At 62.2% G+C, this 56268-nt stretch carries 54 protein-coding genes, 2 tRNA genes and 1 other RNA gene; 39 read left to right on the forward strand and 18 right to left on the reverse strand.

Translation table 11 applies throughout. From position 1 onward, the window contains the following. The 4 genes from VFV96_00875 to VFV96_00890 all read left to right on the forward strand — a co-directional run. Positions 1-267 (forward strand): nucleoside monophosphate kinase (locus VFV96_00875; GenBank protein HEU5068949.1); only part of this gene is annotated, 267 nt, incomplete at its 5' end. 37 nt (positions 268-304) lie between these two features. Then, the gene (locus tag VFV96_00880; protein ID HEU5068950.1) at positions 305-1288 is read left to right on the forward strand and encodes a UbiA family prenyltransferase; all 984 of its coding nucleotides are present in this window, start codon (positions 305-307) and stop codon (positions 1286-1288) included. After that, the gene (locus tag VFV96_00885) at positions 1285-2541 is read left to right on the forward strand and encodes a 3-dehydroquinate synthase (protein HEU5068951.1); all 1257 of its coding nucleotides are present in this window, start codon (positions 1285-1287) and stop codon (positions 2539-2541) included. The genes VFV96_00880 and VFV96_00885 overlap by 4 nt, the downstream gene beginning before the upstream one ends. Positions 2542-2686: 145 nt before the next feature. Next, positions 2687-4063: a nucleotide pyrophosphatase/phosphodiesterase family protein gene (locus VFV96_00890; GenBank protein HEU5068952.1), complete on the forward strand. Its 1377-nt coding sequence runs from the start codon at positions 2687-2689 to the stop codon at positions 4061-4063. 10 nt (positions 4064-4073) lie between these two features. On the opposite strand, the gene VFV96_00895 is transcribed toward VFV96_00890, so the two are convergent. Next, the gene (locus VFV96_00895) at positions 4074-5312 is read right to left on the reverse strand and encodes a hypothetical protein (GenBank protein HEU5068953.1); all 1239 of its coding nucleotides are present in this window, start codon (positions 5310-5312) and stop codon (positions 4074-4076) included. A 304-nt stretch (positions 5313-5616) separates the two neighbouring features. Here VFV96_00895 and VFV96_00900 point away from each other — a divergent pair, with 304 nt between their 5' ends. Then, positions 5617-7011: a cytochrome c peroxidase gene (locus VFV96_00900; GenBank protein HEU5068954.1), complete on the forward strand. Its 1395-nt coding sequence runs from the start codon at positions 5617-5619 to the stop codon at positions 7009-7011. Between the two features lie 90 nt (positions 7012-7101). Next, positions 7102-8625: a uroporphyrinogen-III C-methyltransferase gene (cobA, locus tag VFV96_00905; protein ID HEU5068955.1), complete on the forward strand. Its 1524-nt coding sequence runs from the start codon at positions 7102-7104 to the stop codon at positions 8623-8625. Positions 8626-8641: 16 nt separating this feature from the next. On the opposite strand, the gene xseA is transcribed toward cobA, so the two are convergent. After that, positions 8642-10045: an exodeoxyribonuclease VII large subunit gene (gene xseA / locus VFV96_00910; GenBank protein HEU5068956.1), complete on the reverse strand. Its 1404-nt coding sequence runs from the start codon at positions 10043-10045 to the stop codon at positions 8642-8644. Positions 10046-10154: 109 nt separating this feature from the next. Between xseA and VFV96_00915 the strand changes: the two genes are divergently transcribed. From VFV96_00915 to VFV96_00925, 3 genes are all read left to right on the forward strand, one after another. After that, positions 10155-10298: a hypothetical protein gene (locus VFV96_00915; protein HEU5068957.1), complete on the forward strand. Its 144-nt coding sequence runs from the start codon at positions 10155-10157 to the stop codon at positions 10296-10298. A 6-nt stretch (positions 10299-10304) separates the two neighbouring features. Continuing rightward, complete coding sequence (locus tag VFV96_00920) at positions 10305-10757, forward strand: Minf_1886 family protein (GenBank protein ID HEU5068958.1); 453 nt, start codon at positions 10305-10307, stop codon at positions 10755-10757. 213 nt (positions 10758-10970) lie between these two features. Continuing rightward, complete coding sequence (locus VFV96_00925; protein HEU5068959.1) at positions 10971-13517, forward strand: pitrilysin family protein; 2547 nt, start codon at positions 10971-10973, stop codon at positions 13515-13517. Between the two features lie 14 nt (positions 13518-13531). Here VFV96_00925 and VFV96_00930 read toward each other — a convergent pair whose 3' ends face one another. Continuing rightward, the gene (locus VFV96_00930) at positions 13532-14491 is read right to left on the reverse strand and encodes a hypothetical protein (protein HEU5068960.1); all 960 of its coding nucleotides are present in this window, start codon (positions 14489-14491) and stop codon (positions 13532-13534) included. A gap of 129 nt (positions 14492-14620) precedes the next feature. Here VFV96_00930 and ffs point away from each other — a divergent pair. The 9 genes from ffs to VFV96_00975 all read left to right on the forward strand — a co-directional run bounded on the left by ffs (position 14621) and on the right by VFV96_00975 (position 20403). After that, an RNA gene (gene ffs, locus VFV96_00935) (signal recognition particle sRNA small type) lies at positions 14621-14717 on the forward strand. A gap of 89 nt (positions 14718-14806) precedes the next feature. Then, complete coding sequence (gene dnaX, locus VFV96_00940) at positions 14807-16624, forward strand: DNA polymerase III subunit gamma/tau (protein ID HEU5068961.1); 1818 nt, start codon at positions 14807-14809, stop codon at positions 16622-16624. 34 nt (positions 16625-16658) lie between these two features. Continuing rightward, positions 16659-17033 (forward strand): hypothetical protein, encoded by a 375-nt coding sequence (locus tag VFV96_00945; GenBank protein HEU5068962.1) that lies wholly within the window; start codon positions 16659-16661, stop codon positions 17031-17033. A 235-nt stretch (positions 17034-17268) separates the two neighbouring features. After that, the gene (locus VFV96_00950) at positions 17269-17469 is read left to right on the forward strand and encodes a hypothetical protein (protein ID HEU5068963.1); all 201 of its coding nucleotides are present in this window, start codon (positions 17269-17271) and stop codon (positions 17467-17469) included. Continuing rightward, positions 17466-17753, forward strand: a complete 288-nt coding sequence (locus tag VFV96_00955; GenBank protein HEU5068964.1) for a hypothetical protein — start codon at positions 17466-17468, stop codon at positions 17751-17753. Before VFV96_00950 ends, VFV96_00955 begins: the two co-directional genes overlap by 4 nt. A 23-nt stretch (positions 17754-17776) precedes the next feature. Then, complete coding sequence (locus VFV96_00960; protein ID HEU5068965.1) at positions 17777-18088, forward strand: YbaB/EbfC family nucleoid-associated protein; 312 nt, start codon at positions 17777-17779, stop codon at positions 18086-18088. A 192-nt stretch (positions 18089-18280) separates the two neighbouring features. Next, positions 18281-18880, forward strand: coding sequence for a recombination mediator RecR (gene recR / locus VFV96_00965; protein ID HEU5068966.1), 600 nt, complete (start codon positions 18281-18283; stop codon positions 18878-18880). Between the two features lies 1 nt (position 18881). Then, positions 18882-19490, forward strand: coding sequence for an HAD family phosphatase (locus tag VFV96_00970; GenBank protein ID HEU5068967.1), 609 nt, complete (start codon positions 18882-18884; stop codon positions 19488-19490). Between the two features lie 22 nt (positions 19491-19512). Next, a complete protein-coding gene (locus VFV96_00975) occupies positions 19513-20403 on the forward strand; it encodes a rhomboid family intramembrane serine protease (protein HEU5068968.1) in 891 nt (296 codons plus the stop codon). Positions 20404-20417: 14 nt separating this feature from the next. On the opposite strand, the gene VFV96_00980 is transcribed toward VFV96_00975, so the two are convergent. Continuing rightward, the gene (locus tag VFV96_00980; GenBank protein ID HEU5068969.1) at positions 20418-20681 is read right to left on the reverse strand and encodes a hypothetical protein; all 264 of its coding nucleotides are present in this window, start codon (positions 20679-20681) and stop codon (positions 20418-20420) included. A 152-nt stretch (positions 20682-20833) separates the two neighbouring features. Continuing rightward, positions 20834-20911, reverse strand: a tRNA-Pro gene (locus VFV96_00985). 380 nt (positions 20912-21291) lie between these two features. Here VFV96_00985 and VFV96_00990 point away from each other — a divergent pair. From VFV96_00990 to VFV96_01005, 4 genes are read left to right on the forward strand one after another with little or no spacing between them, the layout of a single operon-like run. Then, the gene (locus tag VFV96_00990) at positions 21292-22134 is read left to right on the forward strand and encodes a polyphosphate polymerase domain-containing protein (protein ID HEU5068970.1); all 843 of its coding nucleotides are present in this window, start codon (positions 21292-21294) and stop codon (positions 22132-22134) included. 1 nt (position 22135) lies between these two features. Continuing rightward, a complete protein-coding gene (locus VFV96_00995; protein HEU5068971.1) occupies positions 22136-22822 on the forward strand; it encodes a DUF4956 domain-containing protein in 687 nt (228 codons plus the stop codon). Next, on the forward strand, positions 22819-23913 hold the full coding sequence (locus VFV96_01000) for an HlyD family efflux transporter periplasmic adaptor subunit (protein HEU5068972.1): 1095 nt from the start codon (positions 22819-22821) through the stop codon (positions 23911-23913). The genes VFV96_00995 and VFV96_01000 overlap by 4 nt, the downstream gene beginning before the upstream one ends. Next, positions 23910-25199 (forward strand): hypothetical protein, encoded by a 1290-nt coding sequence (locus VFV96_01005; protein HEU5068973.1) that lies wholly within the window; start codon positions 23910-23912, stop codon positions 25197-25199. Before VFV96_01000 ends, VFV96_01005 begins: the two co-directional genes overlap by 4 nt. A 99-nt stretch (positions 25200-25298) precedes the next feature. On the opposite strand, the gene lpdA is transcribed toward VFV96_01005, so the two are convergent. The 3 genes from lpdA to aceE are packed head-to-tail and all read right to left on the reverse strand — an operon-like array spanning position 25299 to position 30742. Next, positions 25299-26726, reverse strand: a complete 1428-nt coding sequence (lpdA, locus tag VFV96_01010) for a dihydrolipoyl dehydrogenase (protein HEU5068974.1) — start codon at positions 26724-26726, stop codon at positions 25299-25301. 23 nt (positions 26727-26749) lie between these two features. Further along, the gene (locus VFV96_01015; GenBank protein ID HEU5068975.1) at positions 26750-28033 is read right to left on the reverse strand and encodes a 2-oxo acid dehydrogenase subunit E2; all 1284 of its coding nucleotides are present in this window, start codon (positions 28031-28033) and stop codon (positions 26750-26752) included. Between the two features lie 18 nt (positions 28034-28051). Then, on the reverse strand, positions 28052-30742 hold the full coding sequence (gene aceE, locus VFV96_01020; GenBank protein ID HEU5068976.1) for a pyruvate dehydrogenase (acetyl-transferring), homodimeric type: 2691 nt from the start codon (positions 30740-30742) through the stop codon (positions 28052-28054). Between the two features lie 121 nt (positions 30743-30863). Between aceE and VFV96_01025 the strand changes: the two genes are divergently transcribed. Together VFV96_01025 and lnt are read left to right on the forward strand one after the other, a co-directional pair. Next, a complete protein-coding gene (locus tag VFV96_01025; GenBank protein ID HEU5068977.1) occupies positions 30864-31601 on the forward strand; it encodes a lipoate--protein ligase family protein in 738 nt (245 codons plus the stop codon). Between the two features lie 49 nt (positions 31602-31650). After that, positions 31651-33309, forward strand: coding sequence for an apolipoprotein N-acyltransferase (lnt, locus tag VFV96_01030; protein HEU5068978.1), 1659 nt, complete (start codon positions 31651-31653; stop codon positions 33307-33309). A gap of 4 nt (positions 33310-33313) precedes the next feature. On the opposite strand, the gene VFV96_01035 is transcribed toward lnt, so the two are convergent. The 4 genes from VFV96_01035 to VFV96_01050 form a co-directional block, all read right to left on the reverse strand. Beyond that, positions 33314-33832: a VOC family protein gene (locus tag VFV96_01035; protein ID HEU5068979.1), complete on the reverse strand. Its 519-nt coding sequence runs from the start codon at positions 33830-33832 to the stop codon at positions 33314-33316. 19 nt (positions 33833-33851) lie between these two features. After that, positions 33852-34319: a DoxX family protein gene (locus VFV96_01040; protein HEU5068980.1), complete on the reverse strand. Its 468-nt coding sequence runs from the start codon at positions 34317-34319 to the stop codon at positions 33852-33854. 19 nt (positions 34320-34338) lie between these two features. Next, on the reverse strand, positions 34339-34944 hold the full coding sequence (wrbA, locus tag VFV96_01045) for an NAD(P)H:quinone oxidoreductase (GenBank protein HEU5068981.1): 606 nt from the start codon (positions 34942-34944) through the stop codon (positions 34339-34341). A gap of 206 nt (positions 34945-35150) precedes the next feature. Beyond that, on the reverse strand, positions 35151-35846 hold the full coding sequence (locus VFV96_01050; GenBank protein ID HEU5068982.1) for a pirin family protein: 696 nt from the start codon (positions 35844-35846) through the stop codon (positions 35151-35153). 247 nt (positions 35847-36093) lie between these two features. On the opposite strand from VFV96_01050, the gene VFV96_01055 reads away from it, so the two are divergent. The 5 genes from VFV96_01055 to VFV96_01075 all read left to right on the forward strand — a co-directional run bounded on the left by VFV96_01055 (position 36094) and on the right by VFV96_01075 (position 43407). Then, positions 36094-40011: a zinc-ribbon domain-containing protein gene (locus VFV96_01055; GenBank protein ID HEU5068983.1), complete on the forward strand. Its 3918-nt coding sequence runs from the start codon at positions 36094-36096 to the stop codon at positions 40009-40011. A gap of 324 nt (positions 40012-40335) precedes the next feature. Then, the gene (locus VFV96_01060; protein ID HEU5068984.1) at positions 40336-40806 is read left to right on the forward strand and encodes a VOC family protein; all 471 of its coding nucleotides are present in this window, start codon (positions 40336-40338) and stop codon (positions 40804-40806) included. Positions 40807-40905: 99 nt separating this feature from the next. Continuing rightward, positions 40906-41379 carry an FKBP-type peptidyl-prolyl cis-trans isomerase gene (locus VFV96_01065; protein ID HEU5068985.1) on the forward strand — a complete coding sequence of 158 codons (474 nt, stop codon included), beginning with the start codon at positions 40906-40908 and terminating at the stop codon, positions 41377-41379. 192 nt (positions 41380-41571) lie between these two features. Next, entirely contained in the window at positions 41572-42732 is a 1161-nt protein-coding gene (ribD, locus tag VFV96_01070) for a bifunctional diaminohydroxyphosphoribosylaminopyrimidine deaminase/5-amino-6-(5-phosphoribosylamino)uracil reductase RibD (protein ID HEU5068986.1), read from the forward strand. A gap of 69 nt (positions 42733-42801) precedes the next feature. Next, the gene (locus tag VFV96_01075; protein HEU5068987.1) at positions 42802-43407 is read left to right on the forward strand and encodes a riboflavin synthase; all 606 of its coding nucleotides are present in this window, start codon (positions 42802-42804) and stop codon (positions 43405-43407) included. On the opposite strand, the gene VFV96_01080 is transcribed toward VFV96_01075, so the two are convergent. Next, complete coding sequence (locus VFV96_01080) at positions 43391-43654, reverse strand: YgdI/YgdR family lipoprotein (GenBank protein ID HEU5068988.1); 264 nt, start codon at positions 43652-43654, stop codon at positions 43391-43393. The genes VFV96_01075 and VFV96_01080 overlap by 17 nt on opposite strands. An 84-nt stretch (positions 43655-43738) precedes the next feature. On the opposite strand from VFV96_01080, the gene VFV96_01085 reads away from it, so the two are divergent. The 5 genes from VFV96_01085 to glmM are packed head-to-tail and all read left to right on the forward strand — an operon-like array spanning position 43739 to position 47697. Beyond that, positions 43739-44128, forward strand: coding sequence for a VOC family protein (locus VFV96_01085; GenBank protein HEU5068989.1), 390 nt, complete (start codon positions 43739-43741; stop codon positions 44126-44128). Positions 44129-44140: 12 nt separating this feature from the next. Then, a complete protein-coding gene (gene folP, locus VFV96_01090) occupies positions 44141-45007 on the forward strand; it encodes a dihydropteroate synthase (GenBank protein HEU5068990.1) in 867 nt (288 codons plus the stop codon). Continuing rightward, positions 44976-45863: a diadenylate cyclase CdaA gene (gene cdaA / locus VFV96_01095; GenBank protein HEU5068991.1), complete on the forward strand. Its 888-nt coding sequence runs from the start codon at positions 44976-44978 to the stop codon at positions 45861-45863. Before folP ends, cdaA begins: the two co-directional genes overlap by 32 nt. Then, a complete protein-coding gene (locus VFV96_01100) occupies positions 45860-46318 on the forward strand; it encodes a CdaR family protein (protein HEU5068992.1) in 459 nt (152 codons plus the stop codon). The genes cdaA and VFV96_01100 overlap by 4 nt, the downstream gene beginning before the upstream one ends. Further along, a complete protein-coding gene (gene glmM / locus VFV96_01105) occupies positions 46315-47697 on the forward strand; it encodes a phosphoglucosamine mutase (GenBank protein ID HEU5068993.1) in 1383 nt (460 codons plus the stop codon). The genes VFV96_01100 and glmM overlap by 4 nt, the downstream gene beginning before the upstream one ends. A gap of 28 nt (positions 47698-47725) precedes the next feature. On the opposite strand, the gene VFV96_01110 is transcribed toward glmM, so the two are convergent. Then, positions 47726-48199, reverse strand: a complete 474-nt coding sequence (locus tag VFV96_01110; GenBank protein ID HEU5068994.1) for a dihydrofolate reductase — start codon at positions 48197-48199, stop codon at positions 47726-47728. A gap of 98 nt (positions 48200-48297) precedes the next feature. Further along, positions 48298-49092 (reverse strand): thymidylate synthase, encoded by a 795-nt coding sequence (locus VFV96_01115; protein ID HEU5068995.1) that lies wholly within the window; start codon positions 49090-49092, stop codon positions 48298-48300. Positions 49093-49296: 204 nt separating this feature from the next. Here VFV96_01115 and VFV96_01120 point away from each other — a divergent pair, with 204 nt between their 5' ends. Genes VFV96_01120 through VFV96_01130 form a run of 3 tightly spaced genes read left to right on the forward strand, consistent with a single transcriptional unit; the run spans position 49297 to position 51006 of the window. Beyond that, positions 49297-49971 carry a hypothetical protein gene (locus tag VFV96_01120; protein HEU5068996.1) on the forward strand — a complete coding sequence of 225 codons (675 nt, stop codon included), beginning with the start codon at positions 49297-49299 and terminating at the stop codon, positions 49969-49971. Between the two features lie 10 nt (positions 49972-49981). Further along, positions 49982-50494: a hypothetical protein gene (locus tag VFV96_01125; GenBank protein ID HEU5068997.1), complete on the forward strand. Its 513-nt coding sequence runs from the start codon at positions 49982-49984 to the stop codon at positions 50492-50494. 11 nt (positions 50495-50505) lie between these two features. Next, complete coding sequence (locus VFV96_01130) at positions 50506-51006, forward strand: methylated-DNA--[protein]-cysteine S-methyltransferase (GenBank protein ID HEU5068998.1); 501 nt, start codon at positions 50506-50508, stop codon at positions 51004-51006. A gap of 31 nt (positions 51007-51037) precedes the next feature. Here VFV96_01130 and VFV96_01135 read toward each other — a convergent pair whose 3' ends face one another. Further along, positions 51038-52336: an MFS transporter gene (locus VFV96_01135; protein HEU5068999.1), complete on the reverse strand. Its 1299-nt coding sequence runs from the start codon at positions 52334-52336 to the stop codon at positions 51038-51040. 137 nt (positions 52337-52473) lie between these two features. Next, the gene (locus VFV96_01140) at positions 52474-53964 is read right to left on the reverse strand and encodes an MFS transporter (GenBank protein HEU5069000.1); all 1491 of its coding nucleotides are present in this window, start codon (positions 53962-53964) and stop codon (positions 52474-52476) included. 186 nt (positions 53965-54150) lie between these two features. Between VFV96_01140 and VFV96_01145 the strand changes: the two genes are divergently transcribed. Then, the gene (locus VFV96_01145) at positions 54151-54774 is read left to right on the forward strand and encodes an RNA polymerase sigma factor (GenBank protein ID HEU5069001.1); all 624 of its coding nucleotides are present in this window, start codon (positions 54151-54153) and stop codon (positions 54772-54774) included. Positions 54775-54783: 9 nt separating this feature from the next. After that, positions 54784-56070: a hypothetical protein gene (locus VFV96_01150; GenBank protein HEU5069002.1), complete on the forward strand. Its 1287-nt coding sequence runs from the start codon at positions 54784-54786 to the stop codon at positions 56068-56070. A gap of 18 nt (positions 56071-56088) precedes the next feature. Here VFV96_01150 and VFV96_01155 read toward each other — a convergent pair. Next, positions 56089-56173 (reverse strand) — tRNA-Leu (locus VFV96_01155). Between the last annotated feature and the right edge of the window lie 95 nt (positions 56174-56268).

A 56268-nucleotide genomic window follows, 5' to 3' on the forward strand; every position in this document is an offset into this window, starting at 1 on the left:
GAGGAAAAAATTCTCCCCATCGTCCTGCGCCACGCCATCACCGGCGTCGCGCACATCAACTCGGAAGATCATCTCCTGGACAATCCGCTGGCGCTGGCCATGTTGATTGACGTGTTCTCCGAACGCGGCTACCACGCGGCCGTGGACATCCACCGAATCGAAATCCCGGACCGGATCGATATCCAAACCGGCGCCGTGACCTGCCGCATCAAGAAAGTCTTCCGCATCGAAATCCGCTTTCAAGGCTCCGAAATTCGGCACGGGTGAGGGCGAGCGTCAAACCCTCTGCTCAATGGAATCGTCCGTGAGCCAGACTACTTCACCGAAGCGACCGCTGCTGCGCACCCTGCTGATCCTCGGCCGGGTGTCGAATCTTCCCACGGTGTGGTCAAATTGCCTCGCGGGCTGGCTGCTGGCCGGGGGCGGGGCCTGCTCGCGGTTCGCCGTGCTCGGCGGCGGCGCAAGCCTGCTCTACCTCGGCGGCATGTTCCTGAACGACGCCTGCGACGTCCGCTTCGATACCGCGCATCGCCAGGAACGCCCCATTCCCTCCGGGGCCATCCCAGCCCGCGCAGTCTGGTTGTGCAGCGCCGTGCTGTTGCTCGGCGGCGGCGTGTTGCTGGCCTTGCTCGGCCTGACGACGGCGCTCGTCACGCTCGGCCTCGTGCTATGCATCGCCATGTATGATCTGGTCCACAAGCGGACCGTGCTCGCGCCGTTGCTGATGGCGGGCTGCCGCTTCCTGCTCTATCTCGTGGCCGGCTCCGCCGCGCTGGGCGGCATCAATGCGAAACCGCTTTGGTGCGCCGGGGCGTTGGCGGCTTACATCGTGGGGCTGAGTTTCATCGCGCGGAAGGAATCGGACCGCGGCTGTCCCCAGCCGCAGCGCGCGGACGAAGCCGAGAGCCTTGCGAACAACCAGCGCTGCCTTGCATCCGAAGGCGCTGCGGCTGAGGACAGCCGCGCTCCAAACCTCATACACCTCAACCTGCTCATGTTGCCGTTGTTCATTGCGCCGCTCATCACGGGGCATCTCCACGTCACGCCGGAGAACAATGTGACCCTGGGCCTGGCCGGCGTCGGCTACGTGGGCTGGGTGATCTGGTCGTTATGGCACATGATCAAAGGCGGCCCCCCCGCCATTGGCCGCACCGTTTCCGCATTGCTCGCGGGAATCGTTTTGGTTGATATGCTCGCCGTGCAGGGCGGCGGCGGCATGATGCCTCTGGCATTTCTCGCGTTGTTCGCCAGTGCCTTGATTTTGCAACGGACGATTCCAGCCACATGAGCGGTGACACAGAGAGTCTTGGCGAATCGCAACGCTCCGGCGCGACCGGGGCCGCTGCGGCTGGGGACAACCGCGCTCCGGGCGACAGCATCCGCGCCACGATCACCGTGAGTCATGAACATCAGGTTCATTTCACCCACGGCGCGTTTCGCGTGGACAATCCCCTGCTCGCCGCAGTGCTCGGCTCCCAGCCGTCGAACCGCATCCCGCGCGTGCTGGTGGTGCTGGATGAAAACATCGCTGCCGCGCAACCGGCGCTCGTCCCCGCCATCCGCGACTACTTCGCCGCGCGCAAGGCCCACTTCGAGCTCGTCGCCGATCTGCTGCTCCTCCCCGGCGGCGAGACGGCGAAGAATTCCGAGACGGCGGTGAAGCGCATCTACGGCGCGGTCGAGCAATCCGGTCTGTGCCGTCATTGTTACATCCTCGGCATCGGCGGCGGCGCGCTGCTGGACGTGGCCGGTTTTGCCGCGGCGACGGCGCATCGCGGCGTGCGCCACGTGCGCCTGCCCACGACCGTGCTGGCGCAGGATGACGCGGGCGTTGGCGTGAAGAACGGCATCAACGCGTTCGGGAAGAAGAATTTCGTCGGCACCTTCGCGCCGCCGTTCGCCGTCATCAACGACTTCGAACTGCTGGCCAGTCTGCCCGCACGCGAGAAACGCGCCGGTTACATCGAGGCCATCAAGGTCGCGCTCATCCGCGACGCGAAGTTCTTCGAGTGGATCGAGCAGAATCAGGCGGCGCTGCGCGCGTTTGAAACTGTCGCGGTCGAGACGTTGATCCGGCGTTGTGCCGAAGCGCATGTGCGCCACATCGCAACGGGCGGGGATCCGTTCGAGCAAGGTTCGGCACGCCCGCTGGACTTCGGCCACTGGGCGGCGCACAAGCTGGAGCAGCTTTCCGAGTTTCGCATCCATCATGGCGAGGCTGTCGCCATCGGCATCGCGCTGGATGTGATTTACTCGACATTGTCGGGTCATCTCGACGCCGCGTCCGGCGAGCGTATCCTGAAACTCATCGCGTCACTGGGCCTCGAGCTTTGGAACGACCAGCTCACCCACAAGAGTTCTGCCGGCAAACTGAGTGTGTTGCACGGCCTCGAGGAATTCCGCGAGCACCTCGGTGGTGCGTTGACGATCACGCTGCTGAAATCCATCGGCCAGGGCTTTGAAGTGCACGAGATGGATGAGGCAAGGGTGCGCGAGGCAATTTCATCGCTTTCGGGACAACGCTACGGAAACAACTCATGAGCGCATTCACCAACCGGCGGCAGCGTCAATGGAGCGCGGACTTTAGCCCGCTTCAACTCTCCAACTCACGGAGACTTCCGAGTTGCGTCCGCGGCTTTCATGTTCGGATGTTGAAGCGGACTAAAGTCCGCGCTCCTTTCACGGCATGAAACGACTCGCGGTCATCAACGTCGTCGGGCTGACGCAAGCCGTGCTGGACGCATCCACGCAAATGCGGGCATTCGCGGCGAAGGGCACGCGCGCGGCCGTCGTGCCAGCATTTCCGGCGGTCACCTGCACCGCCCAGTCCACCTACCTCACCGGCCTCACGCCTACCCAACACGGCATCGTCGGCAACGGCTGGTATGACCGCACCTTGTCCGAGGTCCAGTTCTGGAAGCAGTCGAACAAGCTCGTGGCCGGTGCGAAAATATGGGAGGACCTGCGCCGCGAGATTCCCGGTTTCACCTGCGCGAAGGTTTTCTGGTGGCATAACATGTATTCCACCGCGGACTGGTCGCTCACGCCGCGCCCGATGTATCCCGCCGACGGCCGGAAGATTTTCGACATCTACACGCACCCGGCCTCCATCCGCACCGACATCAAGCAGGATCTTGGCGAGTTCCCCTTCCCTTCTTTCTGGGGCCCGATCGCCGGGATCAAATCGTCGCAATGGATCGCCGAGTCCGCCAAATGGGTTGAGCGCCGGCACCAGCCAACGTTGAACCTGATCTACCTGCCGCATCTCGATTACAACCTGCAACGCCTCGGCCCGAATCATCCCGACATCCAGCAGGACATCGCGGCGATTGATGCCGTCGTGGGCGATTTGATTTCGTTCTTTGCGAAGCAATCCGTCGAAGTCGTGTTGCTTTCCGAATACGGCATCAGCGAGGTGAACCGGCCAATCCATCTCAACCGCCTCTTCCGCGACAAGGGCTGGATTGCAATCCGCGAGGAACTTGGCTTGGAACTGCTCGACTGCGGCGCGAGCCGCGTGTTCGCCGTCGCCGACCATCAAGTCGCTCACATCTATTTGAACGATCCGGCGCTCGCAAGCGAAGTGCGTGCACTCGTCGAGAAGCAACCCGGTGTGGAAAAGATTTTAGGCGCGCAAGAAAAACTGGCCGCCGGCATCGCGCATCCGCGCGCGGGCGATTTGATCGCGGTTTCCGACGCGCGTAGTTGGTTCACCTACTACTACTGGCTCGACGACCGGCGCGCGCCCGACTTCGCGCGCTGCGTGGACATCCATCGCAAGCCCGGCTACGACCCGGTGGAACTGTTCGTGGACCCGGCGCTGGCGTTCCCGAAGTTGAAAATCGCCGCCACGCTGCTGCGCAAGAAGCTCGGTTTCCGCATGCTGATGAACGTCATCCCGCTCGACGCGACACTGGTGAGAGGCTCGCACGGCCGCATCCCCGACTCGGCGGAACATCCGTTGTTCATTACCGGCAATGCCGCGGTCCGCCTGCCGGATGTTCTCCCGGCGACCGCGGTGGCCGGACAGTTGAAAGCGCAGCTTGGTTCAACGGCTGCCTGAGGCAGGCAGGCTACTTGGATTCGAACTTCATGGTCATGTCCATGTTCATTTCCATCGACTGCTTTTTGCCGCCGGCGTTCATGCTCATGGCCATTTCCGTGTGGCCGTCCACCGCGGCGGACGCGGGCATGAGCTTGGACAAATTGAGCGTGGTCGTGCCGGTGCCTTTGGTTTCCATTTTGCCAATATCCACGTTCAAGCCCGGCATGGCGGGATTCTGCATCTTTTGATTCGCGGCATGCTGGATCACGGTCGTGTTCAGGGTGACCTGGTCGCCGTCCAACGCGGTGATTTCGTAGGTCTCCGTCTGGTCAACATTGAGTCCCTGAGTCTTGACCTTGCGTTTGACCTCCCATTTGCCACCGACGCCGACGGGCTCTTCTGGCAGGGAAACTTGGGACATGGCGGTTTTGGTCTGGTCCATCACTTGTCGCAACTGAGGATTGGCGCCCGCGGGCAGTTTGAAATTGACGTCCTTGGCCAGGCCGCGCTCGGTTGTGACACCGCTGACCGACAAACCCTTGATCTGCGCCAGGGCGGTGTTGATCGCTTCGTTCATCTGCGGCGAAGCCCCGGCTTCTTCAACCGCCCCGGCGTCACTGAAGGTCGCCTCGTAAGCGATGTCGCCGGCGGCCGAAACGTCCTTCACGAGAATGTCCATCACCATGTGCATCGGCGGCATTTTCACTTCAGGTGTGGGGACGCCTTGGGCCGCCATCGTCATGGCCATGTTGATGGTCATATTCATGGTCTGCTGATCACCGGCCTTGGGGTGCAGGCGCAACGCCTTGCGAGGCTCGGCCCCCGCGGCAAGCAGTTTGAACTCCGTGGCGCGGGGCGTCGCCACGGGTTTGGCCGGGGCCGTCGTTGCGGCGGGCGCAGAACTTTCCGCCGGTGCCGTCGCAGCGGTGGGCGGCGTCAACCGGCCGGCCACGTAGCCCAGCCGGTAGTTGATGACCCGCGGCCGCCAGGTGGGATTGTCCCGCTGAAACGCGAGCAATTCCTTCTGGACGTCCAGATACTTGGCGTGCGCGGCATTCGTCTTCCCTTGGGCCTGCAAATTGTCGGCCTGCTCCATGACAAAGTAGATGCGCAGATAGACTTCGTCCGGACTTTCCACAGCCTGGCTGGGCAGGCGCCCGCCCAGCCAGACGAGCGCAACCAGAATACAGGCCGGCCTCAGGAAGCGGCCCGGGTTCAACAAGTAGGAAAGTTCAAATGAGCGGGCGACATTCTGAGGGGCTTTCATGCTGCGCACGGTAAACGCCGGGCCGGAGCCGTCAAACAAAAAGGAAACCGCGGCTCCGGGACGTTGCTGACAAAAATTGTCGGATTCCACCCGGCGGCAGCGACAAGCTTACGAACATGGACACGACTGAAGCCGCCGACGACCAGCAATTGCTCCGACGCTATGTCGCGGAGCAATCCGGGGATGGTGGTCATGTCCCGACTCTAATCAACCGTTAGCCAGGGCCATGAACCGCACCAGGACGGCGCGACGCAATTCATCCGCGTTAATGTTGGCTTAAGGTGCCTTGTTGCAGGGTGGGACCATGAAAGCCAACCTCATTCCCCACCCCCTCCTGCTGGCTGCGGCCGTTGTCCTCACTCATTTCTCCACTCCGGTGGCGGCGGCCACGGCCGTCGTCGCCGGAGCGGAGACGAATGCCACGTTGAGTCTGGTCCCTGCGAGCGCGCAGGCCGTGCGGCTGAATCTCACGAACGCAGCCAACCTGGCCTGGACCGTTGAGCAATCGAGCGACCTGATCAACTGGTTCGAGGTCGAACGCGTGAAGCCGTTCAACGGGGTGTATCATCGTGCCTACCCAAGCGCGGCCGGGGCTGCGGTATTCTACCGGGCCTTTTATGATCCGGCGCGCCAGGACATCGTCAGTTTCACAACCAACGCGCTCGTTTTGCCGGCGGTGCCGTTCAATTATGCGGCGCCCGTCTTGCCCGCGAGTTTCCTGGTCAACCCCGTCCTCGCGCAGGACACGACGCCACCGAACAACCCGACCACGGATGCCGGCGCAACGTTGGGCCGTGTGCTGTTCTACGACAAGCGCCTCTCGACCAACCAGACCATTGCGTGTGCATCGTGCCATCAACCCGCGCACGGATTTTCGGATCCGCGCCGGTTCAGCGTCGGCTGGGATGACAGCGCGGGAACGCGCAACGCGATGGGATTGACGCATGCGCGCTGGTATTTGCGCCGGCACTTCTTCTGGGATGAACGCGCCAACACGCTGGAAGACCAGGTGCTGCAACCGATCCAAAATCCGATTGAAATGGGCATGACGCTGGCCGCCCTGACCAACCGGCTCGCGGCGGAACCGTTTTACACCAACCTCTTCACGCAGGCGTTTGGTTCGCCGGACGTGACAACCAACCGCATTTCCCGCGCGCTGGCCCAATTCGTCCGCTCCATCGTCGCGGTTCAATCCAAATACGACGCCGGCGTGACAAACAATTTTGCCGACTTCAACCCACAGGAGAATCTGGGGCGCCAGATCTTCTTCGGCCAGGTTGGCAATCCGCCGGCCACGTGCGCGGCCTGCCACGGCACGGACAACTTCACGGCGGGTGCGGCGCTGAACAACAACGGACTCGAGCTTCCGTATGTGGATCCTGGCGTGGGGGGCATCACCGGCAACCCCGCCAATCTCGGCAAGTTCAAGGCGCCTTCGCTGCGCAACATCGCGCTGACCGCGCCCTACATGCACGACGGCCGGTTCACGAATCTGGAGCAGGTCGTGGACTTCTATGATTCCGGCGTGGTGGACAATCCGAATCTGTCGCCGCCGTTGCGCAATCCGGACGGCACGGTGCGCCGCCTGCACCTTACCCCGCAGCAAAAGAGCGCGCTGGTCACCTTCCTCAAAACGCTCACGGACCCGAATCTGGCCACGGATCCGAAACTGTCCGACCCGTTCAATTACGGCGACTGAGCCGGACGGTTCGAAGCCGGAGTCAGCCGAGGCGGCGGTTGGCGCCTTTCGACGTTGTGCGCCCGGCGGCAGCGCATAGAATCCACGGACATGAAATTGCAGGGCATTGTTTATTTGGTGGGCGCCGGTCCGGGGGATGTTGGTCTGTTAACGCTGCGGGGCGCCGAGTTGCTGCGCCGGGCGGAGGTCGTGATTTACGACGCGCTGGTGAATCCGGAGTTGCTGCGGCTGGCGCCCGCCGGCACGGAACTGATCTTCGGTGGCAAGCATGCCCGGGAGCACACGCTGACCCAGGAGGCCATCAACGAATTGCTCGTCGCCAAAGCCAAAGCCGGCAGGCGAGTGGTCCGCCTCAAGGGCGGCGATCCCACGGTTTTTGGCCGGGCCGGCGAAGAAGCCGAGGCGCTGGCCGCTGTCGGCATCCCCTTTGAAATCGTGCCGGGCGTTTCCTCGTTTGTCGCAGCACCCACTTACGCCGGCATTCCCGTAACGCATCGTGAACATTCGTCCAAGCTCAGCATCATCACCGGACACGAGGACCCCGCAAAATCCGCGGCGACCATCGACTGGAATGGCGTCGCGAAGGAGCCCGGCACCAAGGTCGTGATGATGGGGACGGAGCGCATGGGGCAAATCGCCGCGCAACTCATCGCCGGCGGAATGAATCCGGAAACGCCCGTCGCCATGATCCGCTGGGGAACGACGGGCCGGCAACAGACTGTCGAGGGAACCTTGCGCACCATTGGTGATGCCGCCGCCGCGGCCCGGCTGCAACCACCAACCGTCGCGATCATTGGCGACGTGGTCAAATTACGGACCAAGCTGAACTGGTTCGAAAAGCGCCCGCTGTTTGGGCAGCGGATTGTGGTCACCCGGGCGCGCGAACAGGCGGCGGACTTCGTGCAGGGGTTGCAGGAACTGGGCGCGGAGGTGGTCACATTGCCGGTCATCAAGATTGTGCCGCCGACCCACCTCGACGCGTTGAAGGATGTGTTCCTCGAACTCGGCACCTACGACTGGCTGGTCTTTACGAGCGCCAACGGTGTGAATGCGTTCTTCCGTTATTTCTTTGCCGGTTTCGACGACCTGCGCGCCATCGGCAACGTGCGGCTTGCCGCCGTCGGTCCCGGCACCGCTGCGCGGCTCAAGGAACTGCACTTGCGCGTGGATGTCATGCCGGAGGAAGCGACCGGCGTGAAAATCGCCGGGGCGATCAATACGTTTGAGAGCCTCGAAAACCTGAAGGTCTGCCTGCTGCGCGCCGAGGACGCGAATCCCGATTTGCCCGCGGCACTGAATGAACTGCGTGCGATTGTGGATGACATTCCGGTTTACAAGACCGTCGCCGAAACGGAGGACGTGACCGGGGCCGGCGCCCGGCTGCTCACCGAAGGCGCGGATTGGATCACTTTTACCAGCGCCTCAACCGTGGAGAAGTTCCATGAGCGGTTTGATTTGCCGAAACTCGCGGCGCAGTTTCCCCGCCTCAAGCTGGCCACCATTGGACCGGAAACGACGAAGGCACTGACCACCCTCGGCCTCAAGCCGGCCGTTGAAGCGAAGCCGCACACGACGGAGGGATTGCTCAAGGTGTTGCTGGCCGCGGCAAAATGAACTGACGCCCGCGCCACTACTTCTCGGCCACACTCGTCACTTCACCGGTCTTGAGCCGCGTCTTGAGCCGCTGGCCGGGCTTCACGTTTTTGGCGTCACTCAAAATCGTGCCGGAGTCCGCGTCCATCGTGATGGAATAACCGCGCGCCAGCACCTGCTCCGGCCCCAGCAGCCGCAGGCGCGCCTCGGCTTGCGCCAGCTCGGATTTCCATTGTCCCAGGCGATGCGCCGTTCGTTCCGTCAACTGTTGGGTCAAAGCGTCCGCGCGCTCGCGCTCCTGGCGCAGCACGGCCGTCGGCCGCATCGAGTGGAGCCGCGAGGCGAGTTGTTGCCAACGCAGGCGTGCCACCTGCAGCCCCTGCTTCATGCCGCGTTCGATGCCGCTCCGCAAGTCATCCAGCCGCTGCGCCCGCTCGTTCAATTGCCGTCGCGGATGCAGCCGCATCAGGCGCCGGTTCAGCCCGGCCAGCGCCTCCTGCCGGCCCGCCAGTTGCTGTTCGCATAGGTCGCGCAGCTGTTGAACTGCCTGCCCCACGAAGGCACGGCTCGAGTAAATGCCGTCGGTGATGATTTCCGCAGCCGCACTGGGCGTGGCGGCCCGCACATCTGCCACAAAATCAGCAATGGTGAAATCAATCTCGTGACCGACGGCCGAAACCACGGGCAGCTTGGACGCGGCGATGGCGCGGGCCACGACTTCCTCGTTGAACGCCCACAAATCTTCCAGCGAACCGCCACCGCGCGTGATGAGAATCATGTCCAAGCCCCCCGCCGGAGCGGCGTGACTTGCGTGGTAATCGTTGAGCAGACCGATGGCGGCGGCAATTTCTTCCGCCGCCCCCTGCCCTTGCACCCGGGCGGGCACGAGGAGAATTTCAAGAGCCGGATCGCGTCGTTGCACGACATGCAACACGTCGCGAATCGCTGCCCCGGTGGCGGAGGTGACCAGGCCGATTCGCTTTGGAAAACGCGGCAGCGGGCGTTTGCGCTCGGCGGCGAACAAGCCCTCGGCCGCGAGCTTTTGTTTCAATCGCTCAAAGGCTGCCTGAAACGCACCGAGTCCCTGGAGTTCAACCCGGCGCACGATGAGTTGATACTGGCCGCGGGCCTCGTAAACCGTGATGTCGCCCTGCAGAATCACCTTCTGCCCGTCCTGGAGCAAATCGCGTTGCGCCACCGATTCGCCGCGGAAGAGCACGCACGCCGCCTGGGTGCTGGCGTCCTTGAGCGTGAAATAAATGTGGCCGGAAGCCTGGACGCGCAAATTGGTGATTTCGCCGGTCACCCAGATCGTGCCGATGTGCTGCTCAAGAAGCCGCCGCACCTGCGTGGTCAGTTCGCTGACGGTAAGCACGCGGCGCGTTTGTTCCGGCGGGAACAATTCCCCGAAGTTCCATTGTGATTTGGCGGGTTTGGCCATGGGCGTTCAGTTATCCATGGATCCGCTTCGGAGCAAAGCGGGAAAACATCCTGGCCAAGGACCGGATTTGGCCTTTTTTGCGCCGGGACATTCGGTCTATACTGGCCCCGTGAAATGGCTGACGCGGCAGGAGCAACTGGTGTTGTGTGGCATCATTGCCCTGCTGTTGTTGGGACTCGCGGTCAAGTTTTACCGGGCGACCCATCCGCAACCGCTGTCCCCACCGGCTTTGGTCGCTGCACCGGCCGAATAATTTTGCATGCACGAAGTCAGTTTTGAACAGGCCTTGGAGCAAATCCGGACCCGCGATCCCCGTTACGCGCGGGACGCCTACTTGTTTGTCCGGGAAGCCTTGGATCACACCCAGAAGCGCGCCCTCAAGTCGCCGCGCGAAAGCCGCGGCAGCCGCGAAACCAAACCGGCCGAGGAACTGCCCGTGCGCCACGTGACCGGACAGGAACTGCTCGAAGGCATCCGGCTTTACGCCCTGGACCAATTCGGGCCGATGGTGCCCACGGTGTTCGAAGAATGGGGTATTCATGCCTGCGCGGATTTTGGCGAAATCGTTTTCAACATGGTCGAAATCGGTCTGCTCGCCAAAACCGAGCAGGACAGCCGCGATGATTTCAAAAAAGGCTACACGTTTGACGAAGCCTTCCGGAAGCCGTTTTTGCCCGAGCGCAAGGGGCGCACCGAGCCGGTGACCGAATAAACCACGGAAACCCTCCAATTTTGCCACTTCACTTTTGGCCCGGCACTCAGCGTCACTCCGCAGCCACCGCGAATCTCATCCTCGAAGAGCAGCCTGGTGTTCAAGTCACGCGTAGTGGCTTTGCAGATGCACGCAAGCGAACCTCACCGTCCGCGTGCCCTGCGGTTATTTTATTCCTTCACCGCCCTCTTTCCGTCATCTTTTCGCCCGCTCATGACTGAATCGTCTGCCATCCCCGCCCTGCCCCCCGGCGTCACGTTCACGACGCTCGACAACGGCCTGACCATCATCGTCCGGGAAGATCACAGTGCGCCCGTGGTCTCGGCCCAGGCCTGGGCCATGACGGGGAGCATCCATGAGGATCGCTGGCTGGGCGCGGGCCTCTCGCACGTGCTCGAGCACATGCTGTTCAAAGGCACCACGACCCGCCCCGGCAGCCGCATTGACCAGGAAGTGCAGGAAGCCGGCGGCTACATGAACGCCTACACGAGCTTCGACCGGACGGTTTATTACATTGATGTGCCAAACACCGGCGCGCGCGTGGCCCTCGACATTTTGTGCGATGTCATGCAACACGCGTCGTTGCCGGCGGAGGAGCTGGCCAAGGAACTCGATGTGATCCGGCGTGAAATGGACATGGGGCAGGACGACCCGGGCCGCCGCGCCGGCCGGCGACTGTTTGAAACCGCTTACACGCGCAGTCCGTATCGTTACACCGTCATTGGCTATCTGGACATCTTCAACGAACTCAAGCCGGATGACATCCGCGGCTACTATCAGGCGCGCTACGCGCCGAACAACTCGTTTTTCGTGGTCGCGGGCGACGTTAAAACGGACGAAGTCGTGGCGCAAATCCGCGTCGCCTACACGGGCAACAAGGCGAAGCCCCTCCCGCCCATGGTGCTGCCGGCGGAACCGCGGCAAACGGCGCCGCGGGAGGTTTTCGAGGAAGCGCCCATCGAATTGGGGCATTTTCATGTGGCCTGGCACATCCCCGAACTGCGGCATCCCGACGTGCCGGCGCTCGACGTTCTCGCCGTGCTGCTCGGCAGCGGCCGCAGCTCCCGCCTTTATCGCGAGGTCCGCGAACGCCTCGGGCTGGTTCACAGCGCCGACGCCTGGACTTACAGCCCCGGCAATCCCGGCCTGTTCGGCATGAGCGGGCTGGTGGACGCGGAACGCTTCGCGCCCGCGCGCGAGGCGATGCTGAATGAAGTTGAAAAACTCAAGACCGCGCTCGTTACTCCCGAAGAACTGGCCAAGGCCGTGAAGCAATTCATCGCTGCGACGCTCGCGTCCCGTAAAACGATGGCCGGACAGGCCGCGGATTTGGGCGGCTCCTGGCTGGCCGCGGGCGACCTGAATTTTTCCGAACGCTACCTTGCCACGGTGAAACGCGTCACGCCCGCCGATGTGCAACGCGTCGTCCGGGAATACCTCACCCCGGAGAACCGTTCAATTTACGCCCTGCTGCCGCAAGGCTCCCGCCCGGCGACGGCTGTCGTGGAGACGGAAGTTCGCGAAAGCGGCGTGGAAAAATTCTCCCTGCCCAACGGCCTGCGTCTGCTCGTCAAGGAGAACCACCGGCTGCCCTTTGTGGAATTCCGGGCGGTGTTTCAGGGCGGTGTGCTGGCTGAGACGCCAGCCAACAACGGCATCACCCAACTCATGGGCAAACTGCTCCTCAAGGGCACGACGCACCGCTCCGCCGAGCAAATCGCCTCCCAAATTGAATCCGTTGGCGGTCACATCGACAGTTACGGCGGGAACAACAGTTTCGGCGTCAACGCGGAGGTCTTGAGCGGTGATTTCAACGTCGGCCTGGAACTGCTGGCCGACGTGCTGCTGAACCCGACCTTTGCGCCGGAAGCGCTCGAACGCGAGCGCGAGGTGCAGCTTGCCGGCATTCGCGAACAGCGCGACAACCTTGTCCGCAGCGCCAGCATCGCGATGCGGCGCGCCCTCTTCGGCGGCGTCGGTTACGGGCTCGATTCACTCGGAACGGAGGACAGCGTCAAACAGCTTTCTTCCGCTGCGGTGCAGGCGTTTCACCAGCAGTTTACCGTGCCCAACAACTGCGTGCTCGCAATTTACGGCGACGTCCAAACCGCCGCGGTTCGCACAGCCGTTGAGAAGGCCTTCGCCAGTTGGAAGCCACTTCCGGAAGCGACGATGGCGCGCAATCATCAAGCCGCCGCAAGTGCCACCGCCCGGCGGGTGGCGGAAACCCGTGACAAAAAACAGGCCGTGCTGGTGATTGGTTATCCCGGCACCACTTTATTTTCGGCAGAGCGCTACGCCTTGGAATTGTTGCAGGAAGCGTGCAGCGATCTGGGTTCCCGCCTGTTCCTGCGGGTCCGCGAACAACTCGGTCTGGCTTACTACGTCGGCGCCCAAAGCATGGCCGGCCTGGTGCCGGGTTACTTTGCCTTTTACTGCGGCACGGCGCCAGAGAAGGCCGGCCAGGTGGAATCGGAACTCCTGCACGAAGCGGAGTTGCTGTGCCGCGACGGCCTGACGGCGGAGGAACTGAACCGCGCCAAGGCCAAGCTGCTCGGCCAGCGCAAGATTTCGCGACAGGAGCTGGGCAACCTCGCCGCGCACACCGCCCTCGATGAACTTTACGGCCTCGGGTTCGACTACTACACGAAGGAGGATGCGGCGCTGGAGGCCGTGACGTTGGCCGACGTTCTGGCGGCCGCCCGGAAGCATTTGCAGCCCGAGCGGGTCGTCGTCTCGCTGGTGGCACCGCCCGCCTGAAACATATCGCGCGCTCATCCGGTGCTGGCGCCCAGCCGATAGGCCGTGCCAACTCCGAAAAAGAGCCAGAGCAGCGTCCACAAGCTGAACGTGCCAATGACCGAGGCAATCAGGCCGATCCCGCGCCGTTCCTTTTTAAAATCGGCCTCGAACTGCTGCTCCGATGTTTGACCGCGGGCGAGAGCTTGCAGCTTCGGCAGCTCCGTTCGTTTGAAGGATTGAACCGCATCGGCGGCGATATCTTCGCCGGCCCCGACAAACTCCGTCTTCGCAAGATACGTTTTGATCTCCGCATCGGTTTGCAGGGTGGCGGCCTCCTTGGCGCGGGCAAACTCGCTTTGGTATTCCTCGCGGGCGGCCTCGTTCATGAATTTCCCCACCTCATGCTGCGCCGCGAGAAAGCCGCCGCCCACGATGGACAACATGGCACACAGCCCGGCAATGAGGCCGAGCCCCGTGCTGCCGAACTTGCCGAGCACCCGCGCCCCAAAACCAACCAGCCCTCCCACGGCCCAGGCGATCAAACCAAACTCGCGTCCCGTGGCCACCGTGAGGCCATACCAAATCCCCATGCCGATCAAGCCACCGGCCACGGCGCCGAGTGCGCCCAACGCCAGGGAAGGCGAACCCTTTGCCGCCGCAGGTTTCGCCGGTGCCGCCAAGGTGCGCGGCACGGCATGCTGGGCCACAACGGGGGGCGGCGCACTGGCCGGTGGCGGCGCACTGGCCCGGTTCAACACCAATCGCGCCTTGGGCGGGTCCGCAGTCACGGGTGCCGCCAAAGGCGGCGGTGAAGCCGGCGCGGCAATGGGAATGGGCACGGACGAAGATTGATGCTGGATGATCCAGTTCGCCTTGTCGGTTCCGGAGAGACCACACACCGGGCACTTCACATCCCACGGCATCTGGCCATCGACCGGCTCGACGTCGAATTTGTATTTCTGGCCGCAATCACACTGAACTTTAAGTTCCATGGCTGCCTCTGAGAATGCCGTGCGAACACGGCGGATGAACTGGGGAACTCGCGCATCATGCGCGGATGCAGCCGGCGCGCAACCGAAAAAAGAATTGCCGCACTTGAACACGTCCGGCACTGTGGACCGCGCCAGGGCCCATGGAATGCGGACTTACGAACCCCGCCAGGGCCGGAAGGCAGCAACGGTAGTTTGCTCTACATCTGCCGTGGTCACCCTGGCATCCTTTTTTGCCGTGGAACGCGGAGTGCGGAATCCGGCGCTTCGCAAATTTGGCTTTTGTTCCGCGCTCCGCATTCCACACTCCGCACTTCTATGAGCTATCAGGTCATCGCCCGCAAATACCGCCCGCAGCGCTTTGCCGATGTCGTCGGGCAGGAGCACGTCACCGACACGCTCGCCAACGCCATCAAGCAGAACCGCATTGCGCACGCCTACCTCTTCTGCGGCCCGCGCGGCACCGGCAAGACCACCGTCGCCCGCATCTTCGCCAAGGCCCTGAACGCCACCGGCGGACCGAATGCCGACTTTGACGTCAACGACCCCAAGTGCGTCGAAATCGCCGAGGGCCGCTCGATTGACGTGCTGGAAATTGACGGCGCGAGCAACAACGGCGTCGAGCAGGTGCGCGAGCTCCGTGACACCGTCAAATACGCGCCCGCCTCGTCGAAGTTCAAGATCTACATCATTGACGAAGTCCATATGCTCTCGACCGCGGCGTTCAATGCGTTGCTCAAGACGCTCGAAGAACCGCCCGAGCACGTGAAGTTCTTCTTCGCCACGACCGATCCCGAGAAGGTTCTCCCCACGATTCTGAGCCGTTGCCAGCGCTTCGATCTGCGGCGCATTCCGATTCCGCTCATTGTGAAGCACCTCAAATTCATCGCGGGGAACGAAGGCGTGACGATTGACGCCCCGGCGCTGCACGCCGTTGCCCGCGGCGCGGAAGGCTGCATGCGCGATGCCGAATCCACGCTCGACCAGCTCATCAGCTTTTGCGGCAACACCATCGTCGAGACCGACGTGCTCTCGATGTTCGGTCTCACGGCGCAGGCCCAATTGCTGGAACTTTCACGCGCCGTCCTGGCCGGCGACGTTCACGCCGCCCTGCGACAATTGAACGAACTGGCCAAAGGCGGCAAGGACCTGGGCCGCCTGCTTTCCGATCTGCTCAACCACTTCCGCAACCTGCTTATCTACCTCGTCTCGAAGGGCGACTTGAACATGCTGGAAGTATCGGAAGCCGAGGCCGGCCTGCTGCAGGAGCAATCCGCGCTTGCCTCGGCTGAGGGGCTTGGCCGCATCATGGAAGTGCTGGCCGACGCCGAAATGCGCCTGCGCGACGCGACCTCGAAGAAGATTCTTCTCGAAGTCGCCTTGCTCCGTGCCATCGAAGCCCGCAACGCGCTGCCGATTGACACCGTGCTCAAGCAACTCAATCAGCTCCGCGAAAGTGGCGGCGGCAACGCCGCGTCGGCTGGAGCGCGGGTCTCCGACCCGCAGCAACGCAGCCAGCCCGAAGCCGCACGGATTTCTCCAGCCGCTGCCGCCAGCGAACGCGCTGCGGGACAAAGTCCCGCGCCCCCATCCGTCTCGCCGGCCGCATCCGTCGTATCCGAGCCTGCTCGCCTCGCAGAAACACACGCAGCCCCCGCACCCGCCGATTTGGAAAGCCTCTGGTCCAGTCTCGTGGATGCCGCCGGCCGCGCGAGCCCCTTTATCAAAAGCTATCTGCTGGAGGCGCATCCGGTCTCGTTCGTAAAGAATGTGTTCACCATCGGCTTCGATCCCGAGTTTGCCGACCACATTTCGCTGATCGACAATTCCAAGAACCACACCCTGCTCCAAACCAAGCTGGCCGAACTCGGCCATCACGGCGCGCAGTTCAAGTTCATCAAAGCCGAAGCCCCCGCCAACCGCGTGCGGCCCGTCGCACCTGCACCTGCGCCCACGCCCCCCGCCGCCGCACCGAAGGCCGCGCCCAAAGCTGCATCGGCTGATGCCACGCCATCCGCGCCCGCCAAGCCGAAGAGCGAGCCAGTGCCGTTCAATCAGGACGAGTTCAAGAACGACCCACTCATTCAGAAGGCACTGGAGGTGTTTAAGGGGCGGATTGTTGAGGTGCGGGCGTGAAGTGTTGGATGTCACAGAACCAATTTAGAATGCTATGCGCATAGCTGGCTCTTTATTCATCGCCATCGCTTTGGCGTGGTTGATTGTTACCCAAGTTGCGGCGTCTCTGCCCAAGGCCGCCAATTACTCTAGGCGCATTCAGAAATTGCCTGTTCAGGCTTCATATTCTCACGATCAGGTTCGGGATATTATTTGGGAGGTGTCCGCCTTTCGATGGTCCTTTCCCGATCAAGCGACGTATTCTGCCGAGCAAGTTTCCAACATCGTGATGACTGCAAGCATGAACAACAAACCAGCGCGCGATGGAACTGCACCTCCTGTATTTGGCCCAGTGCTTCTGCTGGTTATCGGCGCTTTTCTGCTGGGCGTTGGTATCGGATACTCGAAAGACGTTAAACAAACAACTTAGCCTCTGCCTCAAGCTTCTATTGCATTACACAATTTCCAAAACACAAACATTCAACTCTATGTCCAGCATCGGCAAACTCATGAAACAGGCTGCTCGCATGCAGCAGCCGATGGAACAGATCCAGGCGGACCTCGCCAAGCGCACGCCGTAGTGGCGCGGGCGTCTCGCCTATGAGTTTCGGTTCGTCAGCCGCATCCAAACTTGCCCCAAACGTTCGCCAGCGTATCTTCCCGCCATGAGCACGGTTTCCGAAATTGAAAACGCCGTCCAGAAGCTCTCGCGCCGGGATTTGCAAACCTTCCGCGATTGGTTCCTCGGCTTTGACGCTGCCGCGTGGGACAAGCAATTTGAGGAAGACGTGACCGCTGGCCGCCTCGACGCGCTCGCGGACGAAGCCGTTCGCGATTCGCGCGAAGGACGTTGCACCAATCTGTGAGGCACCGCGCCACACCCAAGTTTTGGACGTTCCGTGATGCGCTGCCCAAGGAGATTCAGGAGCTGGCGGACAAATCCTACGAACTCCTCAAGAGCGACCCACGCCATCCTTCGCTGCATTTCAAGAAGGTTGGTCGGTTCTGGTCCGCACGAGCAGCGGGCATCCATTACCGTGCCGTCGCCGTCGAGGATGGCGATGACATCGTGTGGTTCTGGATCGGTCACCACAGCGAATACGACCGGCTTGTTGGTCGCTCCCAATCGGAAAACATTTCAACGATTTAACGGTCCAACTTCTTAACGAATTTATGTCCAGCATTGGCAAACTCATGAAACAGGCTGCGCGCATGCAGCAGCAGATGGAACAAATTCAGGCGGACCTCGCCAAACGCACGGTAGAGGCATCCGCCGGCGGCGGCGCGGTCAAGGTCACCGCGAAGTGCGACGGCACGCTCGCCACGATTAAGGTGGACCCGCAGGCGTTGAACCCGGGCGACGCACAGTTGCTCGAGGACATGCTGCTTTCCGCCATCAACCAGGCGCTCAGTCAGGCCAAGGAAATCTCCAACGCCGAAATGGGCAAGGCAACCGCGGGCTTCAGCCTGCCGGGACTGGGCTGAACTTGTGAGTGAACGACCTGCCTCACCCCTGCCCTCTCCCCAAGGAGAGGGTGAATCGTTCGCCGTCTCAGCGCAAAACCTGCGGCTGGATTTGCGGTGTGGCTTGCGGAAAGAAAGCAGGCACACGCCGGCTGTTCCCTCTCCCGGGGGAGAGGGTCAGGGTGAGGGCGAGCGTCAACCATTCAACTGAACGTGCCTCTCCCTTCCAGCATCACCGCGTTGACCGCCGCGTTGGCCAAACTGCCCGGCATCGGGCCGCGTTCGGCGGAGCGCATTGCGTTGCATCTCGTGCAAACCGAGACCGGCACGGTGAAACAGCTTGCCGACGCCATCCTTGCCGCGCGTGAGAAGGTGCATCTCTGCACCACGTGCGGCGCGTTGACGGAGGTTTCGCCCTGCGACATTTGCGTCAGCCCCCGGCGCGATGCGTCGCTGCTGTGCGTGGTTGAGCGGCCGGTGGACATTTTGAGCATTGAGAAAGGCGGCACGTTTCACGGGAAATTCCACGTGCTGGGCGGTAAAATTTCCCCGCTCGACGGCGTGGAACCGGAAGATTTGCGGATCGCTGAACTGGAGTCGCGCCTGCAGGCCGAGCCCATCAAGGAACTCGTCATCGCGCTCGGCACCGACGTGGAAGGCGACGCCACAAGCTATTACCTCGCGAAACGACTGGCACGTTCCGGCCTCAAAATCACCCGCATCGCCCACGGTCTGCCCGCCGGCACAGGGCTGGAGTTTGCGGACGAACTGACGTTGAGCCGCGCGCTGGAAGGGCGCCGGGAGATTTCCTGACATGAAACCCAAAGCCGTCGTCTTCGATCTGGGCAAGGTGCTGGTGGAGTTCGACTGGGCCATCGCCGCGCGGCGCATGGCGCCGCGCTGCGCGATGGCGCCGGCGGAATTGTTGCGGGTGTTTGATTACTCGCCCCTTGTCGTGCAGTTCGAACTGGGCACGGTTTCCCCGGAGCAATTCTTTGCCGAGGCCGGCCGCATGGTTGGTTTTCAAGGAGCCTTCGCCGAGTTTGGCGAAATTTTCGCGGACATCTTCACGGAAATAACGGCCATGACGGCGTTGCACGCGGAATTGCGGCGACGCGGCGTGCCGACGTTCATCTTCTCCAACACGAATGAACTTGCCGTGGCACACATCCGGAGGCACTTCCCGTTCTTTGCGCAGTTTGACGGTTACGTGCTGTCGTATGAACACGGCGCCATGAAGCCGCACGCGCCGCTCTACGAGGTTGTCGAACGCATGACCGGCCGGCGCGGCGCCGAGTTGCTTTACATTGATGACCGGCTGGAGAACGTCGAAGCCGGCCGGGCGCGCGGCTGGAACGCCGTGCAACAAGTGGAACCTGGGAAAACCATCGCCGCGGTTCGGGCGTTGGGCTTGCTTGGTTGAGCCGGCGACCCCACGTTGCCTCATGCCCGATGCGGACCATAACTTTGCCGCGCCCCTCACCCGCCTGCCGACGCCCTCGCGGCAAAAAGCGATGGATTGGAGCCTCGTCCTTGCCAGCCAGGGCATTCCACACTCCATTGCCTCACCGGATGACCGCGGTGAATGGACACTGCATGTCGCTTCCGCCGAGGTCGGCCGGGCCGCCCAGGCCATTCGCCAATACGAACGGGAAAACCGCACCCGCCCGTGGCAGCAGACGTATCTGGCCGGGCGCATCGTGTTTGACTGGAGCGCGCTGATCTGGGTGGCCGCGCTGGTTGGAATTCACGTGCTGACGGAGAGGCATCCCGCCATCGCCCAAGCCGGCGTGATGCATGGCACCGCCGTCACGCAGGGCGAATGGTGGCGGTTGGTGACTGCCACGGAGCTCCACGCGGATTGGGCGCATCTGGCCGGTAATCTTTCGCTCGGGTTGGTGCTGCTGGGACTGGTGATGGGCCGGTGGGGCACGGCGGTTGGGATGCTCGCCGCCTTGCTGGCCGGCATTGGCGGCAATGCCGCCAACTGGCTTTGCCAGCCCGACAGTCGCAGCCTGGGCGCCTCAACGGTCGTCATGGGCTGCATCGGCTTGCTGGCCACTTCCCCGCACGCCAGCGATTCGTCGTCCGCTCGAATGTGGCGCGGCTTTGGCGCCAGCCTCGGCGGAGCAATCCTGCTGTTCCTGCTGCTGGGGCTGGACCCGCGTGCCGACGTGCTTGGCCATGCCGGCGGATTTGTCACCGGCATCGGCTTGGCGGCGCTGTTTCACCTGCGGCCGCAATGGGTGCGCGCCCGGCGCGCCCGCTGGATGGCCACGCTGATGCTTGTCAGCCTGGCCGCAGGGCCGTGGCTGGCGGTTGTTTGCCGTCAATAAGGCGGCGGACGGCTTTACTTCGCCGCCAGCGTTTTGGTGAGCGTGATGACGTAACCGTCATTCACCTTCTGCACGCGTGTCTCAAATCCCTTGCTGCCCGCCCAATTTTTCACCAGCGCGAGGCGGGTTTCCGAAGGCGTCGAGATTTGATTGTGCCCCTCTTGCACCATCTTCGAAACCACGGAAAGCCACTTTTGGTCGGCGGCATTGTCGTTTCCGGCGAAGGCGGCTCCGCTTAACAGGGTGAGGCCGAGCAGCATGACAGACAATTTTTTCATAATGACTTCGTTTGTGCCGATGCGCGGACGGGCACCATACCCGGCCGGCATCTGGAAAGGAGGAAGGCAGGTTGCGTGCCAGCCGTCATCAGGAGGCGTGTCAGCCGGGCATGAGAAACCACCCAAGCGGAAACCGTGTTTGAAGGGGATAATGGTCGGGGCGGCGAGATTTGAACTCGCGACCTCTTGCACCCCAAGCAAGCGCGCTAGCCAGGCTACGCTACGCCCCGACCGAAAATGATGCCCGACCGGGCGGTCGAGCGGCGCAAATCATATTTCAGAAACGCTTGAACACAATCCTGAATTCGCGTTCCCGCCAAACTTGCCGGCCAGCAGGTGCTCGGCGCTGATTGCTTCGGCCTGCCTACACACATTCAACCGGCTTGTCGGCTATTCGTTCGCCGAGCCAAGATTCTCACCCGGCCGGCTTGCGCGGATGACTGCATTCGCCCGGGCAGTTGATGCGATTACTGATGCTGCGGAGCTGAATGCGAAGCGGAACGAAGGCCATTGGCAGCGCGGTTTGCGACCCGAAGTTAATCTCAAGCCATCCCTGACATCACAAGTGATTATTGTGAATAGGGTTGCAATGGAATCCGATTGTTACAACATGGTGACAATTTTCATGCCGCAGGATCATCGCCTTCAACAACAGCGCTTTGAGCTGAAATATCTCGTCGAAGCGTCGCTCATCGGCGGCATCCGGGATTTTGTCAGCGCCTATCTCGAGCTTGATGAGTATGGCGTTGGGCAGTCCGATTTCGCCTATCCGGTCCACAGTGTGTATCTGGATTCAGACGACCTGGACACGCATCACCAGACGATCAACGGCACCAAAAACCGCTACAAACTGCGGCTGCGTTATTACGATGACCAGCCCGCTTCACCGGTGTTCTTCGAAATCAAGGGCCGCGTGGACAACTGCATTCTCAAGCGCCGCTGCGGCGTCCGGCGTGATGCCGTCGTGCCGCTGCTAAATGGCCGATGGCCGATGCCGGAACAATTCGTCACCACGGAGCCACGACACTTTGCCGCGCTGGAGCAGTTTCTTCTGCGGATGCACAGCCTCAACGCCAGTCCCAAGCTGCACAATTCCTACCGGCGCGAGGCGTGGGTCAGTCCGCATGACAACTCCGTGCGCGTCACCCTGGACCGCCAGGTGCGCGTGGAGCCGCACGCGGATTTCTCGGCGGCGGTGTCGATGCGCGACCCGACGCTGATTTATGCGCCCACGGTGATTCTCGAGCTGAAATTTACGGACCGGTTTCCAAACTGGTTCAACGGGCTCGTGCAGCGTTTCAACCTGATGCAATCCGCCGCGGCCAAATATTCCGGGGCCGTGCTGCTGCTGGGTGAAGCACAGTTCCGTCACCCCAAGATCATGGCGCTGCCGGCCGCGAAACCGGCCCGGCCAGCCAGCATCGCCGAAATATTGACACTCGCTGAATTTTGACATGAACAACTGGTTTCTCCGCGGCGATTACGGCACGGCTACAACCGACTGGCAGTTGATGCTCATCGGGTTGCTGCTGGCCTTTGTCTGCGGCCACGTCGTGGCCTGGGTTTACATGCTCACGCACAGTGGGCTGTCGTATTCGCGGTCCTACGTGAATTCACTGGTCCTCATGCCCGTGCTGGTGGCGCTGGTGATGATGATTCTGTCGAACAACCTCGTCCTGGCCTTCGGCCTGATGGCAATCTTCGCCATGGTGCGTTTCCGCAGCGTGTTGCGGGACACATTGGACACCTCGTATGTCCTCGCGGTCATCGTGCTCGGCCTGGCCTGTGGCACGCTGAAATTCAGCTCGGCCATTTGTGGCTGCGCCGCCACGGTGGCGATCATGCTGTATTTTCACGTCAGCCGTTTCGGCACCCGGCACCGCTACGATTTGATTTTGAACGTCCAGTGGCTGCGCCCGGCCAGCGAACTGGGTGAACTCCGGCTCCTGCTGGAACGCCACGCGCGGCGGACCTTCTGCGCCAGCCAGCGCTCCCGCGAGGACGACAGCGGCGTGGATTTGTCCTACCGTCTGTTGCTGCGCGACCCGGCGCGCAGCCATGAACTGGTTTCCGAAATCCGCGCGCTGGCAGGCGTGTCTCACGTTACGGCGCTGCAATCCGGCGAGGAGTCTGAAGTATGAAGCCGGCCGCCCTGCCGCCGATTCCCACGCCGTTGCCACAGCGCCTGCAAGAACTGCGCCTGCGTTATCTGCCCGGACTGATCATCGTCGCGTGCATCGCCGTCATCGCCGTGCTCTGGCACGAACGGATTTCCGCGCCGCAGTTCACCGGCCAGGCCGAACCGGAGCTGGCCAATCTGTCCTCCTACAAGCCCGGCACGGTGGCGATGCTCCACGTGACGCGCTTTCAAAAGGTCCGCGCTGGAGATCTGCTCGGCGAGGTGCTGGTGGCGGACCCCAAAACCGTCGCCGCGTCACTGGCCGTCGTCCGTGCCGACCTGGATAATTTGAAGGCCAGCCTTTCGCCGCTCATCGAACAACAGCGCAACGCCGTCAATTACGCGGAACTGCGCCTGAACTGGATGCGCGAACGTGCCGAGCTCGCCGGCGCGCGGGTGAACCTGCAACTGGCCGAGGCGGAATTCCGCCGCGCCGACGAACTGTTCCGCAACAAATTGATTTCCGAAAGCGAAAGGGACACCGCCCAGGCCAGTCGTGACGCCCTGCAGAAACAGGTGGCGGAACTGGAACAACTGGTCACGGAGTCGGAGGCCAGCTTTGCCAACATGCAGCCTGTCGGCACGAACCAGCTCCAGCGCCTGACCGACGACCCGATGCGCGCGGCCATTGCCGCGCAGGAAGCCCGGTTGAAATTCGCCGAGGCCGAGCTTGAACCCGTCTTGCTGCGTGCGCCGATGGACGGCATGGTCACCGCCGTCCTGCATCGTTCGGGCGAATCCGTTGTCGCCGGCGAACCGGTGCTGGCCATCGCCTCGGAGAAGCCCGCGCGGATCATCGGCTATTTGCGCCCGCCCAATCTCGACCTCGCCAAGGTCGGCATGAAGGTGCTGGTGCGGACCCGCAATGGCGGGCACGCCGACGCCCGCGCGCAGGTGATCGCCCTGGGAACGCAGCTGGAACCCCCGCCGCTGCCGCTGGCATTGCCCCTCCATTCCGGCGCGGACCTCGCGCTGCCCGTGGAAATCAGCATGCCGGCAAACTTGAACCTCCGTCCCGGCGAACTGGTGGACCTCGCGTTGCTCTCGAAATGATGAAACCGGTCGTCTCCCTGCTCGCCTTTGCCGTCGTGGCCGCGGCCGCCCCGCGCATCGTGAGCTTCAATTCCGCCGGTGCCCTGCTGTGGACCAATGCGGCGGTTCCTGGCGTCAGCACCCTCGAATCCGCCCCGCAACCGGACGGCCAATGGGCGCCGTGGAAGAATGTATTTTCCACCAACTCCACCGGTCAGCTCACCGTGCCGGTGAACGCGACGAACCAGTTTTTCCGCGTCGCCGAGGCGGACGTTTCCCCCACGGCGCCGGGCTTCACCAATTGGGTTCATTCCTACGGACGGCTCGAAACGATCGCGGGCACGGGTATCGGACGCGTTGACAACACGAGCTACTGGCAAAGTTCCTTCGAAGGCGGTCCGGCGACAAACGCCGCGCTGTCGCGGCCGCATTACGCGATGGCCGACCGGGCCGGCAACCTTTACATCGCCGACAAGAACAGCCATTCGATTTTGCGCGTGGACACGAACGGGATGATTCACACGTTCGCCGGCACGCATGTCGGCGGCTTCAATGGTGAAGGCCCCGCAGCCGCAACGAGTTTGCAGCTGAATGCGCCCAACGGCCTCTGGGCGCATGCGGACGGCACCGTCTATGTGCTCGACACTGACAACGCCCGGGTGCGCCGCGTGGACACCAACGGCATCATGAGCACGCTTTTCTTCGCGCAAAGCGACACCAATTCCGCGCTCGCCGGTGGTCGTTGCCTGTGGGTCAGCGATGACGAGTCGCTGGCCTATTTCGGCAACAAGGACCGCATCCGCCAATGGACTCCCGGCAACGGCGTGAAAACCCTGGCCAATGGCTTCAACGAACTGGGCACGTTTTGCGTGCTGCCGTCAGGCGACCTCATCGTGGCGGATCGTGGCGGGAATTACGTTTACCGCGTCACCGCGGACGGCGCGGCAAGCATCATTGCCGGCAACGGCACGACCAGTGCCGGCACTGATGGCGCGCCGGCGACTGCAACCGCGTTTTACGGGGCGCGCGGTGTCTGGCCGGTTCCGACGGGAGGGTATCTGCTGCTGCTCCACGACGGCGCACAGCTCTGGTATGTGGACGCGGCGAACGTGGCGCACCTGCTGGTGAACGGCCTCGGCGGCAACGTTTTCGTGCATGCCGGCGACGGGGGATTTTTTTACGCGCCGGACCAGCCCTTCATCGGCGAAGGCCGCAGCGTCACGATGGATTACGCCGGCAACATCATCATCTGCGAAAGCGATTACGGCTTCATCCGCCGCATCAAATTCCTGCGGCTGAATCCGTGACAGCCAGTTTCGGGGCGACGTGCAATCCTTGATTCCTGCTTCAAACTGGCACTCCGATGATGGCGGTATAGCCACCACCGGACAAGGGGTGAGTCACGATCAAGCGTGCGCCGCCGCCTTGCGTTTGGCGATGGCGTGCGTGGCGTGGCCGTAGAAGATTTCCGCCGCCTCCATCAAGGTCTCGGAAAGCGTCGGATGGGCGTGCACCGTCAGCGCCAGATCCTTGGCCGTGGCGCCCATTTCGATGAGCACGGTGGCTTCGGCAATCAATTCCCCCGCGTTGTGTCCCACGATGCCGGCGCCGAGGATGCGTTCCGTTTCGGGATCGATGAGCAGCTTGGTGAGGCCATCGGTCCGGTCAAAGGACAAGGCCCGTCCGGAAGCCGCCCACGGGAACTTGGCCACTTCGACCTTGATGCCCTGCGCCTTGGCCTCGGCCTCCGTCAGGCCGGCCCAGGCCAGTTCGGGATCGGTGAACACGACAGCGGGAATGACAATCTTCTCGAAGGCGGAGTGTTCGCCGCAGATGTTTTCAACGGCGATGCGCGCTTCCTTGTGCGCCTTGTGCGCGAGCATGATGCCGCCGGCAATGTCCCCGATGGCATAAATGCTGGGATCGGCCGTTTGCTGATGGGAATTGACCTCGACAAACCCCCGGTCATCCCGCACGACCTTGGTGTTTTCGAGTCCCAGATCTTCGCCCGCGGCGCTGCGTCCGACGGACACCAACACGCGGTCATACAACTCGGTGAACTGCTGGCCCTCGTGTTCCATGACCACTTTGATCTGCTTTCCGGCGGTGGCCATGCTGAGCACCTTGGCCTTGGTGCGGATTTCCTTGAACGCCTTTTTGGCGGCCATGACCACGGGCCGCGCCAGGTCTTGATCCGCGCCCGCCAGCACATTTTCCAGCGCCTCGGCGACGACGACTTCGCTTCCCAGGCGGGCGTAAACCGTGCCGAGTTCCATGCCGATGTAGCCGCCGCCAATGACGAGCAGCTTCGCCGGGATGTCCTCCACTTCGAGCGCCTCGGTGGACGTCATGATGCGCGGGTTGCCGAGGTCGAAGGTGCGGGGCATGGCCGGCTTGGAACCGACCGCCACGATGGCCTTCTGGAATTTGATGAACTGATTCCCTTCGGCTGATTCCACGCGCAGCGTGTTGGAATCTTCAAAATACCCGCGGCCGGTGACGACCTGCACCTTGCGCATCTTGGCCAGTTGTGCCACGCCACCCCCGAGCTTGGTGAGAATGGATTCCTTCCACGCCCGCAGCTTGTCGAGGTCCACCGTTGGCCTGGCAAAGGTGATGCCGCGGTGCGCGCCCTCCTCGGCCGAGGCAATTTGATGGGTCGCGTGCAGGAGTGCCTTGGAGGGAATGCAGCCGCGATTCAGACAGACGCCGCCGAGGCGTTTCTCGCGCTCGACGAGCACAACCTGCTTGCCCATGTCCGCGGCGTAAAACGCCGCCGCATAGCCGCCCGGGCCGGCACCAATGACTACGACTTCAGTGTTGATGGGTTCCATGAAAAATTTCCTTAGTGCTGCCCTTAAAGTTTTACGTCGGCATCGCCGATGGCCTGAATTGCATTGACCAGGTCCACGGTAAACCGCGCGGCGTTGCCACCGTCAATGACGCGGTGATCGTAGCTGACCGAAAGGGGCAGCAGCATGCGGCTTTCGATCTTGCCGTCGCGCACCACGGCCTTCAGGCTGCCCTTGCCCAAGCCCAGAATGGCCACCTCCGGCTTGTTGACAATCGGCGTGAAATGACCGCCGCCGATCGCGCCCTGGTTGGAGATGGTGAACGAGCCGCCTTTCAGTTCGTCGCCGGAAACCTTGCGTTCGCGCGCTTTCCGCCCGACCTCTTCGAGCTCCTTCGACAGTTCGAAAATGCTCTTCTTGTTGGCGTCGCGAATGACGGGAACGATCAGCCCGGCTTCGGTATCCACCGCAATGCCGATGTGAATGTATTCCTTGAGGACGATTTCGTCGGTCACCTCGTCAAGGCTGCTGTTGAAAATCGGGTGTTTGCGCAACGTGTCTGCCACGGCCTTCAGGAGGATGGATGTGACAGTCAGTTTCGCGCCCTTGGCCTCGTAGGCCTTGACGTATTTCTTGCGCAACTCAAGCAGGCCCGTGATGTCGGCCTCGTCGAACTGCGTCACGTGCGGAATGACGTTCCAGTTTTCTGCCATGCGCCGGGCAATCGTCTTGCGCAGGGGCGTCACGGGTTTCTTCAACACTGGCCCCCACTTGGAGAAATCGATTTGCTCCATCGGCGGCTTGGGCGCGGCCACCGCCGGTTCCCCTGCCCTCGGCGCAAAGGCCAGTTGTTGCAGGTAGGCAATAAAGTTGCGCAGATCTTCAAGTTCGATGCGCCCCCCGCGTCCCGCGCCCCGCACGCGGGTCAAATCAATGCCCAGGTCGGCCGCCAGCTTCCGAATGGACGGAGCCGCCGCAGGCGGCGGCCCGCCGGGAGTGGGAGCCGCGAAGGCCATGGGTGCGCCGGCTGCGGGAGTGGTCGGCGCCGGGGCCACGGGTGCCACCGGTGTCGCCGTCACGGCAACCGATGGGGAGGCCGGTGTCGCGGCGGTCCCGCTGGCATCGCCTACGGAAAAGATCCGGGCTCCCACGGAAATCTTGTCGCCCGGTTTGACGTAAATTTTTGTCACCATGCCGGCGACCGTGGAAGGCACGGTGGCGACGGCCTTTTCGCTTTCGAGTTCGAGAACGGACTGGTCCTTGGTCACGGTGTCCCCCTCCTTCACGAAGAGGTTGACCACCACGCCGCTGTCGGCGCCTTCACCAAGTTTAGGGAGTTTGAAATCCATAGTGCTTTGCTTCGGGAATTAAACGATTTGCGGGAACGCCTTGTCCGGATCCACGCCAAGATCTTTGATGGCCTGGCCGACGAGTTTGGCGGGCACATCGCCGCGTTGCGCCAGGGCGTAAAGCGTGGCGACGACCGTGCATTCGGCATCCACCTCGAAGAAACGGCGCAGCCGCGCGCGCACGTCGCTGCGGCCAAAGCCGTCTGTGCCCAGGGTCGTCAACCCACCCGGCACCCACGGCGCAATTTGATCCGCCACCGTCTTGAGGTTGTCCGAGACGGCGACGAACGGGCCCTTTTCCTTTGCGAGCGTCGCTTCCAGATAGGATTGCCGCGGGGTTTCAGTTGGGTGGAACATGTTCCATCGCCGAGCCAGCAGGGCTTCGTTGCGAAGCCGCTTGTAACTGGTCGCGCTCCACACGTCCGCACTGACGCCATACTTGTCCGCGAGAATGTGCTGGGCCTTCAACGCCGAATGAATGATGGGCCCGCTGCCGAAAATCTGCGCCTTGTGTTTCAATCCTTCCGGCCCGGCCTTGAACTTGTAAAGTCCGCGCAAAATGCCTTCCTCGGCGCCCTCGGGCATCGCCGGCATCGCGTAGTTTTCGTTGTAGAGCGAGAGGTAATAAAAGATGTCCTCGCCGTCGTGATACATCCGCTTCATGCCGTCGGCGATGATCACCGCCAGCTCGTAGGCGAACGACGGATCGTAAGCGAGCAACGTCGGAATCGTGCTCGCATGCAGCAAGCTGTGGCCGTCCTGATGCTGAAGCCCTTCGCCGTTCAACGTTGTCCGGCCGGCGGTGGCGCCGAGCAGGAAACCCTTGGCCTTGATGTCGCCGGCGAGCCAGAACTGATCGCCCACGCGCTGCAGACCAAACATCGAGTAATAAATGTAAAACGGCAGCATGTGGACGCCGTGGCTGGCGTAGGCCGTGCCGGCCGCCACGAAGGAAGCCATCGAACCCGCTTCGGTGATGCCTTCTTCAAGAATCTGGCCGTCCTTTTTCTCCATGTAATAGAGCAAGGACTTCCGATCCACCGGCTCGTAAAGCTGGCCCTTGTGCGCGTAGATGCCGATTTCGCGGAAGAGCGCGTCGAGCCCGAACGTGCGCGCCTCGTCGGGAATGATCGGCACGATGCGACGGCCAATTTCCTTGTGCTTGAGCAGCAGGCTCAGCAGCCGGACAAAGGCCATGGTGGTTGAGGCTTCCAGCTTGCCCGAACCTTTGAGCATTTCGCCGAGGTAATCGACCTTGGGCACATCCAGCGGCGGCGCAACCAGGCGGCGTTGCGGCAAAAAGCCGCCCAATGCCTTGCGCCGCTTGAGCAGGTATTTGGTCTCTTCGCTGTCGGCGGGCGGGCGGTAAAACGGCATTTCGGCGATTTCGTCGTCGCTGATGGGCACCTCGAACCGCGCACGAAATTCGCGAAGCTCCTTTTCGTTCAGCTTTTTTTGCTGGTGTGAAATGTTTTTGCCTTCACCCGCTTCACCAAGGCCGTAGCCCTTGACGGTCTTCGCAAGAATCACAGTGGGCGTCCCCCTGTGGTCCATCGCAGCCTTGTAGGCGGCATAGACCTTTTTCACGTCATGGCCGCCACGCAATAATTTCCGGATCTGGTCGTCGGTCAGGTGATTTACCAGGTTGAGCAGCTCGGGATATTTGCCGAAGAAGTGTTTGCGCGTGTAGCTGCCGGGCTCGACGGTGTATTTCTGATAATCACCGTCCACGACTTCGCCCATGCGCTTGACGAGCAGGCCGCTCGCATCTGCCGCCAGCAACTCGTCCCAGTCGCTGCCCCAGATGACCTTGATGACGTTCCAGCCTGCGCCGCGAAACGCGGCCTCAAGCTCCTGAATGATTTTGCCGTTGCCGCGCACCGGACCGTCAAGGCGCTGCAGATTGCAGTTCACCACCCAGACGAGGTTGTCGAGGTGCTCGCGCGACGCGAGCGTGAGGGCGCCCAACGTTTCCGGCTCGTCCGACTCGCCGTCACCCACAAACGCCCAGACCTTGGGCTCGTCGCCCGCCATGAAACCACGGGCCTTGAGGTAACGGTTGAACCGCGCCTGATAAATGGATGAAATCGGCCCCAGCCCCATGGAGACGGTGGGGAACTGCCAGAAATCCGGCATCAGGTAAGGATGCGGATAGCTGGAAAGCCCGCCGCCTTCGGCCAGTTCCTGCCGGAAATTGTCGAGCTTCTTTTCGTCCAGCCGCCCTTCGAGAAAGGCCCGCGCATAGACGCCCGGCGCGGCGTGGCCCTGGAAATAAATCTGGTCACCGGCGAACGTGTCCGTCGGGCCGCGAAAGAAATGGTTGAAGGCGACTTCGTAAAGCGACGCGGACGAGGCAAAACTGGAAATGTGCCCCCCCACGTTCGTGGCGTGGTTGGCGCGCACAACCATCGCCATGGCGTTCCACCGAATGTGGGATTTGATGGCCCGCTCCATTTCGATGTCGCCCGGGAACTCGGGCTGCTGGTCCACCGGAATGGTGTTGATGTAGGGCGTGCTGACCGGCTTGGGGGCATCGATGCCCTGGCTGCGCAGGCGTTCCAGCAGACCGCCCGCAAGCCGGGCCGTTTTTTCCGGGCCTTCCGTTTGCGCGGCGAGTTCCAGCAGTGACGCCACGGCGTCAAACCATTTGCCGGCCGTGTTTTGAGCCGCTGCAGAAGCCTTTTGGTCTTTGTTATCCGGTTTCACCATGTTAGTCAAAAGCGCCAACCGACGTGAGGCAGCGTATGGGATCGTGGCTTGCTCCGCCAAGGCGCGAGGCCATTAAGTTAAGACACAAGGTGAACCAGTCAATTTGAATAGTTCCGCGCCAATGATGAAGTGGCTTGACGTTTCGCTGGCTTCTCCGGCGGAAAACCTGGCCCTCGATGAAGCGTTGCTCGACGCCGCCGAGGCGGCAACCTTGGGTCCCTGCCTGCGCTTCTGGGAATCCCCACAACCGTTCGTTGTGCTGGGTTATGCCAACCGCATCGCCACCGAATCGAACCGCGCCGCCTGCGGGCGCCTGCGGGTGCCGGTGTTGCGACGGTGCAGCGGTGGCGGCACCGTAGTGCAGGGCCCCGGTGTTTTGAACTACGCACTGGTGCTGCCGGTTGACGTAAATGCCGCGTTGGCCTCCATCAGCGGCGCGAACCGTTTCATCATGGAACGTAACGCGGCCGCGCTGGGACAGCTGGTTGCGCAGCCGGTCGAGGTCCAGGGCCACACCGATCTCGCCATTCAAGGGTTCAAGTTTTCCGGCAACGCCCAACGGCGCAAGCGCACGCACCTGCTCTTCCACGGGGCCATTCTGCTTGGGTTGGACATCGACCTCCTCGAGCAGGTGCTGCCCCTGCCCTCACTCCAGCCTGATTATCGCCACGCACGTTCTCATCGCGATTTTCTCCGGCCGTTGGCGGCCACGGCGGACGACGTCAAGACGGCCCTGCGGCAGGCCTGGTCGGCGCACGCGGCGTTGGATCTGGATTCGGACTGGCCGGCGTGGCGCGAACGCGTTCAGGCGCTGGTGGCGGAAAAGTATTCGTGCGCCGGGTGGAACGAGCGAATTTGACGCCGTGCCGCTTTGCATTTGTCCGGCCTTCGGGCAAGCTGCCCGCGCCTTGAGCGAAACACCCGCACATCGCCGACCTGGTTTCCCTTACGCGCTGGCCATTTTGGGCGGCGCTTTGCTGGCGCTGGCCTTTCCCAATGCCAACGTCGCCGGGCTCGCGTGGATTGCTCCCGGCGTGATGCTCGCTGCGGCGCTTGGCCGTTCAGGGGCGGAGAGCTTTCGCCTCGGCTACGTGGCCGGACTTACGTTCTGGCTGGCGTCGCTCTACTGGCTGCTGCTGATTCCGGCGACGGGTTTTCCGATTCTCGGCTGGGCGGCACTGGCCGGCTACCTCGGATTGTTTCAAGGCGTCTGGGTCTGGCTGTGCTGGCGTTGTTTTCCCACCACGGCCGCCATGCAAGCCGCCGTTCGCCGGCATCCCGACGCCGGCGTCCGCGAGGCGTTGCAGGTTTTTCAGGCCGCCCCGCGCCGGGCCCGGTTGCGCTGGGCGATTTTGTGCGCGATGAGCTGGGTCGCGTTGGAAATGCTGCGTGCCCGGCTGCTCAGCGGTTTTCCTTGGAGCTATTTGGGCGTCTCCCAGTTCCAACTCACGCCGCTGCTGCAAATCAGCGCCGCCACGGGCGTTTATGGCGTTTCCTTTCTGGTCGCCTGGACCTCGGTGAGCCTGCTGGGCGCCGGCTTGATGTTGCTGCAACCGCAGGCCAGCCGCTCGGCACTGGTGGGTGAAGTATTTCTCCCGTTTCTCACCGTGGCGGTCATTTTTGCCACCGGCTACTACCACATCACCCACGTCCCGCCGCCGCCGCGCGAAGTCCGCGTGACAGTGGTGCAACCCAGCATTCCGCAGACGATGATCTGGGACAGCAGCGCGGATGAACGGCGGTTCGCCGAACTGCTCGCACTGACGCAAAACGCCCTGAGCAACGACACCGATTTGCTGGTCTGGCCCGAGGCCGCCGTGCCCGAACTCAACCCGGACACCTACCGCGCCATCACCAACGTCGCCGTCGCCCACCGGGTGTGGTTCATTTTCGGCGCGGACGACGTGCAGCTCCGGCCGGGTGCGGTGAACGATCACGACGTGATGTATTTCAACGCCGCCTGGCTCCTGAGCCCGCGCGGATTGATGGCCGACACCTACCACAAGCGGCGCCTCGTCATGTTCGGTGAATATGTGCCGCTCGCCCGCTGGCTGCCATTCGTCAAATGGCTGACGCCCATCACCGGCAGCTACCAGGCCGGCACCGCTCCCGCGCAATTTTCCCTGCGCGACCTCGACGTCACCGCCTCGCCGCTGATTTGTTTTGAAGACGTTTTTCCGCACGGCGTGCGCGACCACGTCACGGAGGCAACCGACCTGCTGGTCAACCTGACGAACGACGGCTGGTTCGGCGAAGGCGCCGAGCAATGGCAGCACGCGGCCAACGCGGTTTTTCGCGCGGTGGAAAACGGCGTCCCGCTCGTGCGGGCCTGCAACAACGGCCTGAGCTGCTGGGTCGATCCGCAGGGCCGCCTGCGCAACGTGCTGCGGGATGGCCATGGCACCGTTTACGGCCGGGGCTTCACCACCTTCAACGTGGCGCTCGAACCGGCGCCCCACCGGACGACGTTCTATCAGCGGCACGGCGATGTGTTCGGCTGGGCGTGCGTGGCCTTCACCGCGCTGGCCTGGCTGCGCCGTCAATTCACGCGACGGCGCAAAAGTTGATGGCTCATGCCAGACGGGCTTCGGCGGTTCCGGCTGGTTCCCGCAACAGTCCCGCCAGATCCAGCGGCCGGGTGAACATCGCCAGCTCACCGGCGGCAGTCCGCGGCCACTGTGCGGACGGGCGGTCCCGATACAGTTCCACGCCATTGCCATCCGGATCGCGCAGGTAGAGCGCTTCGCTCACGCCGTGATCGGCGGCGCCGTCCAGTGCGATGCCCGCCGCCTGTAAACGGCGCAGCGCGTCCGCCAGTTGCGCCCGCGTCGGATACAGAATGGCCACGTGATACAATCCCGTGCTGCCCGGCGGCGGCGGCGCGCCCCCGGCACTTTCCCACGTGTTCAGACCGATGTGATGATGGTAACCGCCGGCGGACAAGAAGGCCGCCTGCCGCCCGAAGCGCTGCGTGATGGCAAATCCGAGCACGCCGTGCCAGAACCCGAGCGCGCGTTCGAGGTCCGCCACTTTCAGGTGCACGTGACCAACCCGCACGGCCGGATCGATGGCTGAAGTATTTGCAATCATGGTTTGCCTCCGGGCCGCGTCAGGCCGGTCGTTGCGTGAGCTTCCGGGTGATGAGCGCGTCGAGCGACATTTTGCCGGCGCCGTGGATCAACACAATCGCCGCCAGCCCGAGCGCCAGCAGGTGATACTCATACCCTTCGCCCTTCTGGTTCCCATACCAGTTCATGAAAAACCCGTTGGCGCCATGCACGGTCAGAATGGCCACGACCATCACCGTGCCAATGCCGAAGGCCGCGACGCGGCTCAGCAGACCGAGCAGCAGGGCCAACGAGCCCGCGAATTCCGCCATGATGGCCAGGAAGGCAAACACGGCCGGAATGTGCATCGAGCCGGTGAAGGCGTTCATTGTGCCGCTGAAACCATAGCCGCCGAACCAGCCGAGCATCTTCTGGGCACCGTGCGGAAACATGACGCCGCCGAGCACGAGCCGCGCAATGATGGGGGCGCAACTGTCGGTCGGCTTGAACAGGAGTTGGAGTGCTTTCATGAAAGAATTTGTGAAGGGTTCAGGATTGCTTCTTCAGTTGCGCGGCGATGCCGGCCACGTGGCGGCCTTGATAACGCGCCATGGACAATTCCCTGGCGCTGGGCTGCCGTGAGCCGTCCGCACCGGCGATGGTGCCCGCGCCGTAGGGCGAACCGCCCTTGAGTTCGCTGATGTCGGCGAGATCCGGGCAGGCGTAAGGCAGCCCGACGTAAATCATGCCGTGGTGCAGCAAGGTGGGGATGAACGTGAGGATGGTGGCTTCGTTGCCGCCGCCCGTCCCGGTGCTGGTGAAAACGCTGCCCACCTTGCCCACCAACGCGCCCTTCACCCACAGGCCGCCTGTCTGGTCGAGGAAGTTGCGCATCTGCGCCGCCATGTTGCCGAAGCGCGTGGGCGTGCCGAAAATGATGGCGTCGTAGTCGCCAAGTTCCTTCGGTGACGCCACGGACGCGGCCTGGTCCACCTTGGCGCCGTATTGCTGCGCAGCCTCGGCGGACATCAATTCCGGCACGCGCTTGACGGTGACTTCGACGCCATCCACCGAACGTGCGCCTTCGGCGATCGCGCCGGCCATGGTTTCAATGTGGCCATACATGGAATAATAGAGAACGAGGATTTTGGTCATAACAGTATTTCGTTGGAGTTTTGATTTGTGAGGAGTCGGAAAAAGTAGTTCGTCAGGCCGCAAATCCGCCATCAATGGTCAGGCTCGCGCCGGTCACGAGAGCAACTTTGCGGTCGCGTTTGATTGGGCTGGTTGGATTCATGGATGCACCCCGGCTTTGGACCTGCCCGCAGCGGCCGTCGTTCAACGACCGCTGCGGGGCCGGTTCAATTCAGGTCAAACAATAGCACCTGTGCGGGTTTGGTGCCGCTGACTTCGAGCGTTGCCTGACCGCTGACTGCGGCCGCGTCGCCGCCGCTGAGCGTCCGGCCATTCAGCTTCACCTCCCCCTCGGCCACGTGCACCCAGGCGTGCCGGCCGGACGCCAGTTCGTGCGTCACGGACTGGCCCGCATTCAACTTGGCAAGCCAGAGATCCGCGTCCTGATGGATGGCGATGGAGCCATCGCGGCCCGTCTTGCTCGTCACGAGATGCAGCGCGCCCGGTGCGACCTTGGCGAACGACTTTTCCGCATAACGCGGCTTCACGCCCTGCGTGTCGGGCTGAATCCAGATTTGCAGCAGGCGCACGGCCTCTTCGCTTGAGGGGTTGAATTCGCTGTGCCGCACCCCGGTGCCGGCGGCCATGTATTGCACGTCGCCGGTCTGGATGACGCGGCCATTGCCCATCGAATCCTTGTGCTCCAACTGGCCGCTCAGGATGTAGGTGATGATCTCCATGTCGCGGTGCGGATGCGTGCCGAAGCCCATGCCCGGCATCACGAGGTCGTCGTTGATGACGCGCAGGCTGCGGTAGCCCATCCACTGCGGATCATAATAATCCGCGAAGCTGAAGGTGTGGTAGGTGTCCAGCCACCCGTGATTCGCGTGGCCCCGTTCGTTGGCTTTTCGAATGTTCATCATGGCGACACAGTGCCACAGTTCCGGTGAACTTGAGAAAGACCATGTTTCTTGGCTCAGCATAACCAAAGAACATGCTTAATTGCAGAAGCCGCCAGAGCTACGGGGAACCAAATTCAAAGGGCTGCAAGCCCGGCAGATGATAGCCCAGGGCAACGCCCTGGGTTCATCGTTAAAAACGATTTCAAGTCCTGTAAGGGCGACAGAAATGTGGCTCGCAGAATCGGCTGGAGTTGGCAACAATGGCGGCATGAGCCAGACCGGGAAACGAAGCCGGGAGAAGAAGGCCCTTGTGCCGCTCGCCAAATCGCATCCGCAGCTCGCGGCTCAGTGGCATCCCACCAAAAACGGCAACGTCTCGCCGGATGATGTTCAGGCGAGCAACACATCGCCTATTTGGTGGGTTTGTCCAAAAGGACACGAGTGGCAAGCGCGTCCGTGGCATCGAACCAACCAAGGCAATGCATGTCCATTCTGCGCGGGTAAGAAGTTTCTACCCGAAGATTCCTTGGCTGGGCGTTATCCCGCCATCGCTGCGGAGTTGCATCCGACTAAGAACGGCAATACGACGCCGGATAAGTTGTTTCATCGCAGCACGAAATACTTTTGGTGGCGTTGTGCGAAGAATCCTCTGCACGAATGGAGGACAACCGTTGTCCGGCGCACTGGTCAAGGAAGCGGCTGTCCTTACTGTTCGGGTCGGCAATTGACTTCAGAGAACTCATTCGGCAGTCGCTATCCGAAACTTTCTGAGCAATGGCATCTGACAAAAAACGGCGAGCACAAGCCCACAGATTTTCCTGCCGCCAGCAAATTCGACGCTTGGTGGCAATGTCAGAAGGTTGAGGCGCATTCGTGGAAATCAAAAATTCGTTCGCGGGCTCAACATCCTGAACTTGGTTGTCCCATCTGCTCCCGCATCGCGAGCAATTCGCGCGAACGAAAGCCGCTTTCTGAAACCCATCCTGATCTTTTGAGGGAATGGCATCCGGCCAAAAACGTAGGCGTGACGCCGAGAGATGTGCATGAGGGTTCGTCTCGGAAGGTATGGTGGCGCTGTTTGGCTAATCCATCGCACGAATGGGAGTGCAGCGTAGGAAACCGTGCCCGACGTGGGAACGGTTGTCCGTTTTGCGCGGGACAATACGCTGACGGAACGAACTCTCTTGCCGCTCTGTTTCCACAAATTGCTGCCGAGTGGCATCCGACAAAGAATGGCGAACGCAAGCCGGACGCTGTCACGCCGGGCAGTGCGCGAAAAGTTTGGTGGAAGTGCTCGAAAAATCCAGAACACGAATGGGAAGCTCGGATACAGCCTCGAGTTAAGCGAGGCAATGGGTGTCCGTATTGTAGCTCGTGGACACTTTCACCAGAGCGGTCTCTTGCTGTGGTCTCGCCCGAATTAGCCGCCGAATGGCATCCGACGAAAAACGAACATCTAACGCCGCGTGATGTGACAGTGGGATCTGCGCGCAAATTTTGGTGGAAATGCTCGCGTAATCCAGCGCACGAGTGGAGAACAAGTCCGAAGAACCGGAGCGTGCTCAAGAACGGTTGCCCGATTTGCAAAGTCGGCTGGACGATACCCGCGATTCGCGGCTTCGTTGATTCGCTCAAGCATCACCTCTCCACCTTCACGCCAGCCGAACTTTACGTGTTGTTTCAGCAAAACGGCTTGCTTGCTGGAGTCCGCAAGAGCCAAGCGTTTCTCGACGCGCTTGCGACAGGCCGATTCCCCTTCGACGAGATTGAGAAGTTCTGCAAGGGCGAGAAGTCGTTGGTGGATTCGTTCCTTGCGGATTCGTCGCTGACGCTGGAGGCGTTGGCGGAGCAGCAGCCGGGCGCGGCGAAGGAAGAGGAGTTGGGCGTCGTCGGCGAGGCGCAGGAGGAGAGCGCGGAGTTGCCGACGGCGGAAACAGAGAACGTGCTCAAGTCGTTGCAGTCGGCGGTGGTCGTGTCGGCAGATCAGGAGGCGGTCGAGTTTCTCGTGGCGTCGGCGCTGGCGAAAATTTGGAAGCACGCTTTCCGCGACGAGTCCGCCGCCATGGCGCAGGCGCGGGATTTCAAAGGCGACGCTTACGCGGAGCGGGTGCGGACGGAATTTCTTGCCGAGTATGAGCGCGTGAAGGCGCTGGAGATTCCGGCGGGTTATTCGTTCAAGGTGGAGGGCAGGCCGGCGCTGCCGAATCTCATGCAGCGGCTGGTGGCGTCGCGGATTCAGCACAAGCGGCGCGAGGGAAACTGGTCGGGCACGGGCGCGGGCAAGACGCTTTCGGCGGTCCTGGCAAGCCGCGTGGTCGGCGCGAAGCTGACGGTGATTTGTTGTCCGAACAGCGTGGTTGAGGGTTGGAAGGCGGCGATTTTGAACGCATTCCCGGACAGTCTGGTGGCGACGAAGACGCTCGCGCCGGATTGGGCAGCGATTGCGGGCGATGAGACGGGTTTCGGCAAAGCGGCGGCGGCGCATCGTTACGTGGTGTTGAATTACGAGGCGTTTCAGCAGGAGGATTCGGAGAAGAAGGTGCGGAAGTTCGCGAAGCAGGAGGCTGCGGGTTTCGTGGTGGTGGATGAGATTCATTTCACGAAGCAGCGGACGGCGGAGAATCTTTCCAAGCGCAAGAAGCTGGTGACGGCGTTGATCAGCTTGGCCGCCGCGAAGAATCCGCGGTTGTGCGTGCTGGGGATGTCGGCGACGCCGGTGATCAACAATTTGCAGGAGGGCAAGAGTCTGGTGGAGATGGTGTCGGGGCTGGCGCACGACGACCTGAACACGCGCCCGACGGTGGCGCATTGCATGAAGCTGCATCAGCGGCTGGTGACGCTGGGCACGCGGTGGCTGCCGGATTACCAGATCGTGTGCGACGTGCAGACGCCGGAGGTGGATTGCGGCGAGGCCATTGAGGAGATCAAGGCACTCGGGCGCAACGGGTCCCCGCTGGCGTTGGAACAGATTCTCACGCGCGTGCGGCTGCCGATCATCCGGCAAAGCATTCGGCCCAAGACGCTGCTTTACACGCATTACATTCAGGACATTGATTCGGCGCTCTACAAGGCGCTGGTCGAGGACGGCTGGCGCGTGGGGTTTTTCACGGGCGATGACAAGAGCGGGCTGGAGGGATTTCTGCACGGCGACGTGGATGTGCTGATTGGTTCGAGCGCCATCGGGACGGGCGTGGATGGACTTCAGGAAGTTTGCCAGCGGCTCGTCATCAATGTGCTGCCGTGGACGAACGCGGAGTTCGAGCAACTCAAGGGGCGCATCTTCCGGCAAGGCCAGCACGCGGACAAGGTGACGGTCATCGTGCCGATTACTTACGCGGACGTGAACGGGCAGCGGTGGTCGTGGTGCGGCTCGAAGATGCGGCGGCTGCATTTCAAGAAATCCATTGCGGACGCGGCGGTGGATGGCGTCGTGCCAGAAGGCCACTTGCGCACGTCGGCTCAGGCGTATCAGGACGTGATGGGCTGGCTGGATCGGTTGACGACTGGGCGCGTGGAAGTGATCGAGCGTGCGCGCATCGTCGTGCCGTTGCCGCAGGATGATGGCGAGGAAGTTGAGCGGCGCGCGCGGAAGTATGGCGATTTCTCAGCGATGACCCGCACATGGAATCAGAGTCGCAGCACGACGACGCACGCGCGGCTGCGGGAGAATCCCGAGGAGTGGGCGCAGTATCACACACTATATCGTGAGGCGCGGAAGGATTGGTCAGTCGTGCCGTTTGAGGAGTTCATCCGCTGGGCGAAGCAGCGGAGTGATTACGTCATCGGTGACTTCGGGTGCGGCGAAGCGAAAGTGGCGGAAGCGCTCGCGGACCGGCACACGGTTCATAGCTTTGATTACGTGGCCGCGAACGATGAGGTGGTCGCGTGTGACATGACGAAGACGCCGCTGGAGGATGGGACGCTCGACGTTGCGTTGTTCTCGCTCTCGCTCATGGGCCCGAACTTCAAGGATTATCTGCGCGAAGCGTGGCGTGTGCTGAAGCTGGACGGACAGTTGCATGTGTTCGAGGCCACGTCGCGTTTTTCGGATCGTGACGCGTTCGTGGCGGGATTGAAGAAGCTTGGGTTCGCGATCGTCGAGGTGCGCGATGCGTGGAAGTTCACACATATTCGGGCAATGAAGACGGAGCGTGCGCCTGAGGCTGGCGTAGAATTGCACTTCTGATTGTGTCGCCCTTACAGGGCTTGGAAACATTGTGGAACGATTAACCCGGGGCGTTGCCCCGGGCTATCATCTGCGGGCTTTCAGCCCTTTGCGCCTCCGCGTCTCTGCGTTGAAATCCGTTCGTGTAGTTGGTCCATTTCGCGGTTCGAGCTAATTCCAAAATTCCTCACCTCATCCCATCCCTCTCCCCACCATCCGATGGAGCGGAGCGGGAAAGGCTTTGCGTCCCTTGCGTTCTTTAGTGGCGATTTGTTTTCGTGTGGTTCGTGTGTTTCGTGGTTATCCTCCCGCATCACAAATCAACCATCCACTGAAAGGCACGTTATGACCAACCCCATCCCGATTGGATTCCATACGCTCACCCCGCACATCGTCGTGACTGACGGCGCGGCGGCGATTGAGTTCTACAAGCACGCGTTTGGTGCGCAGGAGAATTCACGCCTGATGACGCCCGACGGCAAGCTGCTGATGCACGCGCAACTGACCATCGGCAATTCGGTGATCATGCTTGCCAGCGAGTTTCCGCCGCAGGCCCTGTCACCCAAAAGCCGCGGCGGCACGAGCGTGTTCCTCCATCTTTACGTTCCGGATTCCGACGCCGCGTTCGACCGTGCGGTCAAGGCCGGCGGCATCATCCGCATGCCGGTGTCCGATACGTTTTGGGGCGACCGCTACGGCGTGGTCGAAGATCCGTTCGGCCATCAATGGTCCATCGCCTCGCGCAAGCTCGACCTCACGCCGGAGCAGATCGCCGAGAACTCGAAGGCATGGATGGCGAAGATGGCGAAATGTTGAGCTGCGGGCACACCCCACCCACGCGAAGGGGGGCGGCTTCCGCCCCGCAAGTCAGCTTGACGTGTCGCGCGGCTGCCTCGAAGCTGCTCGCCGATGATTATGACTCCTCTCCGATTCTCGGCGATCACGGCCGTCAGCCTTTGTTTGCTTGGCTGCGATTCCTCCACGCAAAACCGCGGCAACGAGCCGGTCAGCACGAACGCTCCCACGGCCACCGCCACGCCGACGGTTGGCGAAATGATCACCACCGCCAGTGGTTTGAAGTATCAGGTGTTGAAGCATGGCACCGGCACGGTTTCGCCCAAGGCCACCGATACGGTGATGGTGCACTACCACGGAACGCTGCTGGATGGCACGGTGTTCGACAGTTCAGTGGAGCGCGGTGAACCGGCCAGCTTTCCATTGAATTCGGTCATCCCCGGCTGGACTGAAGGGCTGCAACTCATGAAGGTGGGCGACAAGTTCAAGTTTGTGATCCCACCCAACCTCGCGTATGGCGAAAAAAGTCCCAGTCCCAAAATCCCCCCGAACAGCACGCTGGTGTTTGAAGTGGAATTGCTCGGCATCGAATAATGCAACCGCCGAAGTGGTGGCGCCTTGGTTCCCGGCAAAATCTTGGGCAACATCAGTCGCCGGGGCACTGAGGGAGCCTGCGTTTCGGCCGCCAACCGCACAACGTTTCATGTGTCACTCGCGCGCAGGCCGTTTTCGGAGACAGGGCAGATCCTTGCCGCCGGCACCGGAGATGGAGCAGCGCCAACAACCATGACCGCCGGTGATCTGAAATTTCTCCGCGAGGCGCTTCAGCTCGCCCGGCGCGGATATGGTGCGACCTCGCCCAATCCGATGGTCGGCGCGGTGCTGGTGCGCAGCGGGAAAGTCATTGGCCGCGGCTGGCATCATCGGGCCGGTCTCCCGCATGCGGAAATCGAGGCGCTGCGGGACGCGCAGCAACGCCAACAGGCAACCCGCGGCGCGACGCTTTACGTCACGTTGGAGCCTTGCTGCACCCATGGCCGCACGCCGCCGTGCACCGACGCCATCATTGATGCGGGCATCCGTCGCGTGGTGGTCGGCACGCCGGACCCCAATCCGAAGCACGCCGGGAAGGGCCTCCGCATTCTCCGCCGCGCGGGCATTGAGGTTGTGGCCCCGGCCCGCCGCGGTCAAAGCGCAGATGCGGCTGCGATCAATCGGGAATGCAGCCGCCTGAACGAGGCGTTCAATCATTGGATTGTCCATCGCACGCCGTTCGTGACGGTGAAGGCCGCGATGACTTTGGATGGCAAAATCGCCACGGCTGCCGGCGAGTCGAAATGGATTACCAGTGAAAAGGCACGCACCCACAGCCTGCACCTGCGGCAAGGCAGCGACGCGATTCTCGTCGGCGTCAACACCGTGCTTCTGGATGATCCGAGTTTGACCGCCCGCCAGACCACGCCGCATCCGCTCCGCCGGATTGTGCTGGATTCCCTTGCCCGGACGCCGCTCACCGCGCGGGTGGTGACGGATGCGAATGCAACGCTGACCACCCTCGTCGTGAGCCGCCGGGCGCCGCGCAAACGCGTGGCCGCGCTCGCCCAACGCGTGCAGGTGCTCGTGGCACCAACGACGAAAGCCACCATCACAAGTCGCGAAAAGCCGGGGCTGGATTTGCGCTGGTTGTTGCGGCGGCTTGGCGCCAAAAACGTAACCAGCCTCCTCGTGGAAGGCGGCGGTGAGGTGAATGCCTCGTTTTTGCTCGGCGGGCTGGCGCAGCGCGTGGCGTTCTTTTACGCGCCCAAAATCCTGGGTGGCCGCGAGGCCCGGCGCGCGGTGGCCGGAGTCGGCGCGGCTTCGTTGGCGGAGGTGCGCCGGCTCAAGGACGTCGAATGGCACCGGCTGGGACCGGATTTGTTGCTGACGGCACTTGTTGAAAACGCCTGATTCGCGCTACCCTCACGGCGCTGGCGCGGCGCGTTGGCGCGTCCAACCACCGCCCGCAAACCTCCCATCATGTTTACAGGCATCGTTGTTGAAACCGGAACGGTCGAGCGCATCAAGCCGACCAAGAAGTCCATTGAAATCACCATTCGCGGCCGCAAGGCGCTGCGGGCGCTCAAGCTCGGCGACAGCCTTGCCGTCAACGGCTGTTGCCTGACCGTGGTCAAACTGGCGGCCCGCGGACGCGACCGGCTGGCGCAATTTGATTTGCTGCAGGAATCCTGGCGCCGGACGAATCTGCAGTTCACCGGCCCTGGTGCCCTGGTCAACCTTGAGCCTTCCCTGCGCGCCAACGGCGAACTGGGCGGGCATTTCGTCACCGGCCACGTGGACGGGCTGGGCCGGATTGTGCGGTGGGAACGCGCCGGCCAGGATCATGTCCTCGACATCGAAGCCCCGGCGGATGTCCGGCGCTACATCGTGTTCAAGGGCTCGGTGGCGGTGGACGGCATCAGCCTCACGGTGGCGGCCGTCACAAAAAAGGGATTCCGCATCTGGATCATTCCACACACCTTTGAGGTCACGGCCTTGTGCGAACGCAAGGTGGGCGACTACGTCAACCTTGAAGCGGACATCCTCGGGAAATACGTCGAGCGCTTCCTCAGCGCCCGTTCGTAAACTTGAACTGGCTCGAAGCCTCGGACGCCGGGGCCACCTGGCTGACCGAGCCGGCGGGAATGACGCGCTCCCGTCCGTTCGGGTCGGTGTAAACGAACACGGCATTGGCGCGATCGTAACGCGGCTTCCCGCGCGCCGAAATCATCTGACCGCCGTTGGTGACGATGGTGTAGTTGCGGGCGCACCCGGCCAGGCCGAAGGACAACAACAGCAGCAGGAATGCGGTTCGGAGCAATCGGGTGTTCATAAACGCGATTTAGACCACCCGCCCTCCCGCCGTCAATGCACAATCCGGCGTTGCCATGCCCGCCATGCCGGTTATCGTGGGTGCATGACAATCTGTCGCAAGCTGCTGCACACCCGTTATCGCGTCAACGACATCGAACGCACGGTTAAATTCTACCGGGAGGTGCTGGGGCTGGCGGAGGTCAGGCGCCACAAATCGCCGCGCGGCTCCGAACTGGTGTTCCTGAAGGCGCCGGAAAGCGAGGAACTGATCGAGATTTGCCATTACCCCAGTGCCGGCAGCGTGCAGGTGCAACCGGACCTGACGCATCTCGCGTTTCAAGTGGACAGCCTGGAAGCCTTCGCCGCCCACGCGGCGAAATTCGGGCTGAAATTTTCCGACGGTCCCACCACGACCTCAACCGGAACGGTGTTTGCGTTCATCGATGCGCCGGAAGGTTACGAAATCGAGCTGATCCAGCGCTCGGGTTCGTAACGGCGCCTGTGCATGCGGTTTCACGCCCGCCAGTTTGAGTTCGAGTTCCCGCGACCGGCCCTGGTCATGGGCGTGGTCAACGTCACGCCCGATTCGTTTTCCGATGGCGGGCAGTTTTTGCAACCCGAAGCGGCCCTGGCCCATGCGCAGATGCTGGTGCGGGAGGGCGCCGAGATTCTGGACGTGGGCGGCGAATCGACCCGGCCGGGTTCGCCCGGCGTGGACGAAACGGAGGAATTGCGCCGGGTGATTCCCGTGATTGAAGCGCTGGCCGGCCGCGTGCCGGTGCCCATCTCCATCGACACCGTCAAGCCGGCCGTGGCGCGGGCCGCGCTGGCCGCCGGCGCCAGTCTCGTAAACGACGTGGCCGCCCATCGCGCGGAGCCGGAAATGTGGCGGCTCGTCGCGGAGGCCGGAGCAGGCTATGTTTGCATGCACATGCAAGGCACCCCCGCCACGATGCAGACCGCGCCGCACTACGAGGACGTGGTGCGGGAGGTTGGTGCGTTCTTCGCCGAACGGCTGGAGCGGCTGGCCGCCGCCGGGGTGGCGCCGGAGCAAGTGGCGCTGGATCCGGGCATCGGCTTCGGCAAGAGCACGACGCACAATTTACAGTTGCTCGCCGCACTGGGGAGTTTTACAAGGTTCGCACGCCCGCTGGTGCTCGGCGTTTCGCGCAAATCATTCATTGGAAACATTGTGCCGGCGCCGGTTACAGAACGGTTGCCGGGCTCGCTGGCTTGCGCCAGTCTGGCGGTGGCCCGCGGGGTGCAAATCATCCGGGCGCATGACGTGGCGGCAACCTGTCAGGCGGTGCGCGTGGCGGAAGCAATAACGAAGGCAACACGTGACTTGGGACACATTCAAAACCGGAATTGAAAGCGGCTGGTGGCGACCGCCGCTGGAGATCCTCATTTTGACGGTGGGGTTCTACACGGCCTTCCGCTTCATCCGCGGCACCCGGGGCGCACCGGTGGTGACCGGTTTCCTTGTTGTGTTGCTGGCGCTCACCATCATCACCCTGCTCCTCAAGCTGGAGGTTTTGAGCCGGCTGCTTTCGAACTTCTTCGCCTTCTTCGCGCTGGCGGTGCTGGTGATTTTCCAGCCCGAGTTGCGGCGGATGCTCGCCGAATTGGGCAACCTCCCGACCTTGAAGGGCGCGCACGAACAGCGCGAGAACATCGAAGTCATCATTCGAACGTGCGAACGCCTTTCGGAAGTGCGCATCGGTGCCTTGATCGCCATCGAACAGTCGATCCATCTTCAGGAGGCGGTGGAATCGGGCATCGTGGTGGATTGCGAGGCGACGCCCGAAATGCTCGAAACCATTTTCTTTCCCAACAATGCCGTGCACGACGGCGGGGTCATCATGAAAGGTGATCGCATTGCCTACGCCGCGTGCATCTTCCCGCTGACCCAGCGGCAGGACATCAGCAAATCGCTCGGCACCCGGCACCGGGCCGCCATCGGTCTGACCGAGGAAACCGACGCCGTCGTGGTGGTGGTTTCCGAGGAAACCGGCGCCGTGTCCTACGCCTACAAGGGGCATCTGACGCGGGGCGTGACCCTGCAGGAGCTGCGGGCGTTTCTTACGTCGCTGCTGGTGGAACCGGCCAAGACCCGCGGCATGTTGTCCTGGGTGCGCGGCCGTTTCACCGACCGCCAGGCGCACGAACCCGCGCCAGCCCTGTTCCCGAAGGATGAATCGCAGCCTGATTCGACGAGCGGCCAATGATCAAAATCCTGCATTATTTGTTCATTCGCGACTGGCCGCTGAAAGTGTTCTCCCTGGCTTTGGCGGTGCTGACGTGGCTGGCCGTTTCCTTCTCCATCCGCAAGGAGGTGGTCAGCGTGGCCGGTCCCGTCTCCACGTCCGAGCGCACCTTCTACGATTTGCGCGTGGTGGTCATGTCCACGGCCGCCGACGTGCATGATTACACCGTGCAACCGGCGGAAGTGGATGTCACGGTGCAGGGCGACGAGGCGGTGCTGAACCATTTGCAGCGCGACCAGATTCATCCCATGGTGGACCTGACCGACATTGCGTCCGCCGACAACCTGCGCAAGCGCATCCAGGTCTTCACGCCACCGGGAGTCACCTTCACCAAGGTGACTCCGGAAGAGGTTGACGTCATTGTCCCGCCGGCCACCACCCCCTCCGAACCCTCTCCGTCCGCAACCAATCCATGAACAAACCCGCAAAAATTTTCGGCACCGACGGCGTTCGCGGTGTGGCCAACATCGAACCCGTCACGGCGGAAATCGCGCTCAAGCTCGGCCGCGCCGCCGCCCACGTCTTCAAGAACCTGGAAACCGAGGCCCGCGGTCACGGCCGGCACCAAATCGTCATCGGCAAGGATACGCGGCTCTCGGGTTACATGCTCGAAAACGCCATCTCGTCCGGCGTCCTGTCCATGGGCGTGGACGTGCTGTTTATCGGTCCCCTGCCCACTCCGGGCGTCGCGTATGTGACGCGCAGCCTGCGCGCCGACGCCGGCATCGTCATCACTGCTTCGCACAATCCCTACGCCGACAACGGCATCAAATTTTTCCGCGCCGACGGCTACAAGCTGGATGACGCCATCGAAGCGCAGATCGAGGACCTCGTGTTCAGCGGGGAAATCGAAAACATCCGGCCCACGGCGGACGCCATCGGCAAGGCGGTGCGCATTGACGACGCCCTCGGCCGCTACATCGAATTCACCAAGGCGTCCTTCCCCCGCGGCATGACGCTCGACGGTGTGCGTGTCGTGGTGGATTGCGCGCACGGCGCGGCCTACAAGGCCACGCCCTGCGTGTTGCGCGAACTGGGCGCGGAAACCATCGTCTATGGCAACCAGCCCACCGGCCGCAACATCAACCTCGACTGCGGTTCGATGCACCCCGAAGCCGTCTGCGCCCGCGTGCGCGAAAACGGCGCGCACCTCGGAATTGCCCACGACGGCGACGCCGACCGCGTGCTGCTGTGCGATGAAAAGGGCGAATTGATCGACGGTGACGACATCATGGCCATCGCCGCGCTGGACATGCTGGCGCAAGGCACGCTGGCGGAAAAGACCCTGGTGTCCACGGTCATGAGCAACGCGGGCCTCGACGCCGCCATCGGCGCGGCTGGGGGGCGCGTGCTGCGGACCGCCGTGGGTGACAAGAACGTAATCGATGAAATGCTCCGCGGCGGATTCAACCTTGGCGGCGAACAGAGCGGCCACATGATTTTCCGCGATCACGCCACCACCGGCGACGGCTTGGTGGCGGCCCTGCAGGTGCTGCGCATCATGAAGCAACGCGGCGAACCGTTGTCCAAGTTGAAGCAGTGCTGGACGCGTTATCCCCAGCTTGTGACCAACATCAAGGTGCGCGAAAAGAAGCCCTTCGAACAACTGGACGGTGTGCTCAACCTCGTCCGTCAGGCCGAAGCCGTCGTCCAGCCGCAAGGCGGCCGGGTCTTCCTCCGCTACTCCGGAACGGAACCGAAGGCTCGGTTGTTGATGGAAGGCCGCAACGAAGCGGAGCTGCGCAAATGGTCCCAGGCCATTGCGGACGCCGTCCGCAAGCAAGTTGGAACATGAACCGCCCAACGGGCTTGTTTCGCCACGCCTAGCTGCCGCTCCGGCGGCGATACCGACAAATGTCAAACTCCGACGTTTCGCGAATGGTTTCGGCCAGCTCGAAGAGCCCTTCAAACGGCGGGAACAGCACGTCGCCGGCAACCTCGCGTTTCACCACGGTGAGCAGCAATTCGGCACAAAGTGGCAAGGCCTGCCGGTAAATCTCGGCGCCGCCGGCGATGAAAATCGTGCGCGGGTCGTCCTCAGCCAGGGGGAGCTGGTCCAGTCCGGCCGCGACCTTTACTCCGGAATGCGTCCAGTCGCTCCGCGTCAGCACGATGGTTTCGCGTCCCGGCAACGGGCGTCCGATGGACTCGAAGGTCTTGCGCCCCATGACCAGCACCTGCCCCATCGTCACCTGTTTGAACCACTTGAAGTCCTCGGGCAAATGCCACGGGATTTTATTGCCGTTCCCAATGACGCGGTTGAGCGACATGGCGGCTATGGCGGTAAAAACTTTCATGGCTTCAAGGTGCAGATTGAAAATTGCAAGTTGTGGAGGCGGCCGTGAGCAGGAAAACCTGCGACCCGAAACAAACGTTCAGCCGGCAACACCGTGTCTCACACCGCCACCGGCGCCTTGATGGCTGGGTGCGGGTCATAACCTTCCAGCGTGAAGTCCTCAAACTGGAAGTCATGAATGTTCTTCACCGCCGGATTCAGTTTCATGCGCGGCAACGGGCGCGGTTCGCGGCTGAGTTGCAGCTTCACCTGTTCGAGGTGGTTCGCGTAGATGTGCAGATCGCCGAAGGTATGAACGAAATCGCCGGGCTTGAGATCCGTCACTTGCGCCACCATCAAGGTGAGCAGCGCATAGCTGGCGATGTTGAACGGCACGCCAAGAAACAAATCGGCGCTGCGCTGGTAAAGCTGGCAGGACAGTTCGCCGTCCTGCACAAAAAATTGAAACAACGTGTGGCACGGCGGTAGCGCCATGCCTTCGATCTCGCCGGGATTCCACGCCGTGACAATGAGCCGCCGGCTGTCCGGATTGCGGCGAATCTGTTCGATGACCGTGTCAATCTGGTTGATGGACCGGCCATCGCCACTGCGCCAGTCCGTCCATTGCGCCCCATAGACCCGCCCGAGGTTGCCGGTGGTGTCCGCCCATTCGTTCCAGATCGTCACGCCGCGTTCCTGGAGCCAGCGCACATTCGTTTCGCCCCGCAAAAACCAGAGCAATTCGTAGATGATGGACTTAAGGTGAACCTTCTTGGTCGTGACGAGCGGAAAGCTGGAGCGCAAATCAAAGCGCGCCTGCGCCCCGAAGAGCGAGTAAGTGCCCGTGCCCGTGCGGTCGGCCTTGAACTTCCCGTGGTCAAGCACGTGGCGGAGGAGATCGAGATACGGCTTCATCAAAACTGGGCAGCCATTTAAGCCGGAACGCTGTCAAAAGGCAAAACATCCAGCGTGCTTGAGTTTAGTTGTGGTTCCGCCCGCCCCGCCAGAACCCCGGGATCCAGCCCCGGCCGGACCGGTTGAACCCCGCCGTCGGCCCCGGCTGGCGCCCCTTGCACGCCCTTCTTTACAGCCACAGAAGCGGGGACTATGCTCGCGCCCATGGCTTCGAATTACGATTCAACCGAGTTTGTGGACAGCGATTTTCAAGCGCACAAGACGCCCGCCGCCAGCGCCGGATTCGCCTCCCTCTCCCCCCGCGCCCCCACGCGCGAGGAAGTTGACCTCAAGGTCACCGAAGCGCAGCAAAAACTGGCCGAGCTCAAGCGTGTGCAGGAGGAACTCGAGCGGGAACGGGCCGCCCTCGAAGAAACGCGGCGCCGCCAGCTGGAATTGACGAACGGCCGGCAGGAGATGATCCAGCATCTGAGCCGCGGTCTTGAATTGTTGGAAAAGGCGGAATTCGACGCCCGGCGGGAAGCCGAGCAGATGAAGCTCGTCATCGCCGAGTTTCGGACCGCGCACGACCAGCTCAACGGCATCAACGAGGAAACCTGGAACAAGGAAAGTTTTGAAACCGAGCTGTCCCGGGCCCTGGCCGTGGTCGAAAACGCCCGAATGGAATGGAACGCGGCCCGGCTGCGTTTCCCGATTCTTTCCGGGCAACGGCCGGAACCTCAAAGCAGCAGTGACCGCCAGCCCGCGACCGCGCCTTCACTGCTGGCGAATCAGAGTCTCTTCAACCTGTGCAAATTGGGGCTCGCCCTCACCTGGCCGCTGGCCGTCGTGGCGCTGGCTGGCATGGGCGTCATGATCTTCCTCGCGTTGCGGCACTGATGGCTTCCGCATGGCCTGGTTCAAAAAAAAGGCCGATCCGATTTCCGACCGCGCCCGGGCTTTGAATGCCGAGATCGCGGCGCTGGAGCAAAAGATCAAGCGCTACGAGTCGCAAGTTGACGGCCAAACCACCGGCCCGCGCCTGCGTTCGACCGCCATGCCGCGCCAGGCCGCCGCCCCGAAACCGGAGCCGCCGCCCACACCGACCGCGCCCGTCTTTGAAAAGGTGGATACGGCGCGGTTGATGAAGCCGGTTGAACCGCCGGCCACCGCGGAGCATTTCAATGAATTCGGCGTGCGCAAATACGATCTGCCCGCGCTGCTGCGACGTTGGCGGGAGCATTTCCGCGCCCCGACTGCGAGCAATCCCAAGCTGGTCAATTATCTGGCCGCCGGGGGTATTCAGGGCATGCGTCCGCTGCGCCGGGAAAAGCGCATTGCCCGGAATCGCTTCCTCGCGCTGGTGGCCATTTTGTTGCTGGCGCTGATCGGGTTGATTGCCGTCTTTGTCCACGGACACTAACACCGCGAGCCATGAACGCTGCGCCCATTACCTCGCTGCCCATTGCCACCAACGCCGGGACGTTTACCGCTCATTATTCGATGCAAGGGCTCTGCGCCCTGGACTTCCCACCAGCCGGAAAAGGAACCCCGAGACGCCCCATCCCGCCGGTGGGAAACATTCACGCCTGGCACCAGCTCACCACCGAAGCCGTGGCAAACATTCTCGTCGGCCGCACGCCGCGTGAACTTCCGCCGCTCGATTTGTCGGTCGGAACGGATTTCCAACGCCGCGTGTGGGAGGAGATGACGTGGACTCCGTGTGGCGAAACGCGCAGTTACGCCGAAATCGCCCAAGCCATTGGCCGGCCCAAAGCGGTCCGCGCCGTCGGCGGCGCCTGCGGAGCGAACCCGATTCCACTCCTGATTCCCTGTCATCGCGTGCTGGCCGCGGGCGGCAAGCTGGGCGGTTTCAGCGGCGGTTTGGAATGGAAGCGAAAGTTGCTGGCCATTGAAGGCATTGTGATGTGCTGAGCCACTGCCGGCCGGCGCAACGTCGCGGCGTTCAGGAGGCGGCGGTGTTTTTCAGGCTGTGCCGGTGCGCGATGGAATACATCAGAATCCCGCCCACCACGCCGAACGGCACGAGATAGTAGAAGTAATAGCCCCACCCTTTCGCATCCAGCACGTAGCCCAGTCCTTTGATGGCCAGCGCAGCGCCGAAGTATTGGAACGCATCGATGCAACCGGAAGCGAACGCGGCCATCTTGCGTCCACCGATGTCCATGGCCGCCGCCGGTCCGAGCAGGGAGTGGGTTGAATTCACCGTGAACGAGACGAGCACGAAGAACACCAGCGCCCAGTTCACCGTTTTCACCTGTGTGGCCGCGAGCAGCACGCATACCTCCAGAACGTAAACACCTGCAGCCACCGGCGCGCGGCGCGAATGGAAAAAGCGATCCGAAATCCACCCGGACAACAACGAACCGGCCGAGGCGACGAAGGGAATCAGAAAGCCCAGCCACTGGAATTTGCCGCCGTTCATGTCGAGGTGATGCACCTCCTGAAAAAAACGCGGGAACCATTGGTCGATGCTTTGCCGCACCGCCCCGGTGCACGCATACGCCGCGGCCATGATCCAGACCACGGGATTGCTCACGATTTGCTTAAAGACCAGGCTGAGTTGCCCGTGAATATTGGTGTCCGCGTGATCTGCCTCCCCCGGAAACAGGTTACGGTAGCCGCATTCCTCGGGTGTATCCTTGACGCACAGGGCAAGCACGATGGCCACCACGCTGGCGACCATGGCCGGAATCCAGAACAACCAGCGCCAATGCTGCGGCGGCACCTGCCACATCCCCAGAAACGTGAATCCCGCGAGCAACGCCGGCAGCAGCTTGTTGGCGACAAGCCGGCCGAGATTGATCATGAAGCCAAAGATGCCCGCAAACGTGCCGCGTTGCTTCTCGCTGAACCACGAGCTGTTGATCTTGATGAAGCCCGGCGCGCCGAAAGACTGCAAATAGCCGTTCAAGCCCCACAACAATGAGAACAGCGAAAGCAGGCCCCAGAACGACGCCGCGCCGAACAGGACATTGACGGCCACCGTGCCAAATGCACCGATCAACATGGCGCGTTTGCCGCCGATCTTGTCCGTGAGCAAGCCGTTGAGAATCTGTCCGCAGCCGTAGGCGATGAAGTTCACCGACAGGATGGTGCTCATGTCGGACTTCGTGTAGTGAAACTCGTCCGCGATGGCCTTGTTGGCGTAGGAGAAGTTGTAGCGGCAGAGATAGTAGCTGGTATACATCAGCCCCACCACCGCCCAGTTCAATCCGCGCCGCGCCCGAAATCCCGGCGGCAGCGGGGCCGGTCCAACGGCCGCCCTCGACGCATCGTCAGACGCGACCGTTGACGGCGAAGGTGATTGGGCGTGCACACTGCATTGTCACCAGCACGCTTCGGAGCTGCAACCGTTTCCGCGAAAGAATTATTCGCAAGTTATTCCTGCGCCACGAAACCGGGCGGCGTCTTCTTCTCGACTTCCACCAGATAACGTCGCGTGGCCGCCGGGAGTTCGTGCCAGATTTTCCGGGCGAGGAAAATGCCGACGACCGCAAACGGCACGAGAAAGATGGGCCACCACTGCCAGTTCCACGACGTGATGTAGCCGAGGCAGACGGATTGCAAACCGCTGCCCAGATACGCGAATCCATCAACAATCCCCGAACAGGTGGCCGTCGCCTTGCGCCCGCCAAAATCCGTCGCCGCCGTGCCGGACATCAGCGACGTCACGCCAATGCCGCCGAGCCAGATGAGCACCGCCGCGGTTCCCACGACGACCGGTTGAGAATGCAGAAACACCGCCATGACCGTCGCCATGAGCAGGATGAAGCCGCACAACAATGCCGCCGGCGGACCACGCCGCGAGTGGAACAGCTTGTCCGAAATGATGCCGCCGGCGAAGCCACCCACAATGCCCGACAGGCAGAGCAGCAGGCCCCAATGCTCCATGAAAAAGTCCGCGCTCGGATGGCCCACCTGGCCCGTTTGTTTGATGAACGTTTGATACCATTGGGCAATGCCATTCCGAAACACGCCCGAGGTCAGTTCAACGCAGGCAATCAACAGCATCAACGGACTGCCCAGCACTTTTTTCAGCAGATCCATGGTGGTGTATTCCACGTGCATCTGCCCTGACGAAGCATCGTGCGTGTCGAAATGCGGGAAATTCGCCTCTTCCGGCGTGTCCTTGATCAACCACGCGTCCAGTGCCGCCCAGCCCAGCAGAATGATCGCGGGGATGAAGAACACGGCCCAGGTCGCATCCACCGGATGGCCGGGAACAGCAAAGATTTTCTGCACCCAACGGTGCAACCACCCGACCTCGCCCGCGGGGCTGGCCTGCGTCATCCGCACGATCGCCTGGCCCCAATCGAAGGCGAAGTAAACGCCGAAGGAAATGAGCGTCCCAAAAATCGCGCCAAATACGCCGCGCTCGCGCACGTGGAACCAGTAGGCCTTGACCTTGATGATGGACACCGCACCAAAGCTCTGAAAATACATGTTCACCGAATAGATGATCGAGAACGCCACGACCATGTTCATCTTGAGCTGGCCGGTTACCACGAAGTAGGTCAGCACGCCCAGCGCGATGTTGGCGAGCGCGGACCCGATTGCCGCGACAAGGATGCCCCGCTTGCCGCCCATTTTGTCCACCAGTGGTCCGTTGACGAGGAACGACAGGGCGTAGGTCCACGTGCCCGCGGCGAAAATCCAGCCAAACTCGGTGTTCGACATGAGGGATCCCATCGCATTTTTTGAGACGGCGAGGTTGTAACGTCCCATGTAGAGGAACGCGTAGGTCATGCCGAGCGGGAACCAGTTGATAAACCGGCGAAACATGAACCCGCCGCCGTGCCGCAGCGGGTTGTTGTAGAAGTAGAGGCCGATCACCACGGCCATGCACAGACCGACGATGCTCAGTGACATGTGAAACTTTCGAATGACGCCACCATGGTGCAGGAGACTACGTCGGCCCACAGATCCCGGTCAAAAGGTTTCTCCGGTTGTCCAGGTTTTCGTGAGCGAAAGCCGTTATCGGTGAGGCAGGACACAGCGTGACCGTCGCCTTCGTCGGACTGGCGCCGGTTCGTTTTTCCCTATACTGTTGGCTCTGTGCAGGCCGAAACTGAAGCCCAGTTGCTTGCCCGCTGTCGCCGCGGCGACGCGGCGGCATGGGACGCGATCTTCGACCGGCATTATGCGCCGACAATGCGGTTCGTCTTCACACTCGGTGCCGCGTTCGCCCCCGAAGATGCCGAGGAGATTTGTCAGGAGACCTTCCTCGCGGCCATCCGGAATCTCGCTTCGTTTCACGGGCGCTCCCAATTTCAGACCTGGCTCTTCCGGATTGCCGTCAACAAGGCTCGTGATTATCGGGAACGGCAAAATGCCATTAAACGTGGGGGTGGCCAAATACCCCTTTCCCTCCACGCGGAACATCCCGAAACCGGCCTGTTCATTGATCCGCCATCGTCACTACCCGGACCGGATGGGGCCATCCTGCGCGCGGAACAGGCGGTTCAGTTGCACGAAGCCTTGAACGAACTGGGCGGCCCCTGTCAGGAAATCATTGAGCTGCGGTATTTTGCCGAATTGAGCTACGAGGAAATTTCGGCCGACCTCGAATTGAACCCCAAAACCGTCAGTTCACGGCTCAGCAAGTGCCTTGACCGGCTGGAGCAAATTGTGAAGCGCACTTTTTTGCGGGAGACATCCCGCGCAACTTCCGTCCAATGAAATGACCGTATGGCCGAAACGCCCCAACATGAACTCGAGAAATTGCTGAGTGACTACGCCCGCCAACGCCGGGCCTCCGCGGAGGTGAAGGAAATGCACCCGGCCACCCGCCGCCTGCTCCAGGCGGAAGTGCGCCAGCACTTTGGCGCCCCGCCGCCGCCCGCACCAACGCGCGCACCGGCCTGGTGGCGCCGGCTGTTGCCCCGCCTTGTTTTCGCCGCCGCCCTCGTCGTCGTGTTGGGCACGGCCGTTGTATGGAATTTTTCATCGCGCTCGAAAATCGCAGAGCGGCTGGCTTTCGTCGGCCCGTCCGAACGAGTTCCACAAACCGTGTCAACACCCGCACCGTCCGCACCAATCAATGCACCTGCGCCCCGGGCTGCCGGCAGAGAGGCCGCCCGCGCCGAGCGTTCAAGCGGGATGGGCCATTTAAAACAGGAGACCGATTCACTCGCCGGCGAAGCGCCCTCAGCCAATGCGTTGGCCCGCCCCCTCGCCAAGACGGCGGCAACTGATGTGGCAACACGCGCCAACCTTCTCAACGATGCGGCCGGGGGCTACTACGGCAATCCGCCGACGGTATCCTCGGCCGAGGAGCCAGTTCCCGCGGTGCCGGCCAAATCGCTGGCTGCCGCCGGGTTCAAGGAGGGCGTCTCAACGTCGGAAGAGCCCCCCCCCGCGCTGGCTGGAGCCCAGATGCAAAACGTCGCGGGTCTGGCGCAAATGAATTCCACTCAACTGTTCCGCAACGTGGTCCTGGTCAACAAAGTCAAGGCCGCCGCGAAGTTTCCCGTGCTAAATGAGTTCACGGTGCAGCAAAACGGCAGTTCACTGACGGTGGTGGATCACGATGGCTCCGTTTACCGTGGCTACGCCAACCTGGCCGCGCAAACTACGGCATCCGACCGACCGACCGGAGACGTTTTGGACAAGCAAACCTTCACAGACCAAGCCGCCCTGCAAGGATTCACCGGCCTCGCCCCCAATCAAAAAGTGTCCGGCGCCCAAGTCCAACAGGCCGTTGAGCCGCAGAGTTATTATTTCCGGGTGGAGGGCACCAACCGCAGCCTGAATCAGCGCGTCGTCTTCACCGGCAATCTGCTGCAAAACCCCGCCGCCAATCTCCAACAGAACAACACGGTGAACCAGACGTTCATGCAGCAATCCGTGGCGCGGCAAAACCTCAAGAACGGGCTGCCCGACGGAGCCACGATGAACAACTACATCAACGGCCAGCTTCAACTCGGCAACAGCAAGACCAGCACGGAGTTGAACGCAATCTCGATGAAGCATTAGGGGATAACAACCGAAGAATGGTGCGCACGGCAGGACTTGAACCTGCACGCCGTTAGGCACTACCACCTCAAAGTAGCGCGTCTGCCAATTCCGCCACGTGCGCGAAGCGGCGCAGAGTCAACCAAGGCCGCCGCGCTTCTGCAAGCTGTTTTCAAGCCTTGCTCAGTCAAATTTGTCGCCGCGTTAACGCACGGACTG

The organism is Verrucomicrobiia bacterium (assembly GCA_035765895.1).
In the GTDB taxonomy this organism is placed as follows: domain Bacteria; phylum Verrucomicrobiota; class Verrucomicrobiia; order Limisphaerales; family DSYF01; genus DSYF01.

Excerpts from the sequence above, each read along its gene's own strand:
- VFV96_01040 (HEU5068980.1), bottom strand. The coding sequence starts at position 34,319 with ATGAAAGCACTCCAACTCCTGTTCAAGCCGACCGACAGTTGCGCCCCC.
- VFV96_01140 (HEU5069000.1), bottom strand. The coding sequence starts at position 53,964 with ATGTCACTGAGCATCGTCGGTCTGTGCATGGCCGTGGTGATCGGCCTC.
- VFV96_00920 (HEU5068958.1), top strand. The coding sequence starts at position 10,305 with ATGCACGAAGTCAGTTTTGAACAGGCCTTGGAGCAAATCCGGACCCGC.
- VFV96_01055 (HEU5068983.1), top strand. The coding sequence starts at position 36,094 with ATGAGCCAGACCGGGAAACGAAGCCGGGAGAAGAAGGCCCTTGTGCCG.
- VFV96_00895 (HEU5068953.1), bottom strand. The coding sequence starts at position 5,312 with ATGAAAGCCCCTCAGAATGTCGCCCGCTCATTTGAACTTTCCTACTTG.
- VFV96_00960 (HEU5068965.1), top strand. The coding sequence starts at position 17,777 with ATGTCCAGCATTGGCAAACTCATGAAACAGGCTGCGCGCATGCAGCAG.
- dnaX (HEU5068961.1), top strand. The coding sequence starts at position 14,807 with ATGAGCTATCAGGTCATCGCCCGCAAATACCGCCCGCAGCGCTTTGCC.
- VFV96_01085 (HEU5068989.1), top strand. The coding sequence starts at position 43,739 with ATGACAATCTGTCGCAAGCTGCTGCACACCCGTTATCGCGTCAACGAC.
- folP (HEU5068990.1), top strand. The coding sequence starts at position 44,141 with ATGCGGTTTCACGCCCGCCAGTTTGAGTTCGAGTTCCCGCGACCGGCC.
- VFV96_00980 (HEU5068969.1), bottom strand. The coding sequence starts at position 20,681 with ATGAAAAAATTGTCTGTCATGCTGCTCGGCCTCACCCTGTTAAGCGGA.
- VFV96_01125 (HEU5068997.1), top strand. The coding sequence starts at position 49,982 with ATGGCCTGGTTCAAAAAAAAGGCCGATCCGATTTCCGACCGCGCCCGG.
- VFV96_00950 (HEU5068963.1), top strand. The coding sequence starts at position 17,269 with ATGAGCACGGTTTCCGAAATTGAAAACGCCGTCCAGAAGCTCTCGCGC.
- VFV96_00995 (HEU5068971.1), top strand. The coding sequence starts at position 22,136 with ATGAACAACTGGTTTCTCCGCGGCGATTACGGCACGGCTACAACCGAC.
- VFV96_00990 (HEU5068970.1), top strand. The coding sequence starts at position 21,292 with ATGGTGACAATTTTCATGCCGCAGGATCATCGCCTTCAACAACAGCGC.
- xseA (HEU5068956.1), bottom strand. The coding sequence starts at position 10,045 with ATGGCCAAACCCGCCAAATCACAATGGAACTTCGGGGAATTGTTCCCG.
- VFV96_01050 (HEU5068982.1), bottom strand. The coding sequence starts at position 35,846 with ATGATGAACATTCGAAAAGCCAACGAACGGGGCCACGCGAATCACGGG.
- VFV96_00975 (HEU5068968.1), top strand. The coding sequence starts at position 19,513 with ATGCCCGATGCGGACCATAACTTTGCCGCGCCCCTCACCCGCCTGCCG.
- cobA (HEU5068955.1), top strand. The coding sequence starts at position 7,102 with ATGAAATTGCAGGGCATTGTTTATTTGGTGGGCGCCGGTCCGGGGGAT.
- VFV96_01000 (HEU5068972.1), top strand. The coding sequence starts at position 22,819 with ATGAAGCCGGCCGCCCTGCCGCCGATTCCCACGCCGTTGCCACAGCGC.
- VFV96_01060 (HEU5068984.1), top strand. The coding sequence starts at position 40,336 with ATGACCAACCCCATCCCGATTGGATTCCATACGCTCACCCCGCACATC.
- VFV96_01035 (HEU5068979.1), bottom strand. The coding sequence starts at position 33,832 with ATGATTGCAAATACTTCAGCCATCGATCCGGCCGTGCGGGTTGGTCAC.
- VFV96_01025 (HEU5068977.1), top strand. The coding sequence starts at position 30,864 with ATGATGAAGTGGCTTGACGTTTCGCTGGCTTCTCCGGCGGAAAACCTG.
- wrbA (HEU5068981.1), bottom strand. The coding sequence starts at position 34,944 with ATGACCAAAATCCTCGTTCTCTATTATTCCATGTATGGCCACATTGAA.
- VFV96_01150 (HEU5069002.1), top strand. The coding sequence starts at position 54,784 with ATGGCCGAAACGCCCCAACATGAACTCGAGAAATTGCTGAGTGACTAC.
- VFV96_01065 (HEU5068985.1), top strand. The coding sequence starts at position 40,906 with ATGACTCCTCTCCGATTCTCGGCGATCACGGCCGTCAGCCTTTGTTTG.
- glmM (HEU5068993.1), top strand. The coding sequence starts at position 46,315 with ATGAACAAACCCGCAAAAATTTTCGGCACCGACGGCGTTCGCGGTGTG.
- VFV96_00945 (HEU5068962.1), top strand. The coding sequence starts at position 16,659 with ATGCGCATAGCTGGCTCTTTATTCATCGCCATCGCTTTGGCGTGGTTG.
- VFV96_00930 (HEU5068960.1), bottom strand. The coding sequence starts at position 14,491 with ATGGAACTTAAAGTTCAGTGTGATTGCGGCCAGAAATACAAATTCGAC.
- VFV96_01115 (HEU5068995.1), bottom strand. The coding sequence starts at position 49,092 with ATGAAGCCGTATCTCGATCTCCTCCGCCACGTGCTTGACCACGGGAAG.
- VFV96_01005 (HEU5068973.1), top strand. The coding sequence starts at position 23,910 with ATGATGAAACCGGTCGTCTCCCTGCTCGCCTTTGCCGTCGTGGCCGCG.
- VFV96_01130 (HEU5068998.1), top strand. The coding sequence starts at position 50,506 with ATGAACGCTGCGCCCATTACCTCGCTGCCCATTGCCACCAACGCCGGG.
- VFV96_01080 (HEU5068988.1), bottom strand. The coding sequence starts at position 43,654 with ATGAACACCCGATTGCTCCGAACCGCATTCCTGCTGCTGTTGTTGTCC.
- VFV96_01075 (HEU5068987.1), top strand. The coding sequence starts at position 42,802 with ATGTTTACAGGCATCGTTGTTGAAACCGGAACGGTCGAGCGCATCAAG.
- VFV96_00900 (HEU5068954.1), top strand. The coding sequence starts at position 5,617 with ATGAAAGCCAACCTCATTCCCCACCCCCTCCTGCTGGCTGCGGCCGTT.
- VFV96_01110 (HEU5068994.1), bottom strand. The coding sequence starts at position 48,199 with ATGAAAGTTTTTACCGCCATAGCCGCCATGTCGCTCAACCGCGTCATT.
- VFV96_00890 (HEU5068952.1), top strand. The coding sequence starts at position 2,687 with ATGAAACGACTCGCGGTCATCAACGTCGTCGGGCTGACGCAAGCCGTG.
- VFV96_01120 (HEU5068996.1), top strand. The coding sequence starts at position 49,297 with ATGGCTTCGAATTACGATTCAACCGAGTTTGTGGACAGCGATTTTCAA.
- VFV96_01100 (HEU5068992.1), top strand. The coding sequence starts at position 45,860 with ATGATCAAAATCCTGCATTATTTGTTCATTCGCGACTGGCCGCTGAAA.
- VFV96_01015 (HEU5068975.1), bottom strand. The coding sequence starts at position 28,033 with ATGGATTTCAAACTCCCTAAACTTGGTGAAGGCGCCGACAGCGGCGTG.
- VFV96_00925 (HEU5068959.1), top strand. The coding sequence starts at position 10,971 with ATGACTGAATCGTCTGCCATCCCCGCCCTGCCCCCCGGCGTCACGTTC.
- lpdA (HEU5068974.1), bottom strand. The coding sequence starts at position 26,726 with ATGGAACCCATCAACACTGAAGTCGTAGTCATTGGTGCCGGCCCGGGC.
- VFV96_00970 (HEU5068967.1), top strand. The coding sequence starts at position 18,882 with ATGAAACCCAAAGCCGTCGTCTTCGATCTGGGCAAGGTGCTGGTGGAG.
- ribD (HEU5068986.1), top strand. The coding sequence starts at position 41,572 with ATGACCGCCGGTGATCTGAAATTTCTCCGCGAGGCGCTTCAGCTCGCC.
- aceE (HEU5068976.1), bottom strand. The coding sequence starts at position 30,742 with ATGGTGAAACCGGATAACAAAGACCAAAAGGCTTCTGCAGCGGCTCAA.
- VFV96_00885 (HEU5068951.1), top strand. The coding sequence starts at position 1,285 with ATGAGCGGTGACACAGAGAGTCTTGGCGAATCGCAACGCTCCGGCGCG.